General features: G+C 72.3%; 48 protein-coding genes, 1 tRNA gene and 1 pseudogene (1 of these 50 cut by a window edge). 23 read left to right on the top strand and 27 right to left on the bottom strand.

Annotation, left to right across the window (positions count from 1 at the left end; translation table 11 throughout):
- Nucleotides 1-677 precede the first annotated feature (677 nt).
- Complete coding sequence (locus ACIBEA_RS24555; RefSeq protein ID WP_399264306.1) at nt 678-1460, top strand: LuxR C-terminal-related transcriptional regulator; 783 nt, start codon at nt 678-680, stop codon at nt 1458-1460.
- Here the strand turns inward: ACIBEA_RS24555 and ACIBEA_RS24560 are convergent.
- Nucleotides 1419-1916 carry a MarR family transcriptional regulator gene (locus tag ACIBEA_RS24560; RefSeq protein WP_330330854.1) on the bottom strand — a complete coding sequence of 166 codons (498 nt, stop codon included), beginning with the start codon at nt 1914-1916 and terminating at the stop codon, nt 1419-1421. The genes ACIBEA_RS24555 and ACIBEA_RS24560 overlap by 42 nt on opposite strands.
- Before the next feature lie 174 nt (nt 1917-2090).
- Between ACIBEA_RS24560 and ACIBEA_RS24565 the strand changes: the two genes are divergently transcribed.
- Together ACIBEA_RS24565 and ACIBEA_RS24570 are read left to right on the top strand one after the other, a co-directional pair.
- Entirely contained in the window at nt 2091-2942 is an 852-nt protein-coding gene (locus tag ACIBEA_RS24565; protein WP_399264308.1) for a trans-aconitate 2-methyltransferase, read from the top strand.
- A 4-nt stretch (nt 2943-2946) separates the two neighbouring features.
- Entirely contained in the window at nt 2947-3315 is a 369-nt protein-coding gene (locus ACIBEA_RS24570; protein WP_399264310.1) for a VOC family protein, read from the top strand.
- Between the two features lie 117 nt (nt 3316-3432).
- On the opposite strand, the gene ACIBEA_RS24575 is transcribed toward ACIBEA_RS24570, so the two are convergent.
- Nucleotides 3433-4104: a TetR family transcriptional regulator gene (locus tag ACIBEA_RS24575; RefSeq protein ID WP_399264435.1), complete on the bottom strand. Its 672-nt coding sequence runs from the start codon at nt 4102-4104 to the stop codon at nt 3433-3435.
- Complete coding sequence (locus ACIBEA_RS24580; RefSeq protein ID WP_399264312.1) at nt 4104-5087, bottom strand: acyl-CoA desaturase; 984 nt, start codon at nt 5085-5087, stop codon at nt 4104-4106. The genes ACIBEA_RS24575 and ACIBEA_RS24580 overlap by 1 nt, the downstream gene beginning before the upstream one ends.
- Nucleotides 5088-5420: 333 nt before the next feature.
- Here ACIBEA_RS24580 and ppc point away from each other — a divergent pair, with 333 nt between their 5' ends.
- Nucleotides 5421-8183, top strand: coding sequence for a phosphoenolpyruvate carboxylase (gene ppc / locus ACIBEA_RS24585; RefSeq protein WP_399264314.1), 2763 nt, complete (start codon nt 5421-5423; stop codon nt 8181-8183).
- 75 nt (nt 8184-8258) lie between these two features.
- Here the strand turns inward: ppc and pth are convergent, their stop codons facing one another.
- From pth to ACIBEA_RS24610, 5 genes are all read right to left on the bottom strand, one after another.
- Nucleotides 8259-8849: an aminoacyl-tRNA hydrolase gene (gene pth / locus ACIBEA_RS24590; protein WP_399264316.1), complete on the bottom strand. Its 591-nt coding sequence runs from the start codon at nt 8847-8849 to the stop codon at nt 8259-8261.
- Between the two features lie 124 nt (nt 8850-8973).
- Complete coding sequence (locus ACIBEA_RS24595; protein ID WP_399264318.1) at nt 8974-9546, bottom strand: 50S ribosomal protein L25/general stress protein Ctc; 573 nt, start codon at nt 9544-9546, stop codon at nt 8974-8976.
- Between the two features lie 232 nt (nt 9547-9778).
- Nucleotides 9779-10756, bottom strand: a complete 978-nt coding sequence (locus ACIBEA_RS24600; protein WP_112451977.1) for a ribose-phosphate diphosphokinase — start codon at nt 10754-10756, stop codon at nt 9779-9781.
- A gap of 135 nt (nt 10757-10891) precedes the next feature.
- Complete coding sequence (gene glmU / locus ACIBEA_RS24605) at nt 10892-12340, bottom strand: bifunctional UDP-N-acetylglucosamine diphosphorylase/glucosamine-1-phosphate N-acetyltransferase GlmU (RefSeq protein WP_399264320.1); 1449 nt, start codon at nt 12338-12340, stop codon at nt 10892-10894.
- A gap of 111 nt (nt 12341-12451) precedes the next feature.
- Nucleotides 12452-12523 (bottom strand) — tRNA-Gln (locus tag ACIBEA_RS24610).
- A 205-nt stretch (nt 12524-12728) separates the two neighbouring features.
- On the opposite strand from ACIBEA_RS24610, the gene ACIBEA_RS24615 reads away from it, so the two are divergent.
- Nucleotides 12729-14042 carry a sensor histidine kinase gene (locus tag ACIBEA_RS24615; RefSeq protein WP_399264322.1) on the top strand — a complete coding sequence of 438 codons (1314 nt, stop codon included), beginning with the start codon at nt 12729-12731 and terminating at the stop codon, nt 14040-14042.
- Nucleotides 14039-14578, top strand: coding sequence for a hypothetical protein (locus tag ACIBEA_RS24620; protein WP_399264324.1), 540 nt, complete (start codon nt 14039-14041; stop codon nt 14576-14578). The genes ACIBEA_RS24615 and ACIBEA_RS24620 overlap by 4 nt, the downstream gene beginning before the upstream one ends.
- 6 nt (nt 14579-14584) lie before the next feature.
- Here ACIBEA_RS24620 and ACIBEA_RS24625 read toward each other — a convergent pair whose 3' ends face one another.
- Together ACIBEA_RS24625 and ACIBEA_RS24630 are read right to left on the bottom strand one after the other, a co-directional pair.
- On the bottom strand, nt 14585-15091 hold the full coding sequence (locus ACIBEA_RS24625) for an SUKH-3 domain-containing protein (protein WP_399264326.1): 507 nt from the start codon (nt 15089-15091) through the stop codon (nt 14585-14587).
- 10 nt (nt 15092-15101) lie between these two features.
- On the bottom strand, nt 15102-15689 hold the full coding sequence (locus ACIBEA_RS24630; protein WP_399264328.1) for a YwqJ-related putative deaminase: 588 nt from the start codon (nt 15687-15689) through the stop codon (nt 15102-15104).
- A 252-nt stretch (nt 15690-15941) separates the two neighbouring features.
- On the opposite strand from ACIBEA_RS24630, the gene ACIBEA_RS24635 reads away from it, so the two are divergent.
- From ACIBEA_RS24635 to ACIBEA_RS24645, 3 genes are all read left to right on the top strand, one after another.
- Nucleotides 15942-16925 (top strand): SMI1/KNR4 family protein, encoded by a 984-nt coding sequence (locus ACIBEA_RS24635; protein ID WP_399264330.1) that lies wholly within the window; start codon nt 15942-15944, stop codon nt 16923-16925.
- A 7-nt stretch (nt 16926-16932) separates the two neighbouring features.
- Nucleotides 16933-19362 (top strand): SUKH-4 family immunity protein, encoded by a 2430-nt coding sequence (locus ACIBEA_RS24640; protein WP_399264332.1) that lies wholly within the window; start codon nt 16933-16935, stop codon nt 19360-19362.
- A 262-nt stretch (nt 19363-19624) separates the two neighbouring features.
- Nucleotides 19625-20506, top strand: coding sequence for a cellulose-binding protein (locus tag ACIBEA_RS24645; protein ID WP_399264334.1), 882 nt, complete (start codon nt 19625-19627; stop codon nt 20504-20506).
- A 38-nt stretch (nt 20507-20544) separates the two neighbouring features.
- On the opposite strand, the gene ACIBEA_RS24650 is transcribed toward ACIBEA_RS24645, so the two are convergent.
- Nucleotides 20545-21465 carry an alpha/beta fold hydrolase gene (locus tag ACIBEA_RS24650; protein ID WP_399264336.1) on the bottom strand — a complete coding sequence of 307 codons (921 nt, stop codon included), beginning with the start codon at nt 21463-21465 and terminating at the stop codon, nt 20545-20547.
- Between the two features lie 95 nt (nt 21466-21560).
- On the opposite strand from ACIBEA_RS24650, the gene ACIBEA_RS24655 reads away from it, so the two are divergent.
- A complete protein-coding gene (locus tag ACIBEA_RS24655) occupies nt 21561-22187 on the top strand; it encodes a CGNR zinc finger domain-containing protein (protein WP_399264338.1) in 627 nt (208 codons plus the stop codon).
- A 4-nt stretch (nt 22188-22191) separates the two neighbouring features.
- On the opposite strand, the gene ACIBEA_RS24660 is transcribed toward ACIBEA_RS24655, so the two are convergent.
- A complete protein-coding gene (locus tag ACIBEA_RS24660; protein WP_399264340.1) occupies nt 22192-22902 on the bottom strand; it encodes an SDR family oxidoreductase in 711 nt (236 codons plus the stop codon).
- Nucleotides 22903-23047: 145 nt separating this feature from the next.
- Here ACIBEA_RS24660 and ACIBEA_RS24665 point away from each other — a divergent pair, with 145 nt between their 5' ends.
- The 3 genes from ACIBEA_RS24665 to ACIBEA_RS24675 all read left to right on the top strand — a co-directional run bounded on the left by ACIBEA_RS24665 (nt 23048) and on the right by ACIBEA_RS24675 (nt 28117).
- A complete protein-coding gene (locus ACIBEA_RS24665; RefSeq protein ID WP_399264342.1) occupies nt 23048-23290 on the top strand; it encodes a hypothetical protein in 243 nt (80 codons plus the stop codon).
- 409 nt (nt 23291-23699) lie between these two features.
- Nucleotides 23700-26465, top strand: coding sequence for a hypothetical protein (locus tag ACIBEA_RS24670; protein WP_399264344.1), 2766 nt, complete (start codon nt 23700-23702; stop codon nt 26463-26465).
- Between the two features lie 62 nt (nt 26466-26527).
- A complete protein-coding gene (locus tag ACIBEA_RS24675; RefSeq protein WP_399264345.1) occupies nt 26528-28117 on the top strand; it encodes a hypothetical protein in 1590 nt (529 codons plus the stop codon).
- Between the two features lie 58 nt (nt 28118-28175).
- On the opposite strand, the pseudogene ACIBEA_RS24680 reads toward ACIBEA_RS24675, so the two are convergent.
- From ACIBEA_RS24680 to ACIBEA_RS24690, 3 genes and pseudogenes are all read right to left on the bottom strand, one after another.
- A pseudogene (locus ACIBEA_RS24680) lies at nt 28176-28318 on the bottom strand (IS5/IS1182 family transposase); the annotation flags it as partial.
- 21 nt (nt 28319-28339) lie between these two features.
- The gene (locus ACIBEA_RS24685) at nt 28340-29329 is read right to left on the bottom strand and encodes a hypothetical protein (RefSeq protein ID WP_399264347.1); all 990 of its coding nucleotides are present in this window, start codon (nt 29327-29329) and stop codon (nt 28340-28342) included.
- A gap of 89 nt (nt 29330-29418) precedes the next feature.
- Nucleotides 29419-30918 (bottom strand): MDR family MFS transporter, encoded by a 1500-nt coding sequence (locus ACIBEA_RS24690; RefSeq protein ID WP_399264437.1) that lies wholly within the window; start codon nt 30916-30918, stop codon nt 29419-29421.
- 460 nt (nt 30919-31378) lie between these two features.
- Between ACIBEA_RS24690 and ACIBEA_RS24695 the strand changes: the two genes are divergently transcribed.
- On the top strand, nt 31379-32167 hold the full coding sequence (locus tag ACIBEA_RS24695) for an ABC transporter ATP-binding protein (RefSeq protein ID WP_354382970.1): 789 nt from the start codon (nt 31379-31381) through the stop codon (nt 32165-32167).
- Nucleotides 32164-34740, top strand: coding sequence for an ABC transporter permease (locus tag ACIBEA_RS24700; RefSeq protein WP_399264349.1), 2577 nt, complete (start codon nt 32164-32166; stop codon nt 34738-34740). Before ACIBEA_RS24695 ends, ACIBEA_RS24700 begins: the two co-directional genes overlap by 4 nt.
- 178 nt (nt 34741-34918) lie before the next feature.
- Here ACIBEA_RS24700 and ACIBEA_RS24705 read toward each other — a convergent pair whose 3' ends face one another.
- The 3 genes from ACIBEA_RS24705 to ACIBEA_RS24715 are packed head-to-tail and all read right to left on the bottom strand — an operon-like array spanning nt 34919 to nt 37540.
- Complete coding sequence (locus tag ACIBEA_RS24705) at nt 34919-36409, bottom strand: DUF2079 domain-containing protein (RefSeq protein WP_399264439.1); 1491 nt, start codon at nt 36407-36409, stop codon at nt 34919-34921.
- A gap of 5 nt (nt 36410-36414) precedes the next feature.
- Nucleotides 36415-37059 carry a hypothetical protein gene (locus ACIBEA_RS24710; protein ID WP_399264351.1) on the bottom strand — a complete coding sequence of 215 codons (645 nt, stop codon included), beginning with the start codon at nt 37057-37059 and terminating at the stop codon, nt 36415-36417.
- A complete protein-coding gene (locus tag ACIBEA_RS24715) occupies nt 37052-37540 on the bottom strand; it encodes a SigE family RNA polymerase sigma factor (RefSeq protein WP_399264353.1) in 489 nt (162 codons plus the stop codon). The genes ACIBEA_RS24710 and ACIBEA_RS24715 overlap by 8 nt, the downstream gene beginning before the upstream one ends.
- 217 nt (nt 37541-37757) lie before the next feature.
- Here ACIBEA_RS24715 and mfd point away from each other — a divergent pair, with 217 nt between their 5' ends.
- A complete protein-coding gene (gene mfd / locus ACIBEA_RS24720; protein WP_399264355.1) occupies nt 37758-41297 on the top strand; it encodes a transcription-repair coupling factor in 3540 nt (1179 codons plus the stop codon).
- 119 nt (nt 41298-41416) lie between these two features.
- On the opposite strand, the gene ACIBEA_RS24725 is transcribed toward mfd, so the two are convergent.
- Complete coding sequence (locus tag ACIBEA_RS24725) at nt 41417-41803, bottom strand: winged helix-turn-helix transcriptional regulator (protein WP_399264357.1); 387 nt, start codon at nt 41801-41803, stop codon at nt 41417-41419.
- A 59-nt stretch (nt 41804-41862) separates the two neighbouring features.
- Here ACIBEA_RS24725 and ACIBEA_RS24730 point away from each other — a divergent pair, with 59 nt between their 5' ends.
- Together ACIBEA_RS24730 and ACIBEA_RS24735 are read left to right on the top strand one after the other, a co-directional pair.
- Nucleotides 41863-42468, top strand: a complete 606-nt coding sequence (locus tag ACIBEA_RS24730; RefSeq protein WP_399264359.1) for an NAD(P)-dependent oxidoreductase — start codon at nt 41863-41865, stop codon at nt 42466-42468.
- Complete coding sequence (locus tag ACIBEA_RS24735) at nt 42465-42950, top strand: nitroreductase family deazaflavin-dependent oxidoreductase (RefSeq protein ID WP_399264361.1); 486 nt, start codon at nt 42465-42467, stop codon at nt 42948-42950. The genes ACIBEA_RS24730 and ACIBEA_RS24735 overlap by 4 nt, the downstream gene beginning before the upstream one ends.
- Here ACIBEA_RS24735 and ACIBEA_RS24740 read toward each other — a convergent pair.
- The 5 genes from ACIBEA_RS24740 to ACIBEA_RS24760 form a co-directional block, all read right to left on the bottom strand.
- On the bottom strand, nt 42947-43861 hold the full coding sequence (locus tag ACIBEA_RS24740; protein ID WP_399264363.1) for a phosphatidylinositol-specific phospholipase C: 915 nt from the start codon (nt 43859-43861) through the stop codon (nt 42947-42949). The genes ACIBEA_RS24735 and ACIBEA_RS24740 overlap by 4 nt on opposite strands.
- A 143-nt stretch (nt 43862-44004) precedes the next feature.
- Entirely contained in the window at nt 44005-44229 is a 225-nt protein-coding gene (locus ACIBEA_RS24745) for a hypothetical protein (RefSeq protein WP_399264365.1), read from the bottom strand.
- Entirely contained in the window at nt 44229-48554 is a 4326-nt protein-coding gene (locus ACIBEA_RS24750) for a DUF6531 domain-containing protein (protein WP_399264367.1), read from the bottom strand. Before ACIBEA_RS24750 ends, ACIBEA_RS24745 begins: the two co-directional genes overlap by 1 nt.
- The gene (locus tag ACIBEA_RS24755; RefSeq protein ID WP_399264369.1) at nt 48551-48919 is read right to left on the bottom strand and encodes a hypothetical protein; all 369 of its coding nucleotides are present in this window, start codon (nt 48917-48919) and stop codon (nt 48551-48553) included. The genes ACIBEA_RS24750 and ACIBEA_RS24755 overlap by 4 nt, the downstream gene beginning before the upstream one ends.
- A 73-nt stretch (nt 48920-48992) precedes the next feature.
- Nucleotides 48993-49418 (bottom strand): ATP-binding protein, encoded by a 426-nt coding sequence (locus ACIBEA_RS24760; RefSeq protein ID WP_399264372.1) that lies wholly within the window; start codon nt 49416-49418, stop codon nt 48993-48995.
- A gap of 118 nt (nt 49419-49536) precedes the next feature.
- Here ACIBEA_RS24760 and ACIBEA_RS24765 point away from each other — a divergent pair, with 118 nt between their 5' ends.
- Entirely contained in the window at nt 49537-50406 is an 870-nt protein-coding gene (locus ACIBEA_RS24765) for a Scr1 family TA system antitoxin-like transcriptional regulator (RefSeq protein WP_399264374.1), read from the top strand.
- Nucleotides 50403-50648, top strand: a complete 246-nt coding sequence (locus ACIBEA_RS24770) for a DUF397 domain-containing protein (protein WP_399264376.1) — start codon at nt 50403-50405, stop codon at nt 50646-50648. Before ACIBEA_RS24765 ends, ACIBEA_RS24770 begins: the two co-directional genes overlap by 4 nt.
- 54 nt (nt 50649-50702) lie before the next feature.
- Here the strand turns inward: ACIBEA_RS24770 and ACIBEA_RS24775 are convergent, their stop codons facing one another.
- From ACIBEA_RS24775 to ACIBEA_RS24785, 3 genes are all read right to left on the bottom strand, one after another.
- A complete protein-coding gene (locus ACIBEA_RS24775) occupies nt 50703-50876 on the bottom strand; it encodes an Rv0909 family putative TA system antitoxin (protein WP_399264378.1) in 174 nt (57 codons plus the stop codon).
- A gap of 141 nt (nt 50877-51017) precedes the next feature.
- Entirely contained in the window at nt 51018-51743 is a 726-nt protein-coding gene (locus ACIBEA_RS24780) for a hypothetical protein (protein WP_399264380.1), read from the bottom strand.
- Nucleotides 51744-51799: 56 nt separating this feature from the next.
- Entirely contained in the window at nt 51800-52498 is a 699-nt protein-coding gene (locus tag ACIBEA_RS24785) for a hypothetical protein (RefSeq protein WP_399264382.1), read from the bottom strand.
- 163 nt (nt 52499-52661) lie between these two features.
- Here ACIBEA_RS24785 and ACIBEA_RS24790 point away from each other — a divergent pair, with 163 nt between their 5' ends.
- The 3 genes from ACIBEA_RS24790 to ACIBEA_RS24800 form a co-directional block, all read left to right on the top strand.
- Nucleotides 52662-54716: an N-6 DNA methylase gene (locus ACIBEA_RS24790; protein ID WP_399264383.1), complete on the top strand. Its 2055-nt coding sequence runs from the start codon at nt 52662-52664 to the stop codon at nt 54714-54716.
- A gap of 99 nt (nt 54717-54815) precedes the next feature.
- Nucleotides 54816-55445 carry a hypothetical protein gene (locus tag ACIBEA_RS24795; RefSeq protein ID WP_399264385.1) on the top strand — a complete coding sequence of 210 codons (630 nt, stop codon included), beginning with the start codon at nt 54816-54818 and terminating at the stop codon, nt 55443-55445.
- Nucleotides 55442-56222, top strand: partial view of a protein kinase gene (locus ACIBEA_RS24800; protein WP_399264387.1) — the 5' portion only. 722 nt of this gene lie beyond the right edge of the window; the window shows 781 of its 1503 coding nt (coding positions 1-781); it begins with the start codon at nt 55442-55444; its stop codon lies beyond the right edge, outside the window. The genes ACIBEA_RS24795 and ACIBEA_RS24800 overlap by 4 nt, the downstream gene beginning before the upstream one ends.

The following is a 56222-nucleotide window of genomic DNA, read 5'->3' on the forward strand; positions in this document are numbered from 1 at the left end:
CCCCGCCCCCGGCGGCCCCCCCGGGCGCGGGGGGGGGCCCCCCCCGCGCGGCCCCCCCCCCGGGGGGGGGCCCCCCGGGGGGCCGGGGGGGCCCCCCCCCCACCCCCCGCCCCACACCCCCCGGCGAGGCTGACTATGGCTCCGGCGGGGCTGGGATGGGCTCCGCCCGGACCCGCGCCTCAAACGCCGGCGAGGCTGACTTTGGCTCCGGCGGGGCTGGAGTGGGCCCGGCCCCGGACCGGGATGGTCCGCGCGGACCGGGGGCGCGGGAGGAGGGGCCGTGCGCCGGGGTGGGGCGCTGTGCGCGGGCGCCCGGCGTGCGCGCGCTGCGTGAAATGCCCCCGTGCACCTGCCCGTGGCAAGGGCAGAAGCGGAAACGGGATTCCGGCCCGGAGCGGCGGGCGATATCAAGCCACGCACAGGCTCCTCACAGCCCGCCGCACCGGAAAATGCCTCGAAAAACTTCTGCTATTCGGCCAACCACGAGCGGCCCCCGGCCCTACGCTGATGCGTGACGCCGGTGGGGGCCGGTGTTGATTCAGGGGTCGAGACGAGTCGGGTACGACGTCCGCTCCGGGGTAGTGCAGAGGTGTCACGGCGGCGGCCGCGGCAGCTGCGGATCACCCGGTCCGGGCGCCGTACCCGCAGTTGTCCGTTCCCCGACCCTTGGGGGTTCTGTGGTTCGTATCCGGGTTCTCGTGGTGGACGATCACCGCATCTTCGCCGAGTCGCTCGCCGCCGCGCTCGCGGCCGAGCCGGACGTGGACGTGTCCGCGGCCGGCAGCGGCCCCGCCGCGCTGCGCTGCCTCGAACGGGGCGTCAGCGAGGGGCGCCGCTTCGACGTGTTGCTCGTCGACGCCGATCTCAGTGGGGCCGCCGGCGGCCCGGCCGGCGCCGCCGGGGCGTTCCCCGCGCAGCGGGAGCACGGCTCCGGTGCGCCGCCGGGCGACGGGCTCGCGCTGGTCGCGGCCGTGCGCACGGCGCATCCGGGGGTCCGTACGGTCGTCCTCGCCGAGCGCGACGAACCGCGCCGGGCCGCCCACGCCCTGCAGGCCGGGGCGTCCGGCTGGGTGGCGAAGGACTGCTCGCTGTCGCGGCTGCTCGCCGTGGTCCGGGGCGTCCTGCGCGAGGAGACCCACCTGCCGCCCGCCCTGCTCACCGGCGTGCTGCGGGAGTTGACCCAGGCCCGTAAGCACCGCACCGACAGCGAACGCCTGGTGGAGTCCTTGACCCCGCGCGAACACGAGGTGCTGCGCTGCATGGTGGCGGGCCTGGGCCGCAAGGACGTCGCGGCGCGGCTGTTCCTGTCCCCGCACACGGTGCGCACCCACATGCAGAACGTGCTGGGCAAGCTCGGGGTGCACTCCACCCTGGCGGCCGTGGCACTGGCCCGGCGCGCGGGCGTGCGTCCCGCGGACCTAGCCGGGGATGTTGTCGAACGGAGCGGTCAACTGGCGTAGCAGCGAGGCCAGGTCGCCGCGCTCGGACCGGGACAGCTGGGCCAGGATCGCCCGCTCCTGGGCGAGCAGCCCGGCGAGTGCCTGGTCGGCGCGGTCGCGCCCTTCGGGGGTCAGCCGGACCAGGACTCCGCGTCGGTCGTTGGGGTCGGGCAGTCGCTCGACCAGACCCTTCTTCGCGAGCCGGTCGATCCGGTTGGTCATGGTGCCCGAGGTGACCAGGGTCTGCGTCAGCAGCTGCCCGGGGGAGAGCTGGTAGGGCGCGCCGGCCCGGCGCAGCGACGTCAGGACGTCGAACTCCCACGGCTCCAGGCTGTGCTCGGCGAAGGCGAGCCTGCGGGCCCGGTCCAGATGGCGCGCGAGCCGGCTCACGCGGCTGAGCACTTCGAGCGGTTCCACGTCGAGGTCAGGGCGTTCGCGCCGCCATGCCGCGACCAATCGGTCGACCTCGTCCTCCATGCCGATCAGTGTAAGGGGTATGTCGACGTGAAGTCTCTTGACATTAAGTCTCTTGATGAAGAGTTTCTCGGCGTGAAGTGTCTTGACATCAAGATATATTCGGAGTGACCATGGGGAAGGGAGCGGCCGGAACCCAGATGCTTCCACCCGCACCATCCGCAGGGAGGCTCGAACATGCATTCCGACACCGCGGCCAAGGGCGCCGCACCCGCCCCGACGTGGGATCCGCAGCAGTACCTGCGCCACGCGGACCACCGCGCCCGCCCCTTCCTGGACCTGCTCGGCCGCATCCAGGCGCTCCCCACCGCTCCCGGCCGCCCCGCCCGCATCGCCGACCTCGGCTGCGGCCCCGGCAATGTCACCGCCCTGCTCGCCGATCGCTGGCCCGACGCCGCGATCACCGGCTTCGACCTCTCCCCGGAGATGCTCCGGCGCGCCACCGAGGAGTACGCGGGCCCCACCACCGGCGGCGGCTCCCTCGACTTCGCCCCCGCCGACCTGACGGACTGGCTCCCCGAACAGGCGTACGACCTGATCGTCTCCAACGCCGCCCTGCAATGGGTGCCCGGCCACCCCGGCTCACTCGCCGCCTGGATCAACGGACTGCGCCCCGGCGGCACCTTCGCCTTCCAGGTCCCCGGCAACTTCACCGCGCCCAGCCACGCCCTGCTGCACGCCCTGTGCGACACCCCGCGCTGGCGCTCCCGGCTCTCCGGACTCGGCGCCGGCCACAGCCACGTCCTCGAACCCGCCGAGTACCTGGAGCGCTTCACCGGGCTCGGCTGCGCCGTCGACGTCTGGGAGACCACGTACTACCAGCTCCTCACCGGCCCCGACCCGGTCCTCGACTGGGTCAAGGGGACCGCGCTGCGGCCCGTCCTGACCGCGCTGGGCGACGACCGGGTGGCCGTGGAGGAGTTCCTCGCCGCCTACCGCGACCTGCTGCGCGCGGCCTACCCGGCCGGTCCGCGCGGCACCGTCTTCCCGTTCCGCCGCATCTTCGCCATCGCCCGCAAGGAGAACTGACCCCGTGCTCAGCGCCGTCGACCACGTCCAGCTCGCCGCACCGCCCGGCTCCGAGGACGCGCTGCGCGCGTACTACGGGAGGGTGCTCGGCATGACCGAGATCCCCAAGCCGCCCGTCCTCGCGGCGCGCGGCGGCTGCTGGTTCGCAGCCGGCCCAGTCCAGCTCCACCTGGGCGTCGAGGAGGACTTCCGCCCGGCCCGCAAGGCCCATCCGGGACTGCGCGTCACCGGCATAGCGGCCTACGCGGAGCGGCTCGCCGCCCGCGGCGCCACCGTCGTCTGGGACGACGACCTGCCCGGGCACCGGCGCTTCTACTCCGAGGACCCCGTCGGCAACCGGCTGGAGTTCCTGGAGCCCGACCCGGCGCACTGACCGCCCCGGGCCCCCGGGCCCGCGCGGACGCCCGTACGGCCCCCACGACACGCAGAGCGGCGCCCGGCCACCGGTGATCCCGGTGGCGGGGCGCCGCTCCGCGTGCGTCGTGCGTGGTCAGCTCTTGCGGTGGCCCACCAGGCGCGGCTTCGACTCCAGCTTGTCCAGGCCGTGCCAGGCCAGGTTCACCAGGTGCGCCGCGACCTCCGCCTTCTTCGGCTTGCGGACGTCCAGCCACCACTGCCCGGTCAGCGCGACCATCCCGACCAGCGCCTGCGCGTACAGCGGCGCCAGCTTGGGATCGAAGCCGCGCGCCTTGAACTCCAGGCCCAGGATGTCCTCGACCTGCGTCGCGATGTCGCTGATCAGCGAGGCGAAGGTGCCCGTCGACTGGGCCACCGGCGAATCGCGGACCAGGATCCGGAAGCCGTCCGTGTACGACTCGATGTAGTCCAGCAGCGCGAAGGCGGCCTGCTCCAGCAGCTCCCGCGGGTGCCCGGCCGTCAGCGCGCCCGTCACCCCGTCCAGCAGCTGGCGCATCTCGCGGTCCACGACGACCGCGTACAGGCCCTCCTTGCCGCCGAAGTGCTCGTAGACCACCGGCTTGGACACCCCGGCCTTGGCCGCGATCTCCTCCACCGACGTGCCTTCGAAGCCCTTCTCCGCGAACAGCGTGCGACCGATCTCCAGCAGCTGCTGACGCCGCTCGGCGCCCGTCATCCGGACCCGACGGCTACGCCGGGGTTTGTCGCTGCTGGGGGTACCGCCGTCGATCGCCACGTCACCCATCATGCCGCGCTCGACGCCTTTTCCTTGCGCCGGCCATCGATGCGCGACGCCGACGGCCAGCGGACGTCGCTCGCCCAGCCGGCCAGCTCGAACCAACGGATCAGCCGGGCGCTGGAGTCGACCTGCCCGCGCAACACGCCGTGGCGCGCCGACGTCGGGTCGGCGTGGTGCAGGTTGTGCCAGGACTCGCCGCAGGACAGGACGGCCAGCCACCAGACGTTGCCCGAGCGGTCGCGGGACTTGAAGGGGCGCTTGCCCACCGCGTGGCAGATCGAGTTGATGGACCACGTCACGTGGTGCAGCAGCGCCACCCGGACCAGCGAGCCCCAGAAGAACGCGGTGAAGGCGCCCCACCAGGACATCGTGACCAGACCGCCCACCAGCGGCGGGATCGCCAGCGAGAGCATCGTCCAGTAGATGAAGTCGCGCGAGATCCGCCGGATCGCCGGGTCCTTGATCAGGTCCGGGGCGTACTTCTCCTGGTTGGTCTGCTCCTCGTCGAAGAGCCAGCCGATGTGCGCCCACCACAGGCCCTTCATCAGGGCCGGGAGCGTCTCGCCGAAGCGCCACGGCGAGTGCGGGTCGCCCTCGTGGTCGGAGTACTTGTGGTGCTTGCGGTGGTCGGCCACCCAGCGCACCAGCGGCCCCTCCACCGCCATCGAACCCATGACGGCCAGCGCGATCCGCAGCGGCCGCTTCGCCTTGAAGGAACCGTGCGTGAAGTAGCGGTGGAAACCGATGGTGATCCCGTGGCAGGCCAGGAAGTACATGAACACCATCAGGCCCAGGTCCAGCCAGCTCACCCCGCCCCAGGCGAAGGCCAGCGGGATCGCCGCCAGCACCGCCAGGAACGGCACGGCGATGAAGAGCAGCAGCGCGATCTGTTCGACGGACCTCTTGCTCTCGCCGCCGAGCGTGGCGGAAGGACGGGGTGATCCGGAGTCCGCCGAGGCGTCCTCGATCAGATCGGGGCTTACGGTCATGGGGTCCCCTGGGGGGTGAAGGAGTCGGCAGGAGCCCGGCTACGGACCCGTAACCTACGGCAACGTAAGTATGGCAAAGCTCCGCCCCGCGGCAAGAGCGGCGCCCCAGCGGCCCCCCGCGGCGGGACCGGATCGCGAGACGGAGTCGAGCGGCGCGCCGGACACCTGGCCCGGACACCTATCCTGGTGTCGTCGGACAGCGCGGTCCGCACGGGCAGCCGAGCTGCGCGACAGGCAGGGGTACCCCGGACTGCCGTCCGGGCACACGCCGCCGTGCGCACCCCGGCGGCCCACGCCCCAGTAGCGCTCGAAACACTGCAAGGAGCCGCACCTGTGAGCAGTGCTGACCAGGCCCCCGTCACCCCGGCCACGGTTACAACAGCAGAGATGGCCAACGCGGAGCTGCGCGCGGACATCCGCCGCCTCGGCGACCTCCTCGGCGAAACCCTCGTACGCCAGGAGGGCCAGGACCTCCTCGACCTGGTCGAACGCGTCCGTGCCCTCACCCGCACGGACGGCGAAGCCGCCGCCTCCCTCCTCGGCGACATCGACCTGGAGACCGCCGCCAAGCTGGTGCGCGCCTTCTCCACCTACTTCCACCTCGCCAACGTCACCGAGCAGGTGCACCGCGGCAAGGAACTGCGCGCGCACCGCGCCGCCGAGGGCAGCCTCCTGGCCCGTACCGCGGACATGCTCAAGGACGCCGACCCCGAGCACCTGCGCGAGACGGTCAAGAACCTCAACGTGCGCCCCGTCTTCACCGCGCACCCCACCGAAGCCGCGCGCCGCAGCGTCCTCAACAAGCTGCGCCGCATCGCCGCCCTGCTGGAGGAGCCCGTCACCGGCGCCGGTGACCGGCGCCGCCACGACCTGCGCCTCGCCGAGAACATCGACCTCGTCTGGCAGACCGACGAGCTGCGCGTGGTGCGCCCCGAGCCCGCCGACGAAGCCCGCAACGCGATCTACTACCTCGACGAACTCCACGCCGGAGCCGTCGGTGACGTCCTGGAGGACCTCGCCGCCGAACTCGACCGCGTCGGCGTCGAGCTCCCCCCGGGCACCCGGCCGCTCACCTTCGGCACCTGGATCGGCGGTGACCGCGACGGCAACCCGAACGTCACCCCCGAGGTCACCCGGGACGTCCTGATCCTCCAGCACGAGCACGGCATCACCGACGCCCTCGAACTGGTCGACTTCCTGCGCGGTCTCCTCTCCAACTCCATCCGCTACACCGGAGCCACCGAGGAGCTGCTGACCTCCCTCCAGGCCGACCTCGAACGCCTGCCGGAGATCAGCCCCCGCTACAAGCGCCTCAACGCCGAGGAGCCCTACCGGCTCAAGGCCACCTGCATCCGGCAGAAGCTGGTCAACACCCGCGAGCGCCTCGCCAAGGGCACCGCGCACGAGGACGGTCGCGACTACCTCGGCACCGCCGAGCTGCTCACCGACCTCACGCTGATCCAGACCTCGCTGCGCCAGCACCGCGGGGCGCTCTTCGCCGACGGCCGCATGGACCGCACGATCCGCACGCTGGCCGCCTTCGGCCTCCAGCTGGCCACCATGGACGTGCGCGAGCACGCCGACGCCCACCACCACGCCCTCGGTCAGCTCTTCGACCGCCTCGGCGAGGAGTCGTGGCGCTACGCGGACATGCCCCGCGACTACCGGCAGAAGCTCCTCGCCAAGGAGCTCCGCTCGCGGCGCCCGCTGGCGCCCACCCCGGCGCCCCTGGACGCCGCCGGCCACAAGACCCTCGGGGTCTTCGGCGCCATCAAGGACGCCTTCGAGAAGTTCGGCCCCGAGGTCATCGAGTCCTACATCATCTCGATGTGCCAGGGCGCCGACGACGTCTTCGCCGCGGCCGTCCTGGCCCGCGAAGCCGGCCTCATCGACCTGCACGCGGGCTGGGCCAAGATCGGCATCGTCCCGCTGCTGGAGACCACCGACGAGCTGCGCGCCGCCGACGTCATCCTCGACGAGATGCTCGCCGACCCCTCCTACCGGCGGCTCGTCTCGCTGCGCGGCGAGGTCCAGGAGGTCATGCTCGGCTACTCCGACTCCTCCAAGTTCGGCGGCATCACCACCAGCCAGTGGGAGATCCACCGCGCCCAGCGCCGACTGCGCGACGTCGCCCACCGCTACGGCGTCCGGCTGCGCCTCTTCCACGGCCGCGGCGGCACCGTCGGCCGCGGCGGCGGCCCCTCGCACGACGCGATCCTGGCCCAGCCCTGGGGCACGCTGGAGGGCGAGATCAAGGTGACCGAGCAGGGCGAGGTCATCTCCGACAAGTACCTCGTCCCCTCCCTGGCCCGCGAGAACCTCGAACTGACCGTCGCCGCGACCCTGCAGGCCTCCGCCCTGCACACCGCGCCCCGCCAGTCCGACGAGGCCCTCGCCCGCTGGGACGCGGCCATGGACACGGTCTCCGACGCCGCCCACGGCGCCTACCGCGCCCTGGTCGAGGACCCCGACCTGCCGTCGTACTTCTTCGCGGCCACCCCCGTCGACCAGCTCGCCGACCTCCACCTCGGCTCCCGGCCCTCGCGCCGCCCCGACTCCGGAGCGGGCCTGGACGGGCTGCGCGCCATTCCGTGGGTCTTCGGCTGGACCCAGTCCCGCCAGATCGTCCCCGGCTGGTACGGCGTCGGCTCCGGCCTCAAGGCGCTGCGCGAGGCCGGCCAGGACGACGTGCTCGCGGAGATGGGCCAGAAGTGGCACTTCTTCCGCAACTTCCTCTCCAACGTCGAGATGACGCTGGCCAAGACGGACCTGCGGATCGCCCGCCACTACGTCGACACGCTCGTCCCCGAGCACCTCAAGCACGTCTTCGCCCGCATCGAGGCCGAGCACGAGCTGACCGTCCGCGAGGTCCTGCGGGTCACCGGCGGCGACACGTTGCTCGCCTCCCAGCCGGTGCTCCAGCAGACCTTCGAGGTCCGCGACGCCTACCTGGACCCGATCTCCTACCTCCAGGTCTCGCTGCTGGCCCGCCAGCGCGCGGCGGCCGAGCGCGGCGAGGAAGCCGACCCGCTGCTCGCCCGGGCCCTGCTGCTCACGGTCAACGGCGTCGCCGCCGGCCTGCGCAACACCGGCTGAGCACGCCCGTACGCACGACAGAGCCCCCCGCCGGACCCGGTCCGGCGGGGGGCTCTGCCCGTACGCGTCCGTGTGTCAGGAGTTGTACGTCGACTGCGCCCGCTCCAGGCCCTCCTGGAGCAGGCACTCCACCGCGTCCGCCGACCGGTCCACGAACCAGTCCAGCTCCTTGCGCTCGGTGGAGGAGAAGTCCTTCAGCACGAAGTCGGCCACCTGCATCCGGCCCGGCGGACGACCGATGCCGCAGCGCACCCGGTGGTAGTCCGGGCCCATCGACTTCGTCATCGACTTCAGGCCGTTGTGCCCGTTGTCCCCGCCGCCCAGCTTGAGCCGCAGCGTCGGGTAGTCGATGTCCAGCTCGTCGTGGACCGCCACGATCCGGTCCAGCGGCACCTTGTAGAAGTCGCGCAGCGCCGTCACCGGCCCGCCCGACAGGTTCATGAACGACATCGGCTTCGCCAGCACCACGCGCCGGTTCAGCGGCCCGGGCGGGCCCATCCGGCCCTCCACGACCTGCGCCCGTGCCTTGTGCGCCTTGAACTTCCCGCGCATCCGCTCCGCGAGCAGGTCGACCACCATGAACCCGATGTTGTGCCGGTTGCCCGCGTACTCGGCGCCCGGGTTGCCCAGACCCACGATCAGCCAGGGCGCCGTGTCCTGCGACATCAAAAGCTCCTTCGAGGTCCTGAAGCGTCCTGCAGGGTCCTGTCGGGTCCTGCAACGAAACGACCGCCGTCCCGCTCCAGTGGAGCCGGACGGCGGTCGGTCAGCAACTGACGAGCGGTGAGGCTCAGGCCTCGGCGCCGGCGGCCGGCTCCTCGGCCTGCGGGGCGACGACCTGCAGGACGGCGATGTCACCGTCGACGGCCAGCGTGGTGCCGGCCGGCAGGACGAGGTCCTTGGCGTGGATGGTGGCGCCGGCCTCGAGGCCCGCGATGGAGACGGTGACCTCGGTCGGGATGTGGGTGGCCTCGGCCTCGACGGAGATGGTGTTCTGGAGGGTCTCCAGCATGTTGCCACCGGCGGCCAGGTCGCCCTCGGTCACGATCGCGACGTCGACGGTGACCTTCTCGCCCTTCTTGACGATCAGGTAGTCGACGTGGGAGATCGAGCGCTTCAGCGGGTGCTTCTGCACGGCCTTCGGGATGACCAGCTCGGAGCCGCCGTCGGCGATGTCCAGGGAGAGCAGGACGTTCGCGGTGCGCAGCGCCAGCTGGAGGCTGTGGGCCTCGACGTCGACGTGCTTCGGCTCGGTGCCGTGGCCGTAGATGACACCGGGGACGAAGCCGTCGCGACGGGCCTGGCGGGAAGCGCCCTTGCCGAAGTCGGTACGGGTCTTGGCGGAAAGCTTGATCTCAGCCATGTTCACTCCTCGTGGGATGACGGAATTGGACTCGAACGTCACCCGGCCGAAACACGGCCTGCTACGAAGAGCGCGTCGATAACGGAGCACCGGAACCCGTTCGGAAACAGGTACGGCCTCCCTCGCCGAGCAACTCGAAGAGTGTACCCGGCGGGGAGGCCGTGACCCAAAAGGATCAGCTACGGCGACTGTTGCCGCTCACCGCTGCCGCCTTGCTGCTTCCTGCTGCTGCTTACTGCTGCTCTTCGAACAGGCTGGTGACCGAGCCGTCCTCGAAGACCTCGCGCACGGCGCGGGCGATCATCGGGGCGATGGACAGCACCGTGATCTTGTCCAGCTCCAGGTCCGAGGGGTCCGGCAGCGTGTTCGTGAAGACGAACTCGCTGACCTTCGAGTTCTTCAGACGGTCCGCGGCCGGGCCCGACAGGATGCCGTGCGTGGCCGTCACGATGACGTCCTCCGCGCCGTGCGCGAAGAGCGCGTCGGCGGCGGCGCAGATGGTGCCACCGGTGTCGATCATGTCGTCGACCAGGACGCAGACGCGACCCTTGACCTCACCGACGACCTCGTGGACGGTCACCTGGTTGGCGACGTCCTTGTCGCGGCGCTTGTGCACGATCGCCAGCGGCGCGTCGAGGCGGTCGCACCAGCGGTCGGCGACGCGCACACGGCCGGCGTCCGGCGAGACGATCGTCAGCTTGGAACGGTCCACCTTGGCGCCGACGTAGTCCGCGAGGACCGACAGGGCGGAGAGGTGGTCGACCGGGCCGTCGAAGAAGCCCTGGATCTGGTCGGTGTGCAGGTCGACCGTGAGGATGCGGTCGGCGCCCGCGGTCTTCAGCAGGTCCGCGACCAGACGGGCCGAGATCGGCTCGCGGCCCTTGTGCTTCTTGTCCTGGCGGGCGTAGCCGTAGGACGGCACGATCACGGTGATCGAGCGGGCCGACGCGCGCTTCAGCGCGTCGATCATGATCAGCTGCTCCATGATCCACTTGTTGATCGGAGCCGTGTGGCTCTGGATCAGGAAGCAGTCCGCGCCACGAGCCGACTCCTGGAAGCGGACGTAGATCTCGCCGTTCGCGAAGTCGAAAGCCTTGGTCGGCACGAGGCCGACACCGAGCTGGTGCGCGACCTCCTCGGCCAGCTCGGGGTGGGCGCGGCCGGAGAAGAGCATCAGCTTCTTCTCGCCGGTCGTCTTGATCCCGGTCACAGCACAGTCTCCTCAGACGTGTTGAAAGCTGCTCGCCCCCATGTGCGTCCGTCCCGCACACGGTGAGCCAGCCGAATTGCGTGCACCTATCACGGTACGCCGTCACGGGCGCACCTGTTTCCGGTCAGTTCACCCTCAGGCCTTGTCGGAGCCCTCCTGGGCCCCCGACTGTGCCGCCTGAGCCGCGGCGCTTCCCGGACGCTTGCGGGCCACCCAGCCCTCGATATTCCGCTGCTGGCCACGGGCCACGGCCAGTGCGCCGGGCGGAACGTCCTTCGTGATCACCGATCCGGCCGCCGTGTAGGCGCCGTCCCCGATGGTGACGGGAGCCACAAACATGTTGTCGGAGCCCGTCTTGCAGTGTGAGCCGACGACCGTGTGGTGCTTGTGTTCGCCGTCGTAGTTCACGAAGACGCTCGCGGCGCCGATGTTCGTGTACTCGCCGATGGTCGCGTCGCCGACGTAGGAGAGGTGCGGCACCTTGGTGCCCTCGCCGATCGTGGCGTTCTTCATCTCGACGTACGTGCCGGCCTTGGACTTGAACCCGAGGTTCGTGCCCGGACGCAGGTACGCGAACGGCCCCACCGAGGCGGCGGCCCCGATCACGGCCGTGTCCGCCACCGTGTTGTCCACGCGGGCGCCCGCGCCCACCGTGGTGTCCTTCAGGCGGGTGTTCGGGCCGACCTCGGCGCGCTCCGCGAGGTGCGTGGCGCCGAGCAGCTGGGTCCCCGGGTGCACGATCGCGTCCTGACCGAAGGTCACGGTCACGTCGACGAAGGTGGAGGTCGGGTCGATCACCGTCACGCCCGCGAGCATGGCCCGCTCCAGCAGGCGCGCGTTGAGCAGGGCGCGGGCCTCGGCCAGCTGGACCCGGTTGTTGATCCCGAGGATCTCGCGGTGGTCCGGGCCGACGGCGGCGCCGACGCGGTGCCCGCCCGTGCGCAGGATCTCCAGGACGTCGGTGAGGTACTCCTCGCCCTGGCTGTTGTTCGTGCGGACCTTGCCGAGCGCGTCGCTGAGCAGCGCCCCGTCGAAGGCGAAGACCCCGGAGTTGATCTCCAGGATCGCGCGCTGGGCGTCGGTGGCGTCCTTGTGCTCGACGATGGCGGTGACGGCGCCGGTGGCCGCGTCGCGGATGATCCGCCCGTAGCCGGTGGAGTCGGGGACCTCGGCCGTCAGCACGGTGACGGCGTTGCCGTCGGCCTCGTGCGTGGCGGTCAGCCGGGCCAGGGTCTCGCCGGTCAGCAGCGGGGTGTCGCCGCAGACGACGACGACCGTGCCGGTGATCTCGCCGCCGAGCTCTTCGAGGCCCATGCGGACGGCGTGCCCGGTGCCGTTCTGCTCGTGCTGGACGGCGGTGCGGACGGCGGCGTCGACGGTGGCGAGGTGGGCGGTGACCTGCTCGCGGGCGTGGCCGACGACCACGACGAGGTGCGCGGGGTCCAGCTCGCGCGAGGCGGCGACGACGTGACCGACGAGGGTCCGCCCGCAGATCTCGTGCAGAACCTTGGGGGTCGCGGACTTCATGCGGGTGCCTTCCCCCGCTGCGAGTACGACGACGGCTGCCGGGCGATTGGCGCTCACGGATGGGCCCTTCGGCTTCGGGTGCTGGACCCGACGAAGGATAGCGGGGGGTGGGAGGCCCCCAACGAACGCGGGTCCCGACCGAGGAGGTCAGGACCCGTACGTGTGCAGCTCCCCCGCCAGGACTCGAACCCGGACATAAGGCACCAAAAGCCTCAGTGCTGCCAATTACACCACAGGGGATGGTTAATCAACCCAAACCTGGACATTCCTGCTTTGGCCCCGATCTGCGCCGCCCCCACTATGCCGCACCGGACGCCCTGCGTGCGACGGTAAATGGCAGCACTTCGAGCCCGGTTCGCACCGGGGCCCGGGCCCCTGACCCGGTGGGGAGGGCCCGAAGGGATTTGCGCGGGTGCGCGCGAGGGGCCGTGCGTAGGCTGGCCGCATGACCTTGACGGGGGAAGAGCGGGGCGGCGCCGGGCGGGACGGGCCGCTGTGGTGGTGGGAGCGGCCACGGGAGGCCGCGCTGGACGTGGGGCTCGGCGTGGTGTCCGCCGCCGAGTGCGGGTACGAGGGGATCGCCTTCGCGCGCGACACCGGGACGCCCCCGGTGCTCGGGGTGCTGTTGGGGGTCCTGGTCGGTGGCGCGCTGGTGGCGCGCCGGCGCTGGCCCGTGGCCGTGGTGGTGCTCGCGATCGCGATCACGCCGGCGGCGATGGGGTTCCTGCTGGGCGTGGTGGGCCTGTACACGCTGGCGGCCTCCGAGGCGCCGCGCCGGGTGACCGTCGTGCTGGCGTCGATGTCGCTGGCGGGGACCTTCGTCGTCACCTACGTGCGCACGCGCGGGGACGTCGAGGGCGAAGGCTTCCTCGTCGTCGTGCTGTCGGTGTTCATGGCGGTGGCCCTGACCGTGCCGCCGGTGCTGTTCGGCCTGTACCTGGGGGCCCGGCGGCGGCTGATGGAGAGCCTCCAGGAGCGGGCGGACTCGCTGGAGCGGGAGCTGTCGCTGCTGGCGGACCGGGCGGAGGAGCGGGCCGAGTGGGCCCGTACGGAGGAGCGCACCCGGATCGCGCGCGAGATGCACGACGTGGTGGCCCACCGGGTGTCGCTGATGGTGGTGCACGCGGCGGCCCTGGAGGCGGTGGCGGTGAAGGACCCGGCGAAGGCGGTGCGCAACGCCGCGCTGGTGGGTGACATGGGGCGCCAGGCGTTGACGGAGCTGCGGGAGATGCTCGGGGTGCTCCGGGCCTCCTCGACCGCGCCGGCGCCGGCCCGGGCCGTGGTGGCCACGGCCGGGACGGCGGAGGACGGGCCCTCGCTCGGCGAGCTGGAGGCGCTGGTCGGGCAGTCCCGGGCGGCCGGGATGGTGGTGGCCTTCGAGGTGCACGGGGAGCCGGCGGGGGCGGTCGCGGGGTACGCGGCCGAGGTGGAGCAGACGGCGTACCGGGTGGTGCAGGAGGCGCTGACCAACTGCCACAAGCACGCGCCGGGCGCGCGGGTCGTCGTACGGCTCGCGCACCGGGCGGGCGAGGTGGCCATGCAGGTGGAGAACGGCCCGTGCGACGGCGAGGCCGCCGAGCCGGGGCTGCCCAGCGGCGGGAACGGGCTGGTGGGGATGCGGGAGCGGGTGCTCGCGCTGGGCGGGGTCTTCGTCTCGGGCCCGCTGGACGGCGGCGGGTTCCGGGTGTCCGCGGTGCTGCCGGGCGGGTCGGGCGGCACGGCCACGGGGGCCGGCGCGGGGACGGGGGCGGCGCGATGAGCTGGGATCCGGTGGCGGAGCTGACGGCGGACGAGCGGCGGTCGTTCGGGAGCGGGGCCGCCCACTGGGCGGAGCTGGTGCCGCTGAACGTGCCGGGGCCGTTCTACACGCGGTCGAACGACAACTGCTGGACCGGGCGGATCGAGGCGCCCATGAGCGTGATGTACGGGGGCAAGTACTTCGAGGAGTACGTCTTCCGGCAGCCGCGCAACCCGCACGAGGTGCGGGACCTGGTCCGGGCCGCCGACGTCGAGATCACCGGCGGGTACGGGTGCGACGGCGACCGGTGGTGGACGCCCGCGCTGGTGCGGGGCTGGTGGGCGGACCGGGGGCGGGTCGAGGCGGACCTCACCGCTTCGCTCGCCGCATTCGAGCGGGAGAGCGACGAGCAGAACGCCGACGCCGCCGCCGGGGTGGCCCAGGCGCGGGCGTACGTCGCCGGGGCGCTGGCGGGTGACCTGCGCGCGTACCTCTTCCGGTTGGAGGAGGGGCGCTACCCCCGGGCCGGGGAGCGGCTGCCGGGGCTCGGGCCCTAGGTCTGGTCAGCCCGTCGTGAGGCGGGTCGGCTGGAGGCCGGTGAGGAGGGCGGTGAGGGCTTCGTCGATGGTCGCGCCGAGGTACCAGTCGCCGGTGTGGTCGACGCAGTAGACGCGGCCCTCGGAGTCGACGGCGAGGTGCGAGGCCCCGTCGGCTTCGGTGCCGAGGGGGCAGAGCCGGGTGGACAGGGCGCGGCCCAGGTCGGCGAAGGTGCGGGCGAGGTGCAGCCCGGTGAGGGGGTCGACGCGGACGGTCGTCGGAGCTATCTGACGGCCGGGCCCGGGGGCGGTGACGGTGAGCCCGCCGAATTCGGCCCAGGCCTCGACGGCGGCGGGGAAGACCGTGTGCCGGTGGCCGGCGGGAGTGGTGTGGTCGCGCAGGGAGTCGGCCCAGTACTCGGCCTGTTTGATGTCCCAGCGGCCGGGCTGCCACCCGGCGGTGCGCAGCGCGGTGTCGACGGCCTGCGGGAAGCGGGTCGCCGAGGAGCGGTCGTAGGAGGCTGAGGCGGTCATCGGCGTGGGGTCAGGCCTTCTCGGGGGCGGGAGCGGTGAGGTCGACGGCCCGGACGCCGAAGTGGGCGAGCATCGCGTCGCAGGAGCGGCACGGGGGTGCGTAGCTGCCGTGCAGGGGGTCGCCCGCTTCGCGGATGCGGCTGGCGGTGATCTTGGCGTGCTTGAGCGAGCGGCGGGCCTCGTTCGGGGTCAGCGGCTTGCGGGAGGCGCGGCGGCTGCGACCGTCCTCGACGGACGCGAGGTGGCGCGAGAGCAGGATCGCCTCCGGGCACCGGCCGGTGAAACGTTCGCGCTGGCCACTCGTGAGGGTGTCGAGGAAGTCCTGGACGAGGTGGTGCAGCACGGGTGGCTGGTCGGCCTTGCCCGCGGTGCCCGTCAGGGTCTCGCCGCGCACGGAGAGGGCGGCGGCGATGGTCGGGAGGATGCCGTCGCGACGGAAGCGCAGCACCGGGACGGCGGGGCCGTCGGTGCTGCTCCACCGCAGTCTGGGGTCGCCCGCGGTGCCGGTGGCGTGGGCGGTGGCGCCGTCGGGTGCGTCCCCCGCCGGGCCGTTCTGCCGGTCCGCGCGGGCCGGTGTGCTGGCAATCGTGTTCCGCATCTGGCGCTTTCCCTCCCGTGGCCGCGGCGCCGACCGCTGTCGGGCCGCTGTCGCGCACGCCCCCGTGCTGCGGGGACAGCCTGTCAAATGTCCCCTGTGGTGGGGAAGCGGGGTCGAATATTCGTATCAATTCGGATGTTCCCGGTCGGGGGCCCCGGGCGGGCCTCAGGGGCCCGGCCTGGGGAGGGTGCCGGTCTTGCCGCACCGCTTAGGCTGTGGTGAACCAGCCAGATCCAGCAGGGGGCTACCGCCATGACGACAGGTCGGCTCGGGCAGCAGGCCGTGCCACCCAACGCCGCGTACTCGGGGCAGGTCGTGCACTTCCCGGACCCGGTCCGGGCCGCGCGCCATCCCCAGGGAGTGCGGATCGGTGGGGACGGTCATCCCGACTTCGCGCGGTACGCCCGGGCGGCGGTGGAGATCGCCGAACCGCCGGAGGGCTTCGGCGTCGACGAGCTGCGGCTGACGGACTACGTGTCCGCGAACGCCGCAATGCACGCGGCGGGGCACGCGCTGTGGGACACCGTGGGACCGGTGGCGACCCCGCACGGCTGGACCTGGCACCACGTGGCCGGTTCGCGGCGCCTGGAGCTGGTCCCGGTCGAGGTGAAGGCGCTGCTGCGGCACCACGCCGGTCTGGCGACGGCGCCGGTGGACCATGACAAGCGCGGGACGCGGGCGCTCCAGGAGGTCCGCCCGGTGCACCTGGGGCTGCCGAAGTCGGTGGTGTCGGTGTCCGAGGCGCAGGTGCAGGGCGTCGAGGAGGACCTCGGCTACCGGCTGCCGGAGGCGTACCGCTCGTTCCTCAAGGCGGCGGGCGGCTGCGCGCCGGTCGGGGCCGGGCTGGACGTGGACCTGGGGCTGCTGGTGGACCAGCCGTTCTTCACGGTGCGCGAGGAGGCGGCGGTCAATGACCTGGTGTACGTCAACAAGTGTCTGCGGGACCACCTGACGAAGGACTACCTGTGCGTGGCCTTCGCACAGGGCGGTCTGATCGCGGTGAAGGTCAAGGGCGAGGCGCTCGGTTCGGTGTGGTTCTCCCCGTACGACGACGCGCGCGACCGGGACGGCTGGTCGGTCCAGGAGCGCGTGGAGCGTCTGTTGCTGCCGTGCGGTACCGATTTCGACGCCTTTCTCGAACGATTGGCGGGCAACCCGCCGGAGCTGGAGACGGTGGCCGGTCTGATGGTGGACGGCGGATTCGCGCGTTCGGTTCCGGCAACGGTGGAGGGGTGACGGCGCGGTGGTGACGTTTGCGCAGGCGCAGGAGCGCGCCGAGGAATGGATCAACGGGGACGTGCCCGGATACCAGCAGCGCGAGGTGCGGGTACGGGAGTTCGGCCTCGGCTTCGTGGTGTGGGCCGAGGACCGGGCGGGCGGCCCGGTGTCGGCCGGCGGCCGGCAGCGGCTGGTGATCGCGCGGGACAGCGGTGAGGCGACGCTGTGGCCGGGACTGCCGGTGGGCGAGGTGATCCGGCGGTACGAGGAGGAGTACGGGGTGTCGGCGTCGGCGCCGGAACCGTCGGTGCCGCCGCAGCGGATCGACGCGGAGCAGACGTCCTTCATCCTGAGCCCGCCGGAGTGGTTGCAGGAGGCGGCGGACCGGGCGGGGATCGCGCCGCGGGCCGACGCGCCCGCCGCGCCGGCTCCGGCCGCGCCGGCCGTTCCTGCTGCTCCCGTTGCTCCCGCGGCTCCGGCCGCGCCCGCCGCGCGGCCCGTCGGGGAGACGCCGTGGGCCGGTACGGACGTGAACGCGGGGTCGGACGACGTGTCCGTGCCGCTGCCCGCGACGGTGTTCGCGCCGCCGCTGTCCGGGACGGACCTGGAGGGTGCTCCGGTGCCCGCCGTCTCGGCGGAGGCGAAGACGCAGCTCCTCTCGGGTGGCAGCCAGCTCCCGGCGACCGCGATCGCCCCGGCGCTGGGCGCGGGTCCGCGGCCGGGCCCGGGTGCGGCTCCGGCCGCGCCGCCCGTTCCCGCCGCTCCCGTTCCCGCCGCTCCCGCGGCTCCGGTCGGGCCCGCGGCTCCCGGTGCGCCCCGTGCCGCGTCCCCCGCGCCCGGGAGCGACATCGCCGACGCGCCGACGAGCAAGGCCCGGGTGAACCGGCCCTCGCCGTCGGCGCCGCCGGGTCCGCCCGGCGTTCCGGGCGTGCCCGGCGCCGGTCAGCCGCCCGCGCCGCCCGGTCCGCCCGGCGCCCCCGGCGGGTCGGCGCAATACGCCGCGACCATGCTGGCGGGCCCGGCCGTGAGCCAGCCGCCCGCGCCGCCCGGCCCTCCCGGTGCGCCGGGTGGCAGTGGCGGAGGCCAGGCGCAGTACGCCGCCACGATGTTGGCCGGTCCGGCCGTGAACCAGCCGCCGGCGCCGCCCGGTCCGCCCGGTGCTCCGGGTGCTCCGGGTGCTCCGGGTGCGCCCGGCGCCGGTCAGCCGCCTACGCCGCCCGGTCCGCCGGGTGCCCCGGGCGGCGGTGCGGGCGCGGTGCAGCACGCCGCCACGATGTTGGCCGGTCCGGCCGTGAACCAGCCGCCCGCGCCGCCGGGTCCGCCCGGTGCGCCCGGTGGCGGCGCCGGCGCGGCCCAGCACGCCGCGACGATGCTGGCCGGTCCGGGCGCCGCGGGTCGGCCGCCGGCGCCGCCCGGGCCCGTTCCGCAAGCGCCCCAGCCGCCGCAGGCGCAGTCGCACGCGCCGCAGCAGCCCGGGGTGCCCACGGTCGGCCCCGGCTACCAGGCCGTCCTGCGCTACCGCGGCCAGGACGGCTCCGAGCAGCAGCTCATCCGCCGCTCGGCGCCCGGCACCCCGCACCCGGAGTGGCAGATCCTGCACGAGCTGCGCGCGATGGGCGTGCCCCCGCAGCAGGTCCTGGAGCTGCACACCGAGCTGGAGTCCTGTGAGCTGCCGGGCGGTTACTGCGCGCGGATGATCCGCGAGACGTGGCCGCAGGTGCGGATCACGAGCGTGGCGCCGTACGGCACGGACCACGCGGGCCGCCAGCAGGGCATGCGCCACCTGCTCACCCACCAGGGCGAGCTGCACCAGGTGGCGGACGGTCCGGTGCGTCCCGCGCCGGTGCGCGCGCCGCTGCCGCAGGTGCCGTTGGAGCCCGCGATCCCGCTGGAGGCGATCGCGTCGGAGCTGACGCAGGCCTTCGGCCCGCAGGGCGTCTTCCGCTTCGAGCAGCGCGCGGTGTCCCGTCAGGGCGTGCCGGAGATCGTGGCGCAGACGCTGGTGTGGTCGGGCCTGCCGGTGGACTTCGGTCCGTTCTTCTGGGCGCAGGCGGTGCCGGGCCAGCCGGTGCCGACGCTGGCGGAGATGGCCGCGCAGCGGCAGGTGCAGCCGGCTCCGGACGCCGGTTCGTACCTGGTCGTCGGCAGCGACTTCGGCAAGGCGATCTGCGTGCAGTACGGGACGGCGCACATCGTGGCGGTTCCCGTCGAGGCGGGTCCGGGCGGTGGCACGGTGGCGCCGCAGTTCGTGAATTCGAGCCTGCCGCAGTTCGCGCGCTGCCTGGCGATGCTGGGGTACATGTGGCGGCTGCGCATGCACCTGACGCCCGACCAGGCGGGGCGCTGGACGAGCGACTTCCAGATGAAGCTGGCGGCGCTGGACAGCGCGGCGCTGGCCTCGCCGGAGAACTGGTGGTCCGTGCTGCTGGAGCAGATGTGGGACGGCTTGCTCTGACGACCGGATCCGATGACCGGATCCGATGCCTCGATCCGACGACCCGATCCGACGACCCGATCGAAGGATCGGCCGATCCTCGGTTGATCCGAAGATCGGGTGGGCATCTCTTGTGCGTGGCCGGGCCGGGACCCCCGAACGGGGTCCCGGCCCGGCCATTGCCGCTTCTGTACGTAAATGACGCATCCTTGACAGGAACCAACGCGCATCGGCCACAAGCCGCACGCCACGCGAGAGAGGCGCTTTCAGGATGAGTGCACCCATGTCACCGCGACCTCAGGGCTTCGCGACCGTGCGCGGCCGCGCCTATCGGACGGACGAGGTGGACCGCTACCTCGCCCGGCTCTCCGGCGGCCGTGACGAGGCGTGGGAACGGGTGGCCCGGCTGACGGTGCTCGCGCGCCAGTTGGAGGAGGAGTCGCAGCGACTGACCGCGGCGGTGGCCTCGCTGGCGCCCCAGACGTACGACGACCTGAGCGAGCGGGCGCGGCGGATCCTGGCACTGGTGCAGGAGGAGGCCGACAGCGTACGGGCGGACGCGCGGGCGGACGTGTCGGCGATCCAGGGCGCCGCCGAGGCGCACGCGGACCGCGCGGCGGAGCTGGCCCGCCACGACGCGGACGCGGTGCGGGACCAGACGGAGGTACGGGCCGGCCAGGGCCTGGCGCACGCCCAGCGCGAGGCGGACGAGGCCCGGGCGCAGGCCCGCCAGGACGCGACGGCCCTGCGGACCCAGGCGCACGCGACCCTGACGCAGACCCGACGGCGCTGCGAGGCGCTGCTGGCGGACCAGGGGCAGGACCACGTGGAGCGCCGGGACGCGGCGGAGCGGGAGCTGGCCGCGCGGGAGGCCGAGCTGGAGGCCCGGCACGCCGAGTTGGAGCGGCACGCGCAGGCGCGGCTGGCGGACGCCCGGCGGGAGTCCGCGGAGCAGGAGGAGGCCGCCCGGCACGGCCAGGAGGACGCGGAGGCGCGGGCGGCGGAGCTGCTGACCGGGGCGCGGGTGCGGGAGGAGCGCACGGTGCGCGAGACGGAGCGGATCCTGCGGGAGCACGAGGCGGCGCAGGAGGAGATGCGGGCCCACATGAACCACGTCCGCTCCAGCCTGGCGGCCCTGACGGGCCGGGCCCCGGCGGAGGGCTGACGCCCGCGCCGGAGACCTCGTGCGCGGGGGTCAGCCGGTCAGCCGGTCCGCAGGGCGGTCAGGAAGTCGTCGATCAGCGGGGCGATCTCGGGCAGGTGGGTCTCCAGGGCGAAGTGCCCGGCGCCGTCGAAGACGTGGACCTCGGCGTCCGGGAGGTCGCGGGCGTACGCCTTGGCGCCCGCCGGCAGGAAGAAGGGGTCGCCGGCGCCCCACAGGACGAGCGTGGGCGGCCGGTGCGTGCGCAGCCACTCCTGCCAGGCCGGGTACAGCGTGATGTTGTCGCCGTAGTCGAAGGCGAGGTCGGCCTGGGCGTCGGCGCGGCCGGGCAGGTCCAGGAAATGCTGGTCCAGGGTCCAGCTGTCGGGGGAGAGCAGGGCGGTGTCGGCGACGCCCGCCTCGTACTGGAAGCGGGTGCCGTCGAGCGTGAACAGGCCGCGGACCTGCTCCTCGTTGCCCGGCACTTCGCGGCGCAGCCCCGAGAACTCGCGGGCCATGTCGGAGAGTCCGTCCTCGTACGCGTTGCCGTTCTGGACGATGAGGCCGGTGATCCGCTCGGGGGCGCGGGTGGCGAGCCGCAGGCCGACCGGGGCGCCGAAGTCGAAGACGTAGAGGGCGAAGCGGTCGAGGCCGAGGGCCACGGTGAAGCCCTCGACGATGTCGGCGAGCCGCTCGAAGGTGTAGGTGAACCCCTCGGGGGCCTCGGTGTGCCCGAAGCCGGGGTAGTCCGGGGCGATCAGGCGGTGGGAGGTGCCGAGCGCGTCCATCAGTCGGCGGAACTGGTGCGAGGCGGTCGGGAAGCCGTGCAGCAGCAGGAGGACCGGGCCGTCGGCGGGGCCGGTCTCGCGGTAGAAGACGCGGACGCCCTCGACATCGACGTGTCCGTGGCGGACCTGCTGGGCCTTCTGTGCCTTCTGGGCCTGCTGCACCTGCGGAACCGAAACGCTGAGCGGAGTGCTCATCACATGCCTCCCCGTGGCTTGGTGGCATTAGTCTTGCCCACGATGACCTAATGGGTCAAGGGGCATCTCATGCATTAGAGCGGTAGGATGAGGGCATGACCGCGACCTTCCCGCTCCTCGGTGAGCCGCTCGCCCTGGACCTCCTCAACACCAGCTCCCCGGCCATGGGCGACCTGATCGCCGACCCGGCCGCGCTCGCCGCCTGGGTGGAGGCGCAGCCGGGACGGCTGACCCCGCTCGCCCGGGTGGCCGGCCCCGAGCTGAGCGCCGTCCACGCGGTCCGGGAGGCCGCGCGGGAGGCGCTGGAGGCGGTCCGCCACGGCGAGCGGCCGCCGGTCGGCGCGCTGCGGGTCCTGAACGGGGCCCTGGCCGCGGCCCCGGCCCTCCGCGCACTCGACTGGACGCCGGGGGAGGGGCTCACCGCGGCCGTGCACCTGCGGACCGCCGATCCCGCGCGTCGGCTCGCCGCGGAGCTGGCCGGGGCGGTGGCCGACCTGCTGACCGACCCCCGGGTGGCGGACGTCCGCGGCTGCGAGGGGGCCGAGTGCGCGCTGCTCTTCCTCCCCGCGAACCAGCGGCGGCGCTGGTGCGTGGCCGGGATCTGCGGCAACCGGGCCCGGGTGGCCCGCTACTACGCCCGGCACGCCAAGGACGAGGCGTCGGCGCCGGACGTCCTTCGGGGGTCGATCGGGCAGCCAGGGCGGCAGCCGGGCGACCGCTGAACGGTCAGGCGGCGGGAACCGTCTGCGGGTAGAGCGCGCTCGGGTCGGCGGACAGGGCGGCTTTGAGCTGGACGGAGTCGTCGTCGGCGAGGATCTCCAGCCTCCCGGCCTCGATGCCGTCGAGGGCGGCGCGTACGACGTCGGCGGGGTCGTTCTTCTCCACGTCCCACCCGGCCATCATGTCCGTGTCGGTGCTGGCCATGTGCAGGCCCGTCACCGTGGTCCCCTGGCCCGCGAGTTCGAGGCGGATGCCGTTGGTGAGGCTCCACGCCGCCGCCTTCGACGCGCTGTAGGCGTTGGCCCCGTCGTAGGAGAGCCAGGACATCGCCGACAGGACGTTGAGAACCGCCCCGCCGCCGTTGGCGGCCAGGACGGGGGCGAACGCCCGGACCACGTTGAGGGTGCCGAAGTAGTTGGTTTCCATCTCCAGCCGGATCTTCTCGGGGTCCCCGGTGACGAGGTTCTGCCGGGTGGAGACGCCGGCATTGTTGATCAGGAGAGTGACGTCCGAGGCCGCGCCCGCCGCTTCGGCGACCGACTCCGGATCGGTGATGTCGAGCCTCAGCACCTCCAGGCCGGGGAGGTCGACGAGCTGGGGGGTGCGCGCGGTCGCGTAGACCTTGGTGGCGCCCCGCTGCAGGAGTTGTTGGGCGAAGTGCCTGCCGATGCCGCGGTTGGCGCCGGTGACGAGGGCGATGGAACCGTTGATCTTCATGGCGGTCTCCTGGCAGTGGTGGGGTGAACCCTGTCCGGGCTCTTCACGGCCTAAGCTAAAACCTGACGTTGACGTGAGAGGCAAGGGGCGTGATCCAGGTCATGGAGGGGGCGTTGATGCGCAGCGGCAGTACCAGGACAGCGCGGTGGACCGTGTCCAACTGATTCAGCAGCTGTACGCCGCAGGGGTGCCGAGCAGGGCGATCGTGGAACTGTTGCCGTGCGTCGAGACAGGTGACGTGACCCCCGCGCTGCTCGACCGGTTGTCGGCCGAACGGAGTCGCATCGACGCCCAGGTCAGCACGCTGGTGCAGACCCGGGACCGGCTCGACGCCATCATCACCACGGCTGCCACGGCCATGAACGCGGGCCTGCCCTGCCCCCGTTGATCCACGTGCTCCTCAGGTTGGAGCCCGAGGATTTCGATCCGTACCGCCGAAGACGGCACGACCTCTTGACAGCGAGGGTGATCACGGCTGGTCTGGCAGGTAGGCCGTGGCTGTGTCCGTTTCGACGCCGCCGATGGGCGTGCGCGCCCTGACCCGGAATTCGGGCGTACGGGCGCTCGTGGCGGCCGACCCGGACGCCCCACCCGGCCCTGCCGCCCGCTGTGATGCGGGAGTCGATGCCCTGGGCAACGGGTTCCGGGTGGCCGCGGGCCGTCCGGCCGAGCCCGAACAGGTGACCTTGGCTCGAACGCGTGCTCCATGCGGGCGGAACCCCGTGGGGCGGCGTGAAGGCCACTGCACGTCGTGGGATACCGGGGGAGGCCAGCCCGCACCCCCCTTGGAGCCCGTCATGGCGTTCTCTGTCAGTTTCCTCAACACGGCCCCGATCACCACCACGGGATCCGGAACGGCGTACAAGGTCTGGTCGTACAGGATCGACGGCACGGGAGCCGAGATCCCGTCAGGGCAGCGGATGGCCCTAGCCCTTCCGGGAAACATCAACGTGCAGGACCCCAGCACCTACCCCGACGTGACGGCCCTGGACGGCTCCTTTCTCTGGCGAGATCCGACCACAGGGCTCAGTTTCGTGGGCCGGACCGCGAGCAATCCCGGCAGCGTAACCATCACCTTCGTGGCACCGGCCCGCACGGCGACCGCCTCCGTGCGCCTGTTCAAGTCCGCCATCGGCACGGCCTGGACCGCCGTCAACTTCACCAATGCCGGCAGCGGTACCGCCGCCGACGGGCAGGCCATGGTCGTGCCCGCCTCCGGCGTTCCGACGTACACGGGACGGCCGGTCGCCGACTTCGAGGGGGCCCTGCCCTACGCGAGTGAGGTCTTCGGCGTCTACCAGCCGCTGGCGGGCTGGATCAGCGCACAGGGCGGGGTCGCGGCCGCCAGGGTGCACCCGGGTTCCGAGTTCGCGGGCCTCACGGCCGAGCACTTCCGCGGAGAGGACGCGCGGGGGCTCCGCGATCCCGCCCTGGCCGCGCTGGCCGAGCGCTACCAGTCGGTCGCGTCGGCCACCTCCGCCACCTCCGCCACGTCGGCACCGCTGACGCCGGTGGGTCTGGTCAACCTCTTCCGGGAGTACTTCTTCGAGTTCGACACCTTCCTCGGATCGCCCTCCGGGCACATCTGGGTGAGCCCCGGCGGCAGCGTCGAGGTCGTCGAGACCAGTACCCGGCGGACGCTGACCGAGAAGACCGCCGAGCTGTCGGAGGAGACCACCCGCAAGACCGAGGAGAGCCAGACCGACCAGGACGACGTCGCGGACGCCGTCAAGGAGGACAACTCCTCGGACACCAAACTCGGCGTGAGCGCCACGGGCGGGGTGAACGCCAAGATCTACCACGCCGACGTCAGCGCCAGCTTCGCCACCCAGAACACGGTGAAGCGGGGCTCGGAGGAGACCCACAAGCACAGCCGCGAACAGACCGCCAAGGTCACCAACGAGATCAAGCGGAACTTCAAGACGACATTCAAGACGGTCACGGAGACGACCGACACGTCCAGCCGCCGCTACGTCCTGCAGAACAACCTGACCGAACTGGCCAACTACGAGTTCCGGCGCAAGATGCGCAAGGTCGGCGTCCAGCTCCAGCACATCGGCACGCGGCTGTGCTGGCAGGTCTACCTCCCGGACCCCGGCCAGGAACTCGGCCTCGGGGACATGGTCCACGTCGTCGAGGCGCCCGACCTCACGTCGATCCCCAAACCGGAACCGCTGCCGGACCTCGAGGACAAGCTGCTTCCCTTCCATTTCGAGGTGGCCTTCCTGCACAGCAACGGACCGGACACCGACGCGGCGCTGACCTACCTCCCGGAGAGCGGCAACCGCTGCCGCGGCATCAACACCACCACGGCGGGACACGACGACGTCGTCCAGTTCTGCTTCGAATACCAGCTTCCCCCGGTGCCGCCCGGGTACCAGCTCGCCTCGGTCGCCTCGGTGGACCGGCACGGCGCCCAGATCGAACTCGCCCCGCTGGACTCACCCGACCTGCTGCCCAACCCGGACGTGGGCAAGAACTCCCTCAAGATCCGACTCACCTACGCCAACTGGCAGGGCAAGAAGTCGATGCCCTTCGACGCCATGCTGAAGTACACCCCCACCGACGCGGCCAAGGCCGAACTGGAGAAGAAGAAGGCCGATGCGAAGGCCGCCTACGACAAGGAGGTGGCCCGCGTCGAGCACGAGGCGTACGGCAGGGCCGTGCGCGAACGACTGCGCCTCGTCAGCTCGTTGACCCCGAGGCGGCTGGAGGACATGCGCAGCGAGGAACGCCGGACGGTGTTCCGCGACATCCTGCGCCGGCTGGAGGGCGACGGCCACTATCCGCAGGATCCCAACCACCCTCCGTTCGCGGAATCGGAACAGATCCGGCAGCTCTTCGACGTCGAGGAGATGCTGTACTTCGTCGCCCCGGACTACTGGCGCCCCGGGCCGGTGAATCCCCCCGCTCCCACCGGGGACAGCGTGGGACGCTACCCCGTCCCGTCCGAGAACCCCCCGGCCCTGCCCCCGGGCACCAGCGCGCTGCCCCTCGCAGGCCAGACCGTGGCCGGCTGGTACTCCCGGGCCGACGAGTACAAGTCGCCCGGTGCGCAGCCCGTCCCCCAGTGGCGCGTGGACTACCTCATCACCGAGGAGACCCAGCCCGCACCGCTCGGCAGCTCCCTGGGCTGGCTGATCCAGATCGACGGCGACGAACGCCGCAACGAGTTCCTCAACGCTGCCTGGGTGAAGGCCATCATGCCCGTCCGGCCGGGTCAGGAGGTGGCCGCCCTGGCCTGGCTCCTGGGCGTCGAGGGCTCGGCCGGCCTCGGCCTTCCGTACCCCGTCCAGCCGGGCGACCCCGCCGACTTCCAGAACAAGTCGTACGGAGGCGTCCTACAGATCCTCGCGACGAGGCTCCAGGCGGCCAACACCGACGTGACCAACACCCTGGCCGCGGAGAAGGTGTTCGAAACGGGCTTCGACCCCCTCGAAGGGGGATTCCGCAAGCCCGACAACCCCTACCAGATCTTCGACCAGTGGATCGAGGTGCTGCCGACCGACCAGGTGGCCGCCGTCGCGGTGCGCTACGACCCGAGGACCGGCCAGCAACTGTGACGGCCCCGCACATCCCACGCTGAGGCGCACCCCGGCTCAAGGACGGACGGTCGGTTCCCGACATGCAGATCACGGTCAGAGTGAGCGACGTCAACGGCACCCCTCTGCCGGACGCCCGGATCCAGCTCGTCTTCACCGCGCCGGGCCCCTTGCCCACCTCCCTCAACCTGAGACCGGGGGAGGTGCGGGACGTGACGCTGGACAAGGACGAGCTGGAGTTCCACGTCTCCAGGGACGGCTTCACGGAGGACCGGTTCACCTTCGCGGCGACGGGCTCGGCCTGGCTCTCCTCGAACCCGGCCGGCCAGGCCTTCCAGCTCGGGACCCTGCTGGACGTCTCCACGACGATCGGCACGGTCCGCCTGGCCCCCACCATCGGCGTGCCCCCCGGCAGTCCGCTGGTGAACAATCCGCAGGCGGCACTGGTGGACGACGTCGGCGAACCCGACTGGATCTACCGCGACGCCCGCCACAACCCGGAGACGATGCAGCGGCTGGACGACCCGGTCTTCGGCAACCTCACCGCGCCCCCGCAGGAACCCGAGTGGAACCGCTTCAAGCACTCCTCGATCGCGGTCGACCTGGCCAGCCGCGGACGGTTCGTCCTGCTGGAGTACGGGCCCCAGCCCACCGCCGGCAGCCGTCGCCCGCGTTTCCTCATCGGGACCTGGGTGCCGTACAAGCCGCTCCCCGCCTCCCCGGAAGTCGTGGTCTTCTTCTCGCCGCCGACGTTCCCCGAGCGAGGATTCCCCGTGGACTCCTACCCGTTCCTCGGCAACTACCCCTACGCCCTGGACAAGCCGGCCAACCAGGCGAAGGACGCCCACCAGCCCTATGTGGGCCATCTCGTCAACTACCTCATCACTGGCTACAAGATCGTCTACCAGCTGCTGGCGGCGAACCGCAATCCGATCGTGATCATGCCGACCCCGCCCAGCGCGAACTGGGGCCCCTTCGACACGCAGCCCGGCCTGGCCCGCCTCATCAAGGAGGTCGTCCGCTTCCTCTACGCCACGCAACTCGCCTCGAGCAGAACCGCTCCCCTGGTCAAGCTCCGCCTGCTGGGCGGCCGCACCCAGCTCTTCCCCTGGAACGGCCGGCGCACCAACGAGCCGCTGCCGCGCGCCTTCGCCGCCTCCGTCTCGGGCTTCAGCGCCGGGATCAACCCCGTGGTGAAGCTGTGCACCACCGACCGGCTCGACGACAAGCTCTACCCGGCCGACCTCTACCAGTCGCCCCCCGCCGAACTGCTCAACAACTGGAGGGAGATCTGGGACATGGACGGGGTGGACGTCCAGGGCTGGAACCACATGACCTCGGCGTTCAACGGTTGGCTGGCCGGCACCAACGCGAGCAGGCGCGCTCTGCGTTCCTACCACTCCCAGGACACCTACTCCGCCGCCCAGAACGGGCTCGTCCCCGCCTCCCGGGTCACCCGGCTGCCCCCCGTCCCGGTCAGGGGGATCTACGTGGAGGAAGGAAACAGCGAGGACGGCCGGGTGACCTGGGTGCACTTCTCCAACCCCAGCCTGGTCGGCGACAAGAGCGCGCCCGGCCATGTGAAGACCATCCCCGAGTTCGGCTCCTTCGACGCGCACCACATGGTTCCCGCCATCGCGTTCGGTCACGCGGCCCAGTTCCCGCTGCGCTGAGACCCGACAGGCCGTGCGGGTGATGGGCGTCATGGATTGTGCATCGGTGGGCGACAGTGCCGGGACGCCGTCGGCGGGGTCCTCGCCGGGGCCTGATCGGTGGGACGCCCCGCACGAGCGGTTCAAGACCCTCCCCCTTTTCAGGGCCCTCATGTTCACCGAGTCGATCGCACAGCGGGACCAGTCCAGCTCGCCGCGAGCACTTCCCGGTCGCCGTGCCGACTAAGGCCGCGGCTCCGGTCGGTCGGTCGGGGCCGGGGCGGGCCGCTGGGCCACGACCTGGGCCGGGGCCACGACTTGGGCGGGCGCCGGTGCCGGGTCCGCTGTCGGGGTCGGCGAGGTCGGCGTCGGGGCCGGGGGCTCGTAGGCGTACGGGTCGCTGCGCAGGCCGCGCGCCGTCACGTACACCGTGAAGGGGGCCTCGGGGCCGGTGCTGGGAGCCGGGCGGACCAGGGTCAGCGAGCCGTCGGCGCCCAGGTCGGCCTCCCGCTGCGGCTCCGCGCCGATGGTGACCTTGGCCCGGCCGTGCATCGCGTCGTCGCCGAAGCCGCCGCCCTCGATGCGCAGGAGGTCGCCCGCGCGCGTGACGCGGGTGATGACCGGGTTGGGGCGGGTGGCCACCTTGTTGAGCAGGTAGGCCGCGGCCGGGGCGCCGGTGAGCGCCCAGATCTCCGACGGCAGCTTCGGCAGGCCCGCGCCCACGTCGGCCACGAAGAAGGCGGCGACGTAGAGCATCGTGACGATGCTGAAGGCGACGTACTGGAGGTCCATCAGGTCGGTCTGGCCGGAATCGTTGGAGACGAGCTCGCCCATCGGCAGCGGCTGCGCGGGCGCGGCGGGTCCGGGGGCCGGGGCGCCGGGGGCGGGCTGCTTCTCCGGCTTGAAGAGCCGCCCGTTCTGCACGCGCAGGCCGACCACGCCCTTGGCCCCGATGAGGGCCAGGTACGGGCCCCCGAGCAGCGGCAGGTAGACGTCGGTCAGGGGGCCGAAGGGGTTCTCGGGGCTGCGGAACCAGCCGATGCCCTGGGTGAGCCCGTAGCCGAGCAGGACGATCAGCATCCACACGAGCAGCCCGGTCCAGGCGGCGGCGAGCGTCTTGGACGTGGACAGCCTGCCGTCGCGGCCGGTGACCAGGCCGGGGTGGGCGCGCAGGGCCCAGTAGGCCAGGCAGAGCGCGGCCAGGAGCGTGAGCAGAGCGGGTAGCCAGGCCATCGTCGTTTCCCCCAGTTCGGTCCCCGTCCGTGGTGTACCGCGTAGCCGGGTCCATGACAAGTGCGCCACGCCGTCGGGGCGCCGGGTCGTCAGCTCTGCGGGTCCGTCCGGTCCGCCCGGTCCGTCCGGTCCGCCCGCTCCTGGGCCTCCGTCAGCACCGGGAACCTGCGCGGCGCGAGCAGGAGCAGGACCAGTACCGCGGCCACCGCGGCCGCGGTCGCCCCCAGGTAGATGTGGTCCACGGCGGTGGCCACCGCGCCCCGCAGGTAGTCGGCGGCCTCGACGGGCAGCGCGCCCGGCTCCGCCAGGGCCTTGGACACGTCGTCCAGGTGGGCCGGCAGCCCGCTCATCGGGGCGTCGGCCAGCCGGGCCGCGATGGTGGCGTTGGCGACGGCGCCCAGCAGCGCCGCGCCGATGCTCTGGCCGACCTGCCGGGAGAAGAGGACGGAGGCGGTGGTGGTGCCGCGCTCGGCCCAGCCCACCGTGGACTGCACGCCGATCATCAGCGGCAGCTGGAACAGCCCGAGCGCGCAGCCCAGCGCCAGCATCACCAGCGCGGGTTGCCAGGGCCGGGCGTGCACCGGGAGCAGGGTGAAGGAGAAGAGGACGGCGGCGGCCAGGGACATGCCGATGACCGCGCTGTCGCGGAAGCCGATGCGCCGGTAGACGTGTTGGCTGAAGGCGGCGGATATCGGCCAGCTCAGGGTCATCGCCGACATGACGAACCCGGCGCCTATGGGCCCGAGACCGAGGACGGACTGCGCGTACGTCGGCATGAACACCATCGGGGCCACCATCAGCAGCCCCAGCGCGGCCATGGCGAGATTGACGGCGGCGATCGTGCGCCGGCGCCACACCCACCCGGGCAGTATCGGTTCCTCGGCCCGGCGCTCCACCAACACCACCACCGCGGCCAGCACCGCGCTCCCGGCCAGCAGGCCCAGCGAGGGCGCGGACAGCCAGGGCCAGGCGACCCCGCCCTGGACCAGCGCGAAGAGCAGCAGCCCGCCGCAGGCGAACACGGCCAGCGCGCCCGCCCAGTCGATCCGGCCCCGGGCGCCCGCGGCCCGTACCGGCTCGGCCAGGTGCCGGACGATCAGCCACAGCGCCAGCCCGCCGAGCGGCAGGTTGATCAGGAAGATCCAGCGCCAGTCCGCGTAGGCGGCGAGCAGCCCGCCGACCGCGGGTCCGGCGACGGAGGAGGTGGCCCACACGGTGGACATCCGGGACTGGATCCGCGGCCGCTCCTTGAGCGGGTACAGGTCGGCGGCCAGGGTCTGCACCGTGCCCTGGAGGGCGCCGCCGCCCAGCCCCTGGACGATGCGGAAGGCGATCAGCGCGGCCATGTTCCAGGCGGCCGCGCACAGCAGCGAGCCGACCAGGAAGAGGGCCACGCCGAAGAGGAGCACGGGCTTGCGGCCGAAGGTGTCGGACAGCTTCCCGTACACGGGCAGGGAGACGGTGACGGCGAGCAGGTAGCCGGAGAAGAGCCAGGAGAAGACGGAGAAGCCGCCGAGGTCACCGACGATCTGCGGGACGGCGGTGGCCACGATCGTGCTGTCGAGGGCGACGAGACCCATCGTCAGCATCAGTGCGGCGACCACGGCGGTACGGGGTCGGGCGCGCGCCCCGTCCGTCCCGTCCGTCCCGCCCGTATCCGCGCTGGTGCCCGCTTCCGCCCCGGTTCCCGCTTCCCCCGTAGTCACCAAGATCCCTTCACTGTGCACGCATCGGCGGAGAACACCATCTCACCGCGGTTCTACCGGCGGTATCCCCCAGGCCCCCTCACCCGCAGGGTGGACGTCCCCTAGGGGGTCCCTCCCCAGTAAGGAGCAGGGGCCTTTCGTCCCGACGGAGGAGGCCGAAAGTCCCTCCGGCTTCTTAACTGGTTCCTACGGGCCGCGGGGGGTGGCCCGCACGGGGCGGCTCCCACGGGGGTGGGGCTGGCCCCCGTACGCATTCGGCCACTGGCACCAGGGCGCCGCCCGCCACCGCCGCACAGACTTCGACGCGGACCGGGAACCGGTCCGGAAAATCAAGGAGAACGCCGTGACAACCGCACTGACCGATACCCGGCACGGGGGAGCTGGAGGGCATGTGGCCGTCGCGGCGCGAGCTCGGCAGGTCGTCAAGGCCTACGGCACGGGCGAGACCCGGGTCGTCGCCCTCGACGGCGTCGACGTGGACATCCACCGCAGCCGCTTCACCGCCATCATGGGTCCGTCGGGCTCCGGCAAGTCCACGCTGATGCACTGCCTGGCCGGTCTCGACACCGTGAGCAGCGGGCAGATCCACCTCGCCGACACCGAGATCACCGGGCTGAAGGATAAGAAGCTCACCCAGCTGCGCCGGGACCGGATCGGCTTCATCTTCCAGGCGTTCAACCTGCTCCCGACGCTGAACGCGCTGGAGAACATCACGCTCCCGATGGACATCGCGGGCCGCAAGCCCGACGCGGAGTGGCTGAACCGGGTCGTGGAGACCGTGGGTCTGGCCGGCCGCCTCAAGCACCGCCCGACCCAGCTGTCCGGCGGCCAGCAGCAGCGCGTGGCCGTGGCGCGCGCCCTGGCCGCCCGCCCCGAGATCATCTTCGGCGACGAGCCGACCGGGAACCTGGACTCGCGGGCGGGCGCCGAGGTCCTCGGCTTCCTGCGCCGCTCGGTCGACGAGCTGGGTCAGACGATCGTCATGGTCACCCACGACCCGGTCGCCGCGTCCTACGCGGACCGGGTGCTCTACCTCGCCGACGGCCGGATCGTGGACGAGATGTTCGACCCGACCGCCGAGTCGGTGCTGGACCGCATGAAGGACTTCGACGCGCGCGGGCGGACGTCATGACCGTCATGAAGACCTCGCTGCGCAACTTCGCCGCGCACAAGGGCCGGATGGCGCTCTCGGCGATAGCCGTGCTGCTCTCCGTCGCCTTCGTCTGCGGCACGCTCGTCTTCACCGACACGATGAACGCGACCTTCGACAAGCTGTTCGGGGTCACCAGCGCCGATGTCACGGTCACCCCCAAGGAGGCCGCGGACGAGGGCGAGACCCAGCAGCGCGGCCGCCCCGACGCGCTCGCCGGATCGGTCGTCGACCAGGTCAAGAAGGTCGAGGGCGTCAAGTCCGCCGAGGGCGGCGTCATCTCGATGGCCGTGACCGTGGTCAACGCCAAGAACGAGAACATGGGCTCGACGACCGGCGCCCCGACCATCGCGGGCAGCTGGAACGACAACGAGCTCAAGTCCATGAAGATCAGCTCCGGGCACGCGCCGCGCGGGCCCACCGAGGTGATGGTCGACGCCGACACGGCGAAGAAGCACCACCTCGCGCTCGGGGACGAGCTGCGCACGATCGCCCTGACCGGTGACCTGCGCGCGAAGATCACCGGCATCGCCACCTTCACGGTGACCAACCCGGGCGCGGCCGTCGTCTACTTCGACACCCCCACCGCCCAGCAAGTCCTGCTCGGTGCCCCCGGCTCCTTCACCCACGTCAACGTCGTCGCCAAGGACGGCGTGAGCGACGACCAGCTGAAGAAGAACATCGCCGCCTCCGTCGGCGCAAGCACCTACAAGCTGCAGACCGCCAAGGAGTCCGCGGACGCGGGCCGCAAGGACGTCGGTTCCTTCCTCGACGTCATGAAGTACGCGATGCTCGCCTTCGCCGGGATCGCCTTCCTCGTCGGCATCTTCCTGATCTTCAACACCTTCTCGATGCTGGTCGCCCAGCGCACCCGGGAGATCGGCCTGATGCGCGCCATCGGCGCCGACCGCGGGCAGGTCAACCGCTCCGTCCTGGTCGAGGCCCTGCTGCTCGGCGTGGTCGGCTCGGTGCTCGGCGTCGGCGCGGGCGTCGGCTTGGCCGTGGGGCTGATGAAGCTCATGGGTCAGATGGGGATGCACCTGTCCACCGACGACCTGACCGTGCTGTGGACCACCCCGGTCCTCGGCATCCTGCTCGGGGTCATCGTCACCGTCGTCTCCGCCTACCTCCCGGCCCGCCGCGCCGGCAAGGTCTCCCCGATGGCCGCCCTGCGCGACGCCGGCACCCCCGGCGACCGCAAGGCGGGCGTGGTCCGCGCGGTCATCGGCCTGGTCCTCACCGGCACCGGCGGCGCCGCCCTGTTCGCCGCCGCGGGCGCCACCAAGGCGACCACCGGGTCGCTCTGGCTCGGCCTGGGCGTGGTCCTCACCCTGATCGGCTTCATCGTGATCGGCCCGCTGCTGGCCGGCGGCGTGGTGAAGGTGCTCGCCGGCGCGGTGCTGCGGCCCTTCGGTTCGGTCGGCCGGCTCGCCGAGCGCAACGCGCTGCGCAATCCGCGCCGTACGGGCGCCACCGCCGCCGCGCTGATGATCGGCCTGGCCCTGGTGGCCTGCCTGTCGGTGGTCGGCTCCTCGATGGTGGCCTCCGCCACCGACGAGCTCGACCGCTCGGTCGGGGCGGACTTCATCATCCAGTCGCAGAACGGCCAGCCGGTGCTTCCGCAGGCCGACCAGGCGCTGCGCTCCGTCCCCGGCATCGACCACGTCACCGCGTACAAGGTCCTCGACGCGAAGATCACCACGCCGGACGGCAAGGCCGAGGACAAGACGCTGTCCGCCGCCGACCCGACCTACGCCCAGGACGTGCGCAAGAAGACCGTCTCCGGCGAGCTGGCGGGCGCGTACGCCAAGAACGCCCTGTCGGTCGGCGAGGGCTACGCGAAGGAACACGGCCTGAAGCTCGGTGACGAGGTGACGGTCGCCTTCAAGGCCGGATCGAGCGCCAAGCTCAAGGTCGGGGCCATCACCTCGGACGAGGGCAGCATCGACCGGGGTGCGATGTACACCAGCATCACGACGGCCGCCCAGTACGTGCCGGCCGACAAGATGCCGCAGAACCTGATCATGTTCGCCAAGGCCGAGGACGGCAAGCAGGACGCCGCCTACAGCGCCATGAAGGACGCGATGGCCGCGTACCCGCAGTACGACGTGCGCAACCAGGCCGACTACAAGAAGAGCCTCAAGGACCAGGTCGGCCAGCTGCTCAACATCGTCTACGGCCTGCTCGCCCTCGCGATCATCGTGGCGGTGCTGGGCGTGGTGAACACCCTGGCCCTCTCGGTGGTCGAGCGGACCCGCGAGATCGGCCTGATGCGCGCCATCGGCCTCTCCCGCCGCCAGCTGCGCCGCATGATCCGTCTGGAGTCGGTGGTCATCGCCCTCTTCGGCGCCCTGCTCGGCCTGGGCCTCGGCATGGGCTGGGGCATCGCCGGTCAGCAACTGCTGGCGCTCCAGGGCCTGAAGGTCCTGGAGATCCCGTGGCCGACGATCCTGGGCGTCTTCGCCGGATCGGCCTTCGTGGGCCTGTTCGCCGCCCTGGTCCCGGCCTTCCGGGCGGGCCGGATGAACGTCCTGAACGCGATCGGCAGCGAGTGAGCGCGTAGCGGCCGGTTCGGACTCCCGCTCCCGGGGCTCCGCCCCAGACCCCGCGCCTCAAACGCCGGCGGGGCTGGATTTCCCGGGCCTGGGGTCGGCTCAAGTGCCGGCGAGGCTGAAACATCCAGCCTCGCCGGCGTTTGAGGCGCCCCCGGAGGGTGCTGTCGCCCCCGGAGGGTCACCGCACCCGGCGGAGGAGGACGAAGCCGCCCGCTTCGTCCTCGCGGACGAACTCCGCGGTCGGGTGGAGGCGGTGGGCCTCGGCGCGGGGGTCGCCGGTGTCGTCCGGGGTGTCCGCGAAGACGATCCAGTCGGGGACGACGCCGCGGGTGCCGCCGATCCAGAAGACCCGGCAGCGCGAGGTCAGTCGGGCGATCGGCGCGACGTCCGCCTCCACGCTCGCCCCGTCCGGGATCCCCGCGAGGAGCCGCTCGGCCGCCGCCACCCGGTCCGGGATCCGGTACGTCCCCGGCTCGGCCAGCCGGGCCAGCGGCAGCGCGGTCACGCTGAGCGCGAGCGCGGTGGCCAGTACGGCGGAGGGCAGTTGCAGGGCGTACGCCCGCAGCCACGGCCGCGGCGAGCGCCGGGCGCGGTCCACCGCGTCGGCGAGGGCCAGCGCGAGGATCGGCATCAGGACCGCGCTGTAGTGCCAGTCGGTGGACCAGTAGTGCGGCTCACCGGAGAGGAACCGCCAGCCGAGGGTGGGCGCGGCCACCAGCAGCAGCGGTGAGCGCGCCGCGAGCAGCCCGGTGGTGGGGACCAGCAGCCAGGCCAGGGTGGCGAGTTTGATGCCGAGGCCGTCCGTCAGGGCCGCGTCGGGGGTCCCGGCGGTCATCTTGGCCCAGTAGTCGTAGCCGCCGGCCGTGTTGAAGGCGGGGATGACCACGGTGAGGACGAGGACGCTCGCGGCGGTCCCGAAGGCGGCGGTGAGGGCGGCGAGCCGGACCGCGCGCGCATCGCCCGCCACCCGGGCCCGCCAGCCGACCACGCAGGCCAGCGCGGCGAGGGTGAACCCGAGGTCCTCCTTGACCAGCACCAGCGGCAGCCCCCACAGCAGGGCCGCCCGCCAGCGCCGCCGCAGCAGCGCCTCCAGGGCGAAGGCGATCAGCGGGACCGCGAAGCAGATCTCGTGGAAGTCGAATTCGACGGCCCGCTGCATCCCCCAGGACAGGCCGTACGCCGCCCCGACGGCGAGCCCGCGCGCCCGCCCCAGCAGCCGGACCCCGGCCCGGGCGACGGGCACGGCCGAGAGGGCGAAGAGCGCGGCCTGCGCGACCAGCAGGGTGACCGGGGTCGGGAAGAGCCGGTAGAAGGGCGCCAGCAGCGCGGTGACCGGGCTGAAGTGGTCGCCCAGGACGTTGGTGCCCGGCCCCTTGAGGTCGACGACGGGCGCGCGCAGGTGCGCGTAGGAGCGGATGGCCTGCTCGAATATCCCGAGGTCCCAGGACATGGTCTCCAGGCGCTCGTAGCGCAGCACCGAGAGCAGCGCGTAGAGGGCGAAGAGGACCGCGGCCAGGAGGTACGGGGCCCAGTGCCCCGGCGGCCGGTGCGCCGACCCGGGACCCGCCCCCGCAGCGCCGCCGGGCGCGGGAGCGGGAGCGGGAGAGGGTGCGGGCGGCGCGGGGGGCGTCCCGACGGCGGTGGTCCGGGACCGGGGCGGGGCGTGCAGCGCGGTCACCGGCGCGGGCTTTCGCCGCCAGGGCCGCCGGAGCCGCCCGGTGACCTGGAGGGCGCGGGGGAGCCCGACTGCCCGGAGGGCCCGGGGCTCGGGGTGATCCGCTGGTCCCCGGAGGCGCTGGTTCCCGGGTCGGGGGCCGAGGGGGTCACGGTGATTCCCGTCCCGTCGTCGGTGCCGGGAGCGGTGCCGGGGGAGGCGGACCCGGATCCCGGGCCGCCGCTCCAGGGCGGCCCCGACGGGAACACCGACCCGACCGCGGTCGACGGGGTCAGGCCCTGCGGCCCGGACCGGTCGGCGTGCGGCCCGCTGATCCGGGGCGCGGAGGGCGCGGCCGGCGGCGCCTCCCGCTGCCCGGGGCCCGTACCGAGGCCGATGGCGGCGAAGGCGCCGCCCGCGCCCAGCACGCACACCGCGCAGGCGGACACGGCCGCCAGCCGGCGCCGTCTGCGCCGGGTCCCGCGCTCCTCGACCAGTGCGACCGGGGCGGGCAGCACCCGGCCGCCGCCCTCCCCGGCGGCCCGCTTGAACGCGTCGCCGAGCAGGTCGTCGTAGCGGAGCGGGTCGTCGTAGCCGAGCGGGTCGTCGTATCGGGGAAGGTCCTGGGGCTCCTGGGGGCCCTGGGGCTCCGGGGAATCACTCACCGCGCGCCTCCTCGAAGTGCGGCCGGAGCGCGGCGCGCGCCCGGGACAGGTGGGTCTTGACGGTGCCCTCCGCGAGGCCGGTCTCGGTGGCCACCTGCTGCACGGACAGGTCGCAGACGTAGAAGAGGACGGCCACCCGTCGCTGCCGCTCGGGCAGTGTGCGCAGGGCGCCGACGAGCGCGACCGTCGCGGGATCGGGTGAATCGGAGGCGGCCGGTGCCGGGGCGCCGTGGCGCCGCCAGGCCTCGGCGGCCCGCCCGCGCCGGCGCCAGCGGCTCACGGCGAGCCGCCAGGCCACGGTGCGGATCCAGGCCTCGGGCCCGGCGTCCCGGGAGAGCCGGGACCTCCTGGCCCAGGCCCGTACGAAGGCCTCCTGCACCACGTCCTGCGCCTCGTGCAGGTCGCCGATCATCAGGTAGACCTGTCCCACCAGGTGTTTCACGGAGTGCGCGTAGAACTCCTCGAACTCCTCGACGGTCATGCGGCTCCCGGTGCTGGACAGATTTCGAGCTGTATACGCTCCTGCCCCCCGTACAGGTTGACGTCGCGGGCCAAGATCTTCGGCGCAGGCCGGGCCGGTCCCCGGGCGGCAATCCCCCGCGCGCGGTGTCGGGGTGCGCCGTAAGGTGGGGAACCCCGGCCCGTGTGACGTGTCGGGCCCTTCGCGTTGCCCCTTCACCGGACGGAAAGCCGCCTTCATGAGCCTGTACGGACTGCTCGACGCCGTCACCCGGGATCCCGCGCTCACCGAGGCGGTCAAGGCGGCCGCGGACGGGAACCGGATGCAGCTGGATCTGGTCGGTCCGGCGGCGGCGCGGCCCTTCGCCATCGCGGCGCTGGCCCGGCGGACCGAGCGGACCGTGCTCGCGGTCACCGCGACCGGGCGGGAGGCCGAGGACCTGGCGGCCGCGCTGCGCTCGCTGATGCCGCCGGAGCAGGCCGCCGCCGTCGTGGACTTCCCGTCCTGGGAGACCCTGCCGCACGAGCGCCTCTCGCCCCGCAGCGACACCGTCGGCCGCCGCCTCGCGGTACTGCGCCGGCTCTCCCACCCGAGCAAGGACGACCCGGCCGCAGGTCCGATCTCCATCGTCGTCGCGCCGATCCGTTCCGTGCTCCAGCCGCAGGTCAAGGGCCTGGGCGACCTCGTCCCCGTGGCCCTGCGCGGCGGTGAGAGCGCCGACCTCGGCGAGATCACCGAGGCGCTCGCCGCCGCGGCGTACGCCCGGGTGGAGCTGGTGGAGAAGCGCGGCGAGTTCGCCGTCCGCGGCGGCATCCTCGACGTCTTCCCGCCCACCGAGGAGCACCCCCTGCGGGTGGAGTTCTGGGGCGACGACGTCGAGGAGATCCGCTACTTCAAGGTCGCCGACCAGCGGTCCCTGGAGATCGCCGAGCACGGGCTGTGGGCCCCGCCCTGCCGCGAGCTGCTGCTCACCGACGAGGTGCGCGAGCGCGCCGCCGCGCTGGCGGTCGAGCACCCCGAGCTGGGCGAGCTGCTGCACAAGATCGCCGAGGGGATCGCCGTCGAGGGCATGGAGTCCCTCGCCCCGGTCCTGGTCGACGACATGGAACTGCTGCTGGACGTGCTGCCCGCCGGGGCGATGGCCGTGGTCTGCGACCCCGAGCGGGTCCGCACCCGGGCCGCCGACCTGGTCGCCACCAGCCAGGAGTTCCTCCAGGCGTCCTGGGCGGCCACCGCGGGCGGCGGTGAGGCCCCGATCGACCTGAACGCGGCCTCGTTGTGGGGGATCGCGGACGTCCGCGACCGGGCCCGGGAGCTCGGCACCATGTGGTGGTCCGTCTCGCCCTTCGCCGCGGACGCAGACCTGGGCGAGGACACGCTCACGCTCGGCATGCACGCCCCCGAGGTCTACCGCGGCGACACCGCCCGCGCCCTGGCCGACACCAAGGGCTGGATCGCCGACGGCTGGCACACCGTCTACGTCACCGAGGGCCACGGCCCGGCCGCCCGCACCGTCGAGGTGCTCGGCGGCGAGGGCATCGCGGCCCGGCTGGAGGCCGACCTCGCGGTGCTGGAGCCCTCCCTGGTCCACGTCGCCTGCGGCTCCCTGGACAACGGGTTCGTCGACCCGCACCTCAAGATCGCCGTCCTCACCGAGACCGATCTGACCGGGCAGCGCACCGCCACCAAGGACCTCGGCCGGATGCCGACCCGGCGCCGCAAGACCATCGACCCGCTGACCCTCCAGGCCGGCGACTACATCGTGCACGAGCAGCACGGCGTCGGCCGCTACGTCGAGATGGTCCAGCGCACCGTGCAGGGCGCCACCCGCGAGTACCTGCTCGTCGAGTACGCCCCCGCCAAGCGCGGCCAGCCCGGCGACCGCCTCTACATCCCCACCGACCAGCTGGAGCAGGTCACCAAGTACGTCGGCGGCGAGGCCCCGACCCTGCACCGGCTCGGCGGCGCCGACTGGACCAAGACCAAGGCGAAGGCGAAGAAGGCGGTCAAGGAGATCGCCGCCGACCTCATCAAGCTCTACAGCGCCCGCATGGCGGCCCCCGGCCACACCTTCGGCCCGGACACCCCCTGGCAACGGGAGCTGGAGGACGCCTTCCCGTACGCCGAGACGCCCGACCAGCTGACCACGATCGCCGAGGTCAAGGAGGACATGGAGAAGTCGGTCCCGATGGACCGGCTGATCTGCGGCGACGTCGGCTACGGCAAGACCGAGATCGCCGTGCGCGCCGCCTTTAAGGCGGTCCAGGACGGCAAGCAGGTCGCGGTCCTGGTGCCGACCACGCTCCTCGTCCAGCAGCACTTCGGCACCTTCTCCGAGCGCTACGCGCAGTTCCCCGTCAAGGTCCGGGCGCTGTCCCGCTTCCAGACGGACACCGAGGCGAAGGCCACCCTGGCGGGCCTCAAGGAGGGCTCGGTGGACATCGTCATCGGTACCCACCGGCTCTTCTCGCAGGAGACCAAGTTCAAGGACCTGGGCCTGGTCATCGTCGACGAGGAGCAGCGCTTCGGCGTGGAGCACAAGGAGCAGCTCAAGAAGCTCCGCGCGAACGTCGACGTCCTGACCATGTCCGCGACCCCGATCCCGCGCACCCTGGAGATGGCGGTCACCGGCATCCGCGAGATGTCGACGATCACCACCCCGCCGGAGGAGCGCCACCCGGTGCTGACCTTCGTCGGTCCGTACGAGGAGAAGCAGATCGGCGCGGCCATCCGGCGCGAACTGCTGCGCGAGGGCCAGGTCTTCTACATCCACAACCGGGTCGAGTCCATCGACCGGGCGGCCGCCAAGCTGCGCGAGATCGTGCCGGAGGCGCGGATCGCGACCGCGCACGGTCAGATGGGCGAGAGCCAGCTGGAGCAGGTCGTCGTCGACTTCTGGGAGAAGAAGTTCGACGTCCTGGTCTCCACGACCATCGTCGAGTCCGGCATCGACATCTCCAACGCCAACACCCTGATCGTGGAGCGCGGCGACACCTTCGGCCTCTCGCAGCTGCACCAGCTCCGCGGCCGCGTGGGCCGTGGCCGCGAGCGCGGCTACTCCTACTTCCTCTACCCGCCGGAGAAGCCGCTGACCGAGACCGCGCACGAGCGGCTCGCGACGATCGCCCAGCACACCGAGATGGGCGCGGGCATGTACGTCGCCATGAAGGACCTGGAGATCCGCGGCGCGGGCAACCTGCTCGGCGGCGAGCAGTCCGGTCACATCGCGGGCGTCGGCTTCGACCTCTACATCCGGATGGTCGGCGAGGCCGTGGCCGACTTCCGCTCCGCCGTCGAGGGCGGCGAGCAGGAAGAGGCGCCGCTGGACGTGAAGATCGAGCTGCCGGTCGACGCGCACGTCCCGCACGACTACGCGCCGGGCGAGGGCCTGCGCCTCCAGGCCTACCGCTCGATCGCGGCCGCCTCCTCGGAAGCGGACGTCAAGGCGGTGCGCGAGGAGCTGACCGACCGCTACGGCAAGCTGCCCGAGCCGGTGGAGAACCTGCTGCTCGTGGCGGGCCTGCGGATGCTGGCGCGCGCCTGCGGGGTCGGCGACATCACCCTGGCGGGCACCAACATCCGCTTCGGCCCGGTGGAGCTGCGCGAATCGCAGGAGCTGCGGCTCAAGCGGCTCTACCCGGGGACGGTCATCAAGCCGGCCGCCTCGCAGGTGCTGGTGCCGCGCCCGAAGACCGCCCGGGTCGGCGGCAAGCCGCTGGTCGGGCGGGAACTCCTGGCCTGGACGGGGGAGTTCCTCACCACGATCCTGGGGTCCTGACCCCGTCGCGTCGCCGTCGCCGCGCTCGAAGCCGGACCCCGTCACGTCACCTCAGGGCGTGGGTCCGGCGCAGAGCTCGATCGCTGCCCGGTCCTCGGCGGAGGCACATGAAGAAGACCTCAAGTCCGGCCCGCCTCCTGCGCGTCGATCAGCTCGTCCCAGTGATCTCGCGTCCATGCGCAGGCCGCGTCCAGCGGGCCCAGCAGGCCCAGGCCGAGCGGGGTCAAGGCGTACTCGACACGGCGCTCCGCGCCCGTGTGTTCCTCCCGTGCGACGAAACCGTCCCGCTCCAGCCTGCGCAGTGACTGGGTCAGCGATTTGGCCGTGATGCCACGCAGCGGCACCTTGAGCTCCGAGAACCGGCGCGGGCCGTCCTGCAGGCACCGCAGGATCAGCGTGCCCCACTTGTCGCCCACGCGGAACGGCACCAGCGGGGACGGGCGGACGGGGTCGAACGTCTCGGGGTCCAGGGCCGTCCGGTCGGCCTGCTGCGGCGGCTTCGTCATGATCCACACCGTAGGCCGGTATCCGATCGGAAACCAGCTCTCGACCTACGCTCCCGTCCATGGAGACGAACAGCAGCAGGATCATCATCTTCGGGGCCGGCGGCCGGGTCGGCCGGGCGGCCGAGGCGGAGGCCCGGCGGCGGGGCCACGACGTCACGGCGGCCGGGCGGGCCGACGGGGAGGTGACGGACCCGGCGGTTGTGGCCCGGCTCGCCGCCGGGCACGACGCGGCGATCGTCGCCGTGTACGACCCCGCGACGAGCCCCGGCGAGTTCTTTCCCGCGGTCGCCCGCGCCCTCGCCCAAGGGCTCCCGGCCGCCGGGGTGACGCGGCTGGTGTCCGTCGGGCTGGCATCCGTACTGCCCACCGCGACCGGGGAGCTGATGATGGACGCCCCCGGATACCCGCAGGAATGGCGGGAGTTCTACGTCGGTCACGGCGCCGGGACCGAGGCGCTGCGCGCGGCCGCGCCGGATTCGCTGGACTGGGTGGTGCTGAGCCCGGCCGGGGACTTCGACCCCGAGGGCGAGCCCTCGGGCGCCTACGCGTTCGCCCCCGCTGCCGCCGAGAGCCGGATCACGGCCGCGGACTTCGCCCGCGCGCTGCTGGACGAGGTCGAGGTCGCGACCCTGCACCGGACCCACGCGGGGGTGTCCGCCGCATGACCGGCGCCAGCACGACCAGCACGACCAGCACGACCAGCACGATCCACGACAACCCGACCCCTTGGATCGCCGACCACATCCGCCGTTTCGAGGAGACCGGTGGCCACCCCCGCCCCGGGGTGGCCGACCTGCTCCTGACGACCCGGGGTCGCAGGTCCGGCCTGCTGCGCCGCACGGCGCTGGCGTACGTCCGGGACGGGGACGCGTACGTCCTGACGGCGTCCAACGCCGGTGCGGACCGCCACCCGGCGTGGTACCTGAACCTGTCGGCCGACCCGGAGGTGACCCTCCAGGTCGCCGCGGCCACCTTTTCGGCGACGGCCCGGCCGGCCACGGCGGCCGAGTCCGCCCGCCTGTGGCCGGTGGTGGTGGCCGCGATGCCCTCGTACGCGGCCTACCGCACCGCGACGGCCCGGGAGATCCCCCTGGTCCTGGTCACCCCGGCGGGCGAGCCGCGAGCGTCGGTCCAAGTGCCGGTCTAGAGGAAGTTCTTCTGGACCAGGAGGCGCACGATGTCCGGGTAGAAGTCCGGGAAGTCCATCGGGACGATGCCGAAGTGGATCTTCTCCGTCTTCCGGGCGTCCACGTAGCGAAGAACGTCCGGCAGCGTCAGCTTCGCGTTCTGCTGGGGCCAGTTCCCGCCGGAGTAGCTCGTGAAGTTCACGAACATCTGGGAGGAGTCCTGGTTCCACCAGGCGTTGTCGAACTGCTTGACGATGGTGGCGGACTTCGTGAAGTTGGTGGTGTTCCAGTCGTCCTGGATGTTGAAGGCCTTGTTGCTGTCCCAGGTGAGGATGCCCCAGTCGTTCGCGAAGTCCGCCGCGATGACGATCTTGCTGCGCACCTGGCCCAGCGTGGGCCAGAACGGTGCGGTCCACACCAGACTCCGGTAGCCCATGGTGTCCAGGTAGTAATTGAAGCGGCGCCGGAACTCCTCGTCCGAGAGGGCCTGTCCGCCCGAGTTCTCGTTCTTCACCCGCATGACGACGGTTTCGCCCGGGTACTTCTTGAAGTGGTTGCGGCAGGCCTCCAGGACGTCCTGGAAGCGGTGTCCCTGGTAGGCGGAGCCGTGGTAGAGGCCGAATTCGTTCGGCGCGCCCTGGAGGCCGTTCAGTCGGATGTCGAGGAAGCGGATCCCGCGCTCCAACTGCTCGGGTACGCCCCAGTTCTGGGTCTGGGCCCACTTGGTGCCGTTGGCGGGGTCGGTGCACCACGAGTCGTGCGTTCCGGGGATCGTCAGGTGGATGAGGGGCGTGCTGCCGGGCAGCTTGCCCATCCAGTCGTGGAAGTAGTAACCGGCGGCCTGGGCGGTGCCCGGCAGGGCGAGTCCGAGGGCGGCGGCGCCCCCGGCACCGATCCCCCACTTCAAGACGTCACGGCGGGTGGGGCTCATGGCTGGTCTCCTCGTCTGCGGTGGTGGTCGGGTCACCGCGTGCGCCGACGCTAGGGACCACCGCTGACGTTCCGCTGCCGCGCCGCTGACGTGCCCGGGAACCCGGCCGTCAGCGCCCGGGCGCCGGACCCGGCCATGTCACCTCAGGGCGTGGGTCCGGCGCAGAGCTCGATCGCCTCCCAGTCCTTGGCGGAGTCCCCGGTGAGGAGGAATTCGCTCAGGTACAGGTCCGTCTCGTCGTGCAGGTCCTCTTCCTCCAGCCACAGTGATTCGCACTCCGGGCACATGAAGAAGACCTGTCCGGAATCCTTGCGCCGGTAGCGCCGCACCCAGTCCTGACCGCAGTGGACGCACTGCACCTTCTCCATCAATTCCAGCTCCTCGGGAATGCGGTGATCACTTCGTTGCCGTGTTCGACCGTGATCGAAATGTAGTTCTCGCCGGGATTGAAGCCGACCTGGTGTTCCATCGGAACGATATAGGTGGTGCGCGCACCCTGTTCGTTCACCGAAACGGCCAGGCCCCGCCTGCTCCACGCCTCGTCCACCGTTTCGAGCACGCCCTTGTTCCCCGTGTCGAACACTCCGTGGTTGGGCTTCGCGGGGTTCTCCTGGGTGTGCTGCATCACGTGGGTGATGCGATGACCCTCGGCGGAACCGGGCCCGTAGTCGAGGCCCTCCGGAGAGCGGTACCAGCCGCCGCCCATGTCCTGCAGTTCGCAGCCCGCCAGGCCCAGGGGGTCCGACCACGTGCTGGGGTGACGGACGTAGGCGTTCGGGTTGGGGGAGGGCTCCAGACCCAGCGGATCCGCGCTGATGTAGCGGGCGGCCTCCGGGTCGTAGTAGCGGAAGTGGTTGTAGTTCAGGCCCGTCTCGGCATCCGCGTACTGGCCCGGGAAGCGCAGCGGGCAGTCCGGTGACGCGCCGTCCGTGGGCGCGGGGAAGTCGGTGCCCCACAGGGTGGTGCGCCGCTGCCAGCGGAGGTCCCCCTCGGGGGTGACCAGTTCCGTCGGCGTGCCGATCGCGTCCGTGACGACGGCGTGGAAGCGGGTGCCGTGCTCGGCGGACGGGTCCTCGGCCAGTTTGGTCAGCAGGGACACGCCCGCCTCGCGGACCAGGGGCGTGTGGTCGGTCTGCGTGAGGGGGCGGTGGGTGCCGGGTGCGTAGTCCCAGGTGGTGGTGCGGCCCCGGGAGGTCCGCCGTTCGGCCAGTCGGGTGTGGTCCCAGGCGAAGTCCGTGCGGTCGACGCCCGATCCGTCGTCCGTCAGGCGCTGCTTGGAGATCCGCCGGCCCAGCGGGTCGTAGGCGTACTGCCAGCGCTCGCCGGCCGGTGTCACCGCCCCGGTCAGGCGGTCCTCCGCGTTCCAGGTGTACGTCCACGTCAGCCGCTGACCGTTGAGGAGCTTGCGGGACCTGCGGATCAGGCGGCCCTGGGCGTCGTGCTCGTAGGTCGTACGACCGGCCGTGCGGATCAGGGTGCCGCTGAACTCGCGCGCGCCGGGCGCCTCGTGGGCGGGCGCCGCGGCGTCGGTGAGGTTGCCCGACGCGTCGTAGGCGTACGTCTCCGTCCAGCCGTGGGCGCGCACGCCGGTGACGCGGCCCAGCGCGTCCAGGTCGAACCGGCGCGTCCCCGAGGTCAGTTCACGGATCTCGGTGAGGTACCCGTCCTCGCGGTAGGCGTAGCCGCGGTGCTGGACGAGGCGGTCGCTCCCGTCCGCACGGTCCAGGACGCTCTGCTCGACGAGCCGGTCGGCGACGTCCCAGCGCTGGGCGAGGGTGACGCCTTCGCCGAGACGGCGCTCGATCTCGCGTCCGCAGGCGTCGTGGGTGAAGCCCAACGATCCCGCGTCGCTGGTGAGCCCGAGGGGGCGGCCGGCCGGGTCGTAGCTCCAGTCGGAGCTCAGACCCGACGGCGTGGTGCGCCGCAGCACGCGGCCGAGGGCGTCGTAGGCGTAGGCGGTCGTGCGCCCGTTGACCGTTTCCCGGAGCGTGCGGCCGAGGGCGTCGCGCTCGATGGACACCTCGGCGTCCGCGTTGGCCGTGCGGACCAGATGCCCCGACGCGCCGTAGGCGTACGTGGTGGCGACACCCGCGTCGGTGCGCTGTTCGACGACGCGGCCGAGTGCGTCCCTGGTGAAGCGCAGGGTCTCGCCCGCGCCGTTCGTCCGGGACGTCAGGGCGCCCGACGCGTCGTGCGCGTACGTCAGGGTCCGACCGTTGAAGTCGGTCTCGGCGGTCAGTCGGCCCGCCTCGTCGTAGGTGTACGTCCAGGTCAGGCCCTGCGGATTGGAGACCTCGGTCAGCCGGAGCTCGGTGTCGTAGGTGAAGGCGTACTCCGCGCCGTCCGGGTCCGTGCGGCCGGCCGGGACGTCGAAGTGCGTGGAGGTGTTGCGGGTGACGTGGCCCGCCGGGTCGGTGTGGGTGAGGAGGTTGCCCTCTCCGTCCCAGGTCCAGGATTCCCTGCTGCCGTCCGCGTGTTCGCGCAGCGTCGGCCTGCCCTCGGTCGTCCAGGACGTGCGGGTGGTCCGGCCCGAGGGGTCGACCACTTCGACGACGCGACCGAAGGCGTCCCTGCGCACGACCGTGGTGTGCCCGAGTTCGTCGGTGACGGCGACGGGCAGCCCGGTCGGGTCCGAGGTCACCGTGCGGGTGTGGCCCAGCGCGTCGGTGACGGTCGCCAGATGACCCCGCGCGTCGTAGGTGCGGCTCGTCACGGCGCCGAGCGGATCGGTCGTGGTGAGGAGGTTGCCGTCGTCGTCGTAGGTGTGCCGCCAGATGGCACCACCGGGTTCGACGACTTCGGTCGGTCGGCCGAGCGCGTTGTACGCGGCCCGGGCGACGGACCCGTCCGCCAGGGTGACGGCGGCGAGGTTGCCGTCCTCGTCGTAGGCGTACCGCTTCGTGCGGCCCAGCGGGTCCGTGACCGAGAGGCGCTTGTCGCCCCTCGACTCCCACTGCGTCCGGGTGGTGTGGCCGAGGGCGTCGGTCTCCTCGACGACCATGCCCGCGGAGTCGTACCGGTGCGTGGACCGGCGGCCGAGGGAGTCCGTGTAGGTGGTGGTGCGGGCCAGGTCGTCGTAGGCGAGGGCGCCGGAGAGGAAGCCGTCGCTGCCCTCGGTGCGCTCGACCCGGCCGCGGGCGTCGTAGGAGTACGCGAAGGAGGTGCCGTTGCGGTCGGTCCAGGAGGTGACGCGCCCCTCGGCGTCGTAGGTGAACCGCAGCGGTTCCCCGCTGGAGTTGACGACCCCGGTGAGGTTGCCCGCCCCGTCGTAGTCGTACCGCATGACGACCGTTCCGGCGTCGGCGTCGGCGTCATCGGGCGGCGACGGCTCGTACCGCGAGGGCGCCCGGTCCAGCAGGCGCAGGGCGGTGATGCGCGGCCCCTGGGTGTCGACGGCGAGGTAGTAGCCGCCGGAGTGGCGCAGCGCGGTGGGAACGCCGTCGGACGTGCGCTCGATGTCGATCCGGGCGCCGCCCCGGTCGTGCCAGCTGTCCAAGGGGAGGTGGAGGACGCCGAAGGTGCCGGAGGGGAGCGGCGTGCTGAAGGTGCGGACGACTCCGGTGGCCGGGTCGGTGACGGTCATGACCCCGTCGGGCTTGCCGTCCCATTCGAGCGGCCAGCGGGCGCCCTTGACCGGCAGGACGGGCTCGCCGGGTCGCGGAACGGGGTAGACGAGGCGCATGCCGTCCGAGGCGGCGAACACCACTCCCTGCCCGTCGATCTGGAGGCACTCGTCCAGGGTCGAGACCCAGGTGGGGCCGAAGCACACGCCTCCGCGGTAGGAGGACAGGTGGGTCCGCTCGAAGACCAGCGGGAGCCCGCCGGGGAGCGTCAGGTCCGTCTGCGTCATCAGCATGGCGCCGGTCGCCACGTCGATGGGTTCCCCCACGCACGGGGTGCCCTTGCACGTCCGGGCGGCCGGTCCGAGCTCCACCAGGTCGGGGCGGAGCGAAGGCGGCCGCAGCATCAGCGGGACGTCGTTCCTGCCGAACAGGCTGCCCTCGATACCGGCCTTCGTCACGCCACCGGCGGCGCCGAAGACCCCGCCGAAGACCATCCCGTCCCTGGCCGCGGCGTTGATCTCGTCCAGGCTGAAGCCCTTCTGCATGCCCGTGGCGATCTTCATGGGCTGGGCGACCGCGAGGTCGATGGTCACCGACTCCATGCTGCCGAAGGCCGCCGCGACCAGCGTGCCGGCGGCGATCTCGGCGACGGTGGTGGTGACGGCGATGCCCATCGTGGCGCCGAATTCGATCAGGGCCTCGGTGGCGACGGCGGCGGCGCCGGCGGCGATGCCCGCCGTGAAGAAGGCCAGCGCGATGCCGCCCACGATGACCGCGGCGTCGATGCCGATCTGCGTCCACAGCTTGTTGATGGCGTCGTCGATGGCCCCGGCGAACTTGTCGAGCGCGGAGGCCATCTCACGGGCCGCCTTGGCGAGGTCGCTGAGCCAGCCCGCGTCGTTGCCCTTGGCGTAGCGTCCCCAGAAGGTTCCGAACGCCTCTATCGCCTCACCCTTGTTGTTGGTGATCAGCGAGGAGGCCGCGTTGTTGACGGGCGTACGGACACCGTCGACGGCGTCGGCGAAGGTCCGCCAGGCATCGGCGGCGTGCCGCAGGGTGCCGGAATTGGCGTCCGGCCACCACAGGCCCAGCGAGAGCAGGAGGTCCTTGGCCTCGTCCTCGATGCTCACTTGGCTTCCCCGTCGTAGCCTTCGCCGACCTTCGGCTGGACCTTCGCGAACATCCCGGCGATCAACTCGTCGTTGTCGACGTGCCCGTCCGCCATGTCGGTCATCGCCTCGTGAATGCTGATCAGACCGAGGACGAGGGTGCCCGCCGCCTTCTCGATGGCCTTCTGCTGGGGGGTGTAGGCATCGCCGAACTTCTTGCCCTGCTCGTCGTCGCCCCACGGCTTGCCCAGCCCGTCGAGGGTGGTGACGAGCGTGGTGAGCGCCTTGCTCAGGTTCTTGCCCTGCGTGTGGAAGATCGGAGCGGTGGACTTGATGTCGGCCGTCTTGATGTCCAGGACCTTGCCAGTGTCGTTGCCGTCGCCCATGCGAAGCCTCCCCTTTGCCAACTGCGAGGCACGACCCTAGTCCAGGCGGGACCACGCCCGAACACGGGAGAGTTCACAGCCGGGCCCACACCGTTTTGCCGGGGGCGCCCGTGCCGCGCGGGCGCACGCCCCACTCCCGGGCCACGGCCGCTACGAGCGCCAGCCCGCGCCCGTGCTCCGCCCAGCAGGGGTCCGGCTCGGGCGGAATCTCCGGCGGGGGCGCGTCGCCCCGGGCGTCGCTCACCTCGACCCGGACGCGCAGGCCGTCGAAACCGAGCCGGACCTCGAAGTCCCGCCCCGGCACCCGTCCGTGCAGCACGGCGTTCGCGGCCAGCTCCCCGACCACCAGCTCCACGTCCTCCATCAGCGCGCAGCCCGGCGGAACGCCCCAGGCGGCGAGCTGCGCCCCGGCGAGGTACCGGGCGAGCCGGGCGCCGCGGGGGGTGGCGGAGAGGAGCTGCCGGAACTCCGGTGCCATGTCACTCTTTTCGGTCGTCACCTCACCGAGCGTGGCCGGACCGCCGTACGCTTTCCAGGGACGACGGCGCTACGGGGAACTCCCGTAGGGCCGACTGCGGTTGCGTGTACGTGCGGTACGGGCGAGGGCGGATCAGCGTATGAACGACCTGGCGGAACGCGAAGAGGAGCCGGAGCGGCCCGTGGAGGTCGACGGCACGGCCCACCTCTTCAGGGCGCTCGGCAAGATCATCAAGGTGCTGCGGGAGCGGGCGGGCCTCCAGCAGAAGGAACTCGCCGCCCTCGTGCACGTGGGGGAGGACCTGGTCTCCGCCATCGAGCGGGGCGTGCGGACCCCGCAGCCGGACTTCCTGGAGAACGCGGACCGGGCGCTGGGGGCGGGCGGGGTCCTGCTGGCGGCGATCCCGGACGTGAAGGAGGCGTTGAAGCGGGCGCGGACTCGGCATCCGGATTGGTTCCGCAAGTTCGCCGACGCGGAGGCGGCGGCCGTGGCGCTGCATTACTACGCGGTCCAGGCCATCCCGGGGCTCTTGCAGACGGAGGCGTACGCGCGGGCAGTGTTCCGGCACCGCCGTCCAGTGTTCGATGAGGAGGCCATCGAGAGGCGAGTATCCGACCGCCTTGCTCGCCAGGTCATCCTGGAGCGGTGGCCTGCCCCCACCTTCAGCTTCGTTCTGGAGTACGCCATTTTGCTGCGCCCCACCGGTGGCCCAGAGGTCCACCGTGAGCAGCTCCGGCGGCTACTGGAGGTGGGGCGCCTCCGTACCGTTCACCTTCAAGTAATGCCGACCGAGCGCGATGAACACCCAGGTCTAGAAGGTGCGTTCACCCTTCTTCGACCTAAAGGTCGCAACGAGGTGGCCTACACCGAGACCTATGGCCACGCTCACCTCATCACTGATCCCGAGCAGGTCCGGATCTACAGCGAGCGCTATGGGATCATCCGGGCACAGGCACTCACGCCACACGAGTCACTAGCCCTGATCGAGAAGTTGCTGGGAGAGCTATGAACACCACGGACCTCGCCTGGTTCAAGTCCAGCTACAGCGGTGGCGAGGGCGGCGAGTGCCTCGAAGTCGCCTTCGACTGGCGCAAGTCCAGCTACAGCAGCGGTGAGGGTGGCAACTGCGTCGAGGTAGCCGGTTGCGCTGACGCCGTCCACGTCCGGGACTCCAAGGTCCCGGCCGGCCCCCGGCTGGCCGTCGCCCCCGGGGCCTGGGCCGCGTTCCTCGGCGGAGTCGTCCCCGCATAGCGCGACGGCCGCGGTGGGGGACCTTGGGGCCCGCCCGCCGCGGCCGGTGCGGTGCTACTTGTTCGGGTCGTCGTCGATGCCCGTGCGTTGTTCCATCTGCTGCTGGGCCTTGTCGACCTGGTCCGCGTACTTGTTCCCGGTCTTCTCGTTGACCTCTTGTTCGAGGTTGTCCGAGATGTCCTTGCCCTTGGCCTTGGCCTGGTCCCGGAACTTGTCGAAAATCCCCATGCGGGGCTCCTTCCGTCATCCCGTTTGAGACGGTACGCGCCTTTGATCCCGTCCGCGCGCCGAGGCCGTGGGACCCGCCGCGCCCAGGAGCCGCCCTCCCCTGCGAGGCGGCTACCGGGCGCGACGGGAGCGGGTCGGGCCTCAGCCGTCCGTCTCGACGACGTCCTTGGTCGGCGACGCGGCGTCGACCGGCAGGTTGAAACCGGAGAAGGAGACGTCGGAAGGGTCCTTGCCGGTTTCCACGGCCTTGAGGAGGAAGGGCTCGCCCTTGGTGGCGACGTAGAGGTCCTCGGTCCCGTCCGTGGTCTTGGTGGTGATCTTCTGGGCGTTCTCGCCGTTCACCTGCACCACCCCGTCCTTCTTGGCGCCCTGGCTCTTGTCGAACTCCTTGAGCAGGTCGTCCAGGTCGCACAGGGCCGAGAGCTCCTTGGAGTCCGGAGACGAGGCCTTCGTCTTGACCCAGTGCCCGGCCAGCTGCGCGAGCGCCGCGTCGGCCTGCTCCTTCGGGAGGTCCTTGAGCTGGGTGCGGTAGAAGGCGGCGTCGGCCTTGAGGAAGACGAACTCGGAGTTGCGGATCAGCTCGAAGGATCCCTCGCCCTCGACCGCCATCGACCCCTTGCAGTCACCGGACTTGCTGATCGCCATGTCGATCTTCATCGGCTTGCCCTTGTCCCGGACGCTGCCCGTGATGGTCAGCGAGTTGGCGCCGCGCAGGCTGTCGAGGGACTTGTTCGCCACCTTCGACCCGGACTCGCCGGGGAAGGGGCCGCTCTCGACGTCGCCGCCGGAGAAGGGGAAGCAGCCGGTGAGGGTGAACAGGGCGGTGGTCGCGACGATCGCGGCGGCGGTGAGGCGGGCAGGGCGCACGGGGAACTCTCTTTACGGGTAAGGGGGAGGGGTGGTGCGAGCGGTGGTGCGGGGGGTCAGGACTTCTTCCAGTCGGCGCAGCCCGAGGACTTGAAGTACGCGTCCTCGGCGTCGATGGTCACGATCGCCGAGCCCGTCGGGTTGTCGTTGGCGGCGATCGAGTCGAGACCGTGCTCGGCGTCCTTGGTGCGCTCCCAGTAGCAGTTGAGGCTGCCCTTGGCGCGGCCCTCGGACTTGTAGGTGCCGGGCGCGATGTCCGCGCCGACGCGGAGCATGCCACCATCGCCGGCGATCTCCGCCTTCGGGGTGCCCGTAGCGTCCTTCGGGACGGCCTCCCAGCCCTTGCAGCCGGAGGACTTGAAGTACTCGCCGGCCGCCAGGGTCACGTAACTGGAGCCCGTCACGTTGTCGTTGGCGATGATCGAGTCCATCTCGCCCTTGGTGTCCTTGAGTCGCTCCCAGTAGCAGCGGGACGTGGTGTTGCCGCTCGTGCGGTAGGTGCCGGGCTGGGCGTCCTTGCCGACCTGGACGGTGCCGTCGCCCTTGATGGCGACCTTCTTGGCCTCGTCCTGCTTGGGCTGTTCCTTGCTGCTGCTGCTGCTCGCGGCGGGCTTGGGGTCCGTCCTGCCGGTCGACTTGGTGTCCTCGACCGGGCCGCAGGCGGTGGCCAGGGCGAGGGCGAGCACGGCTCCGCTTCCCGCCAGCACCTGGCGGCGGGCGGCGGTCCAGCTGGTGCGCGGGGCGTGGTGCGACATGGGAATGCCTCTCTCGTCTCTCGCTGTGCGGCCGGAACCGGCCCGGTTGGTGCGACGGGAGTAATCACAACAGAGACTGTGAACCGAGTCAACACGAAACAGGGAAACGATCTCGTTCACACTGTGAAGGGGTCTCTCGCGTGTGTACCGGTATGCTCTGCGCATGTCGGAGAACCCCCCCACTGAGGTGACCGCAGCCGAGATCGCCCGCCTCGCCGGGGTCGGACGTGCGGCGGTGAGCAACTGGCGGCGCCGCCACGCCGATTTCCCGAAGCCCGTCGGCGGGAGCGAGACCAGCCCCTCCTTCGCCCTCCCCGAGGTCGAGGACTGGCTGCGCGCCCAGGGCAAGCTCGCCGAGGTCCCCCCGCGCGAACGCGTCTGGCAGCAGATCACCGCCCACCCCGCCGGAGCCGTCGCCGGGCTCGTCGAGGCGGGCTGCGCGCTGCTCGTCGTCCACGACCGACCCACCGACTGGCTGGAGCTGAGCGCCGTCTCCGACGAGCGGATGGCCGCGCTGCTGCGGCCCGTCCTCTCCCAGGTGCTCACCGCCCGGCTCGGCCCCGGCCACGCCCTGACCGAAGCGACGGCCGCGAAGGCCACGGCGGCCGCACCCGCCTCGATGCCGCTGCTGCGCGCCGCCGCCGAGCTCGCCGCGGGCCTCGGCGCCCGCAACGCCTTCGAGTTCCTGCTGGGCCGCCACCTCGACGCGAACCCGCGGCAGTACACGCTGACCCCGACCGGCCCCGCCGAGCTGATGGCCGCGCTGGCCGGGTCCGGCGCGCGCAGCATCCTCGACCCCGCCTGCGGGACCGGCAGCCTGCTGCGCGCCGTCGCCGCGCCGGCCGCCCTGTACGGCCAGGACTGCGCGCCCGAACTCGCCGCCCTGACCGCGCTGCGGCTCGCCCTGCACGGCGTCGCCGAGGTGCGCACCGCCGCCGCCGACAGCCTGCGCGCCGACGCCTTCCCCCGGTCCACCGTCGACGCCGTGCTCTGCCACCCGCCGTTCAACGAGCGGGGCTGGGGTCACGAGGAGCTCGCCTACGACCCGCGCTGGGAGTACGGCTTCCCCGCCCGCACCGAATCCGAACTCGCCTGGGTCCAGCACGCCCTGGCGCACCTGCGCGAGGGCGGCACCGCCGTCCTGCTGATGCCCCCGGCCGTCGCCGGCCGCCGCTCCGGCCGCCGCATCCGCGCCGACCTGCTGCGCCGGGGTGCGCTGCGGGCCGTCGTCGCGCTCCCGGCCGGCGCCGCGCCCCCGTACGGGATCCCCCTGCACCTGTGGGTGCTGCGCAAGCCCGCCGCGCACGCCCCGGCCCCGCCCGGGCTGCTGCTCGTCGACACCGCCGAACTCGGCGGCGGCGAGGGGCGCGAGCGGGCCGCCTGGCCCGCCGTGCACGACGCGGTGCTGGCCGCCTGGACGGCGTACGACGGCGCCACCGGCGCGGACGAGGTCCCCGACGCGCCGGGCCTGAGCCGCTGCGTGCCCGTCATCGAACTCCTCGACGACGACGTGGACCTCACCCCCGCCCGGCACCTGCCGCCCGCCACCGCGGGCGGCGGCGCGGCCGAGCTGGGCGCCGTACGCGCGCGCCTCGACGAGACCCTCCAGCGCGCCGCCCGGCTCACCCCGCCCCCGGCCGAACCGGCCGACGGGCCCGCCCGGCTGCCCAGCACCACCATCGGCGAACTCGCCCGCGCGGGCGCCCTGCTGCTGCGCGGCGGCACCGGCAGCGGCGCCGGCGACGCCCCCGTCCTGACCGAACACGACGTCCACGCGGGCACCGCTCCCTCCGGCACCCTGGTCGACTCCGCCGACGAGCCCGTGCTGACCGAGGTCGGCGACATCGTCGTCCCCGTCGTCGGCGCCGCCGCCGTCGCCCGGGTCGTCGGCCCCGCCGACGCGGGCGCGGCCCTCGGCCGCAACCTCCAGCTGCTGCGCCCCGACCCGGCCGCCATCGACCCCTGGTTCCTGGCCGGATTCCTGCGCGGCACCGCCAACAACCGGCAGGCCTCCAGCTACGCCTCCACCGCCACCCGGCTCGACGTGCGCCGCCTCCAGCTGCCCCGGCTGCCGCTGGAGGACCAGCGCCGCTACGGCGAACGCTTCCGCGCGCTGGCCGAGTTCGAGGACGCGCTGCGGCTCGCGGGCCGGCTCGGGGAGCAGCTGGTGCAGGGGCTCTACGACGGTCTCGCGGACGGCACGGTCCGCGCGGAGTGAGCCGGACCGCAACGGTTGTGCACATCCCCTGACCGGGCGGGCGGGCCGGTGTATACGCTCGCACCCGAGCACATCCGAATTCCGCCGTCAGGAGCAGCGATGCACGGCCCCGGCCTCCCGCCGCCGCGTGAGCAGTACGCAAGCCAGCGCAGCCAGAGCTACGTGATCGCCCTGCGTGCGATCTTCACGCTGGTACCGCTGGTCAGCTGCGGGTTCCTGGCCTGGGCGAGCATGCTGCGGCTCGCGATCGTCACCCGCTCCGGCCGGGACTGGGCGCTGTTCGTGCTCTCCGCGACCTGCGGCCTCCTCGGGATCTGGCTGGTCGGCTCCGACCCGGTTCCCGACGCCAAGGGCACCCGCACCAACATCGGGATGGTGCTGTCGCTCGCGACCGGCGTGGCCAGCCTGGCCTACTTCCTCTACGCCGACCTGCGCCGCCAGCAGCGGCCCCCGGTCACCGCCTGGTACCCGCCGCCGATGCCGCAGCAGCACCAGCCCCCGCAGTACGGCTACGGCTACCCGCCGCAGGCCGCCGCGCCCGCCGGGCCCGCCCCGGCGCAGACCCGGCCGCTGCCCCCGCCGCTGCCCCAGCCCCCGCAGACCCCGCCGCCGCCCCGGATCGGGCAGGTGCGCGCCGAACTCGACGAGCTGAGCGAGCTGCTGCGCAAGCAGGGCGACAGCAACGGCAACGGCACCGGCGGCACCGGCGGCCAGGGGCACGGCCGGTGACCGAGCGCACCATCGGCGAGCGCTACCAGCTCGCCACCGTCCTGGGCCAGGGCGGCATGGGCCAGGTCTGGACGGCGTACGACCGGCGGCTCGACCGCCGCGTGGCCGTCAAGCTGCTGCGCCCCGACAAGGTCGCGGGCCCCGGCACCGTCGCCGAGGAGCTGCGCCGCCGCTTCGTGCGCGAATGCCGGGTCACGGCCCAGGTCGACCACCCGGGCCTGGTCACCGTCCACGACGCGGGCAGCGACGGCGACGAGCTGTACCTGGTCATGCAGTACGTCGAGGGCGCCGACCTCGCCGACCACCTGGCCGAGCACGATCCGTACCCCTGGCCGTGGGCGGTCTCGGTGGTCGCGCAGCTGTGCTCGGTGCTGTCCGCCGTGCACGCGGTGCCGATCGTGCACCGCGACCTGAAGCCGCGCAACGTGATGGTCCGCCCGGACGGCACGATCACCGTCCTCGACCTCGGCGTCGCCTCCGTCATGGACACCGACACCACCCGCCTCACCCACACCGGCTCACCCATCGGCAGCCCCGCCTACATGGCCCCCGAGCAGGCGATGGGCGGTGCCGTCGGCCCGTACACCGACCTCTACGCCCTCGGCGTGCTGCTCTACGAACTCCTCAGCGGGAACGTCCCCTTCGTCGGGTCCACCGCCCTCGGCGTGCTCCACCGGCACCTCTACGAGCCCCCGCTCCCGGTGCGCCAGCTGCGCCCCGAGGTCCCGCCCGAGCTCGAAGCGGTGCTGCTGCGCCTGCTGGCCAAGGACCCGCAGG

This window comes from Streptomyces sp. NPDC051555, from assembly GCF_044454405.1.
Classification (GTDB): domain Bacteria; phylum Actinomycetota; class Actinomycetes; order Streptomycetales; family Streptomycetaceae; genus Streptomyces.

What these genes read in the sequence shown, in the direction of transcription:
- ACIBEA_RS24560 (WP_330330854.1), bottom strand. Translation starts at nt 1,916, where the DNA reads ATGGAGGACGAGGTCGACCGATTGGTCGCGGCATGGCGGCGCGAACGC.
- ACIBEA_RS24565 (WP_399264308.1), top strand. Translation starts at nt 2,091, where the DNA reads ATGCATTCCGACACCGCGGCCAAGGGCGCCGCACCCGCCCCGACGTGG.
- ACIBEA_RS24575 (WP_399264435.1), bottom strand. Translation starts at nt 4,104, where the DNA reads ATGGGTGACGTGGCGATCGACGGCGGTACCCCCAGCAGCGACAAACCC.
- ACIBEA_RS24580 (WP_399264312.1), bottom strand. Translation starts at nt 5,087, where the DNA reads ATGACCGTAAGCCCCGATCTGATCGAGGACGCCTCGGCGGACTCCGGA.
- pth (WP_399264316.1), bottom strand. Translation starts at nt 8,849, where the DNA reads ATGTCGCAGGACACGGCGCCCTGGCTGATCGTGGGTCTGGGCAACCCG.
- ACIBEA_RS24595 (WP_399264318.1), bottom strand. Translation starts at nt 9,546, where the DNA reads ATGGCTGAGATCAAGCTTTCCGCCAAGACCCGTACCGACTTCGGCAAG.
- ACIBEA_RS24615 (WP_399264322.1), top strand. Translation starts at nt 12,729, where the DNA reads ATGACCTTGACGGGGGAAGAGCGGGGCGGCGCCGGGCGGGACGGGCCG.
- ACIBEA_RS24620 (WP_399264324.1), top strand. Translation starts at nt 14,039, where the DNA reads ATGAGCTGGGATCCGGTGGCGGAGCTGACGGCGGACGAGCGGCGGTCG.
- ACIBEA_RS24625 (WP_399264326.1), bottom strand. Translation starts at nt 15,091, where the DNA reads ATGACCGCCTCAGCCTCCTACGACCGCTCCTCGGCGACCCGCTTCCCG.
- ACIBEA_RS24630 (WP_399264328.1), bottom strand. Translation starts at nt 15,689, where the DNA reads ATGCGGAACACGATTGCCAGCACACCGGCCCGCGCGGACCGGCAGAAC.
- ACIBEA_RS24635 (WP_399264330.1), top strand. Translation starts at nt 15,942, where the DNA reads ATGACGACAGGTCGGCTCGGGCAGCAGGCCGTGCCACCCAACGCCGCG.
- ACIBEA_RS24645 (WP_399264334.1), top strand. Translation starts at nt 19,625, where the DNA reads ATGTCACCGCGACCTCAGGGCTTCGCGACCGTGCGCGGCCGCGCCTAT.
- ACIBEA_RS24650 (WP_399264336.1), bottom strand. Translation starts at nt 21,465, where the DNA reads ATGAGCACTCCGCTCAGCGTTTCGGTTCCGCAGGTGCAGCAGGCCCAG.
- ACIBEA_RS24655 (WP_399264338.1), top strand. Translation starts at nt 21,561, where the DNA reads ATGACCGCGACCTTCCCGCTCCTCGGTGAGCCGCTCGCCCTGGACCTC.
- ACIBEA_RS24660 (WP_399264340.1), bottom strand. Translation starts at nt 22,902, where the DNA reads ATGAAGATCAACGGTTCCATCGCCCTCGTCACCGGCGCCAACCGCGGC.
- ACIBEA_RS24670 (WP_399264344.1), top strand. Translation starts at nt 23,700, where the DNA reads ATGGCGTTCTCTGTCAGTTTCCTCAACACGGCCCCGATCACCACCACG.
- ACIBEA_RS24675 (WP_399264345.1), top strand. Translation starts at nt 26,528, where the DNA reads ATGCAGATCACGGTCAGAGTGAGCGACGTCAACGGCACCCCTCTGCCG.
- ACIBEA_RS24685 (WP_399264347.1), bottom strand. Translation starts at nt 29,329, where the DNA reads ATGGCCTGGCTACCCGCTCTGCTCACGCTCCTGGCCGCGCTCTGCCTG.
- ACIBEA_RS24690 (WP_399264437.1), bottom strand. Translation starts at nt 30,918, where the DNA reads ATGCTGACGATGGGTCTCGTCGCCCTCGACAGCACGATCGTGGCCACC.
- ACIBEA_RS24700 (WP_399264349.1), top strand. Translation starts at nt 32,164, where the DNA reads ATGACCGTCATGAAGACCTCGCTGCGCAACTTCGCCGCGCACAAGGGC.
- ACIBEA_RS24715 (WP_399264353.1), bottom strand. Translation starts at nt 37,540, where the DNA reads ATGACCGTCGAGGAGTTCGAGGAGTTCTACGCGCACTCCGTGAAACAC.
- mfd (WP_399264355.1), top strand. Translation starts at nt 37,758, where the DNA reads ATGAGCCTGTACGGACTGCTCGACGCCGTCACCCGGGATCCCGCGCTC.
- ACIBEA_RS24725 (WP_399264357.1), bottom strand. Translation starts at nt 41,803, where the DNA reads ATGACGAAGCCGCCGCAGCAGGCCGACCGGACGGCCCTGGACCCCGAG.
- ACIBEA_RS24730 (WP_399264359.1), top strand. Translation starts at nt 41,863, where the DNA reads ATGGAGACGAACAGCAGCAGGATCATCATCTTCGGGGCCGGCGGCCGG.
- ACIBEA_RS24735 (WP_399264361.1), top strand. Translation starts at nt 42,465, where the DNA reads ATGACCGGCGCCAGCACGACCAGCACGACCAGCACGACCAGCACGATC.
- ACIBEA_RS24740 (WP_399264363.1), bottom strand. Translation starts at nt 43,861, where the DNA reads ATGAGCCCCACCCGCCGTGACGTCTTGAAGTGGGGGATCGGTGCCGGG.
- ACIBEA_RS24745 (WP_399264365.1), bottom strand. Translation starts at nt 44,229, where the DNA reads ATGGAGAAGGTGCAGTGCGTCCACTGCGGTCAGGACTGGGTGCGGCGC.
- ACIBEA_RS24755 (WP_399264369.1), bottom strand. Translation starts at nt 48,919, where the DNA reads ATGGGCGACGGCAACGACACTGGCAAGGTCCTGGACATCAAGACGGCC.
- ACIBEA_RS24765 (WP_399264374.1), top strand. Translation starts at nt 49,537, where the DNA reads ATGAACGACCTGGCGGAACGCGAAGAGGAGCCGGAGCGGCCCGTGGAG.
- ACIBEA_RS24770 (WP_399264376.1), top strand. Translation starts at nt 50,403, where the DNA reads ATGAACACCACGGACCTCGCCTGGTTCAAGTCCAGCTACAGCGGTGGC.
- ACIBEA_RS24775 (WP_399264378.1), bottom strand. Translation starts at nt 50,876, where the DNA reads ATGGGGATTTTCGACAAGTTCCGGGACCAGGCCAAGGCCAAGGGCAAG.
- ACIBEA_RS24785 (WP_399264382.1), bottom strand. Translation starts at nt 52,498, where the DNA reads ATGTCGCACCACGCCCCGCGCACCAGCTGGACCGCCGCCCGCCGCCAG.
- ACIBEA_RS24790 (WP_399264383.1), top strand. Translation starts at nt 52,662, where the DNA reads ATGTCGGAGAACCCCCCCACTGAGGTGACCGCAGCCGAGATCGCCCGC.
- ACIBEA_RS24795 (WP_399264385.1), top strand. Translation starts at nt 54,816, where the DNA reads ATGCACGGCCCCGGCCTCCCGCCGCCGCGTGAGCAGTACGCAAGCCAG.